The organism is Pseudomonas sp. 2hn (assembly GCF_019646095.1).
Classification (GTDB): domain Bacteria; phylum Pseudomonadota; class Gammaproteobacteria; order Pseudomonadales; family Pseudomonadaceae; genus Aquipseudomonas; species Aquipseudomonas peradeniyensis.
This window is the reverse complement of record NZ_CP081016.1, coordinates 564,195-619,773: the sequence shown is the minus strand read 5'-3', so window position 1 is coordinate 619,773 and position 55,579 is coordinate 564,195. Positions and strand designations below refer to the sequence as shown.

The following is a 55,579-nucleotide window of genomic DNA, read 5'->3' as shown; positions in this document are numbered from 1 at the left end:
GGTGCTGGCGTTCTTCAACCAGGGCGAGGTGTGCACCTGCCCGTCGCGCGCCCTGGTGCAGGAGTCGATCTACCCGCAGTTCATGGAAGTGGTGATGAAGAAGGTCCTGCAGATCAAGCGCGGCGACCCGCTGGACACCGACACCATGGTCGGCGCCCAGGCATCCCAGCAGCAGTTCGAGAAGATCCAGTCGTACCTGAAGATTGCCCAGGAAGAAGGCGCCGAGCTGCTGACCGGCGGCAAGGTGGAGCAACTCGAAGGTGCGCTGGCCAGCGGCTACTACATCCAGCCGACCCTGCTCAAGGGCAACAACAAGATGCGTGTGTTCCAGGAAGAGATCTTCGGCCCGGTGGTCAGCGTCACCACCTTCAAGGACGAAGCCGAGGCCCTGGCCATCGCCAACGACACCGAGTTCGGCCTCGGTGCCGGCGTGTGGACCCGCGACATCAACCGCGCCTACCGCATGGGCCGCGGCATCAAGGCCGGCCGCGTGTGGACCAACTGCTACCACCTGTACCCGGCGCATGCCGCGTTCGGTGGCTACAAGAAGTCCGGCGTCGGCCGTGAAACCCACAAGATGATGCTCGACCACTACCAGCAGACCAAGAACCTGCTGGTGAGCTACGACATCAATCCGCTGGGCTTCTTCTAAACAGGCCCCAGGGGCTGCTGCGCAGCCCTTTCCGGCCGGTCCGGCGCCCCGGCGAGGCCGCTCCTACAGAAACAACGCGATCCCATGTAGGAGCGGCCTTGTGCCGCGAAAAGGCCGCAAAGCGGCCCCAAAGGCTCTGGCTCGCTTCCTGCAGTAAAAATCACCAAGGGCCGGCAGTCCCTCCGGCAACCTAAGAAAAACAACAGGTGAACCCTATGCCAAGCGATCATTCCGGCAGCGCGCCGGCGAGTTCCTCCGTCGACTTCGAAAAAGTCGGATCGGACTATTTCCAGCAACGTGAACTGAAAAAAGGCGCCGCCGGCTGGGTCCTGCTGGTGGGCCTGGGCGTGGCCTATGTGATCTCCGGTGACTACGCCGGCTGGAACTTCGGCCTGGCCCAGGGCGGCTGGGGCGGCATGTTCCTCGCCACCCTGCTGATGGCCACCATGTACCTGTGCATGTGCTTCTCCCTGGCGGAACTGTCGTCGATGATCCCCACCGCCGGCGGCGGCTACGGCTTCGCCCGCAGCGCTTTCGGCCCTTGGGGCGGCTTCCTCACCGGCACGGCGATCCTCATCGAATACGCCATCGCCCCCGCGGCCATCGCCGTGTTCATCGGTGCCTACTGCCAGTCGCTGTTCGGCATCGGCGGCTGGATGATCTACCTGGCCTTCTACATCGTGTTCATCGGCATCCACATCTTCGGGGTCGGCGAGGCACTGAAGCTGATGTTCATCATCACCGCCGTCGCCGCCATCGCCCTGGCGGTGTTCCTGATCGGCATGGTGCCCCATTTCGATGCAGCCAACCTGTTCGACATCGCCAAGACTGACGCAGTCGGTGCGAGCAGCTTCCTGCCGTTCGGCTATGTCGGCGTGTGGGCGGCCATTCCCTACGCGATCTGGTTCTTCCTCGCGGTCGAGGGCGTGCCGCTGGCCGCCGAAGAGACCAAGAACCCGAAACGCGACCTGCCCCGCGGCCTGATCGGCGCGATGCTGGTGCTGCTGGCCTTCGCCCTGCTGATCCTGGTGGTCGGCCCCGGCGGCGCCGGTTCCGAAGCCCTGAAAGCCTCGGGCAACCCGCTGGTCGAGGCACTGTCCAAGGCCTACGGCGGCTCCACCTGGATGGGCGGCTTCGTCAACCTGGTGGGGCTGGCCGGTCTGATCGCCAGCTTCTTCTCGATCATCTACGCCTATTCGCGGCAGATCTTCGCGCTTTCCCGTGCCGGCTACCTGCCCCGCAAGCTGTCAGAAACCAACAAGAGCAAGGCCCCGGTGCTGGCCCTGGTGATCCCCGGCATCATCGGCTTCGCCCTGTCGCTGACCGGCCAGGGCGACCTGCTGATCCTGGTGGCGGTGTTCGGCGCCACGCTGTCCTACGTGCTGATGATGGCCGCGCACATCACCCTGCGCATTCGCCGCCCGAAAATGGAGCGTCCGTACCGCACCCCCGGCGGCATCTTTACCTCGGGCGTGGCCCTGGTGCTGGCCTGCATCGCCGTGGTCGCCGGGTTCCTGGTCGATCCGCGGGTGGTGATTGGCGCTGCGGTGATCTATGCAGTATTAATTGCCTACTTTGCTTTCTACAGCCGTCACCACCTGGTGGCCGGTACCCCGGAAGAGGAATTCGCCGCGATCCAGAAGGCCGAAGAGGCCCTGCACTGATCGCCGACTTGCGCCGCAGGCCAGGCCTGCGGCGCCCTGGAGATTCTGTATGGCAAGTTTCACGCATACGGTGGGCCACCAGGTCTACCGCTTCGACAGCCTCAAAGAGGTCATGGCCAAGGCCAGCCCGGCGCGTTCAGGCGACTACCTGGCGGGAGTCGCCGCCAGCAACGACGGCGAGCGGGTGGCGGCGCAGATGGCCTTGGCCAACATCCCGCTCAAGCACTTCCTCAACGAGGCGCTGATTCCCTATGAAAAGGACGAAATCACCCGACTGATCGTCGACAGCCACGACCAGCAAGCTTTCGCTCCGGTCAGCCATCTGACCGTCGGCGGGCTGCGCGACTGGCTGCTCAGCGAGCAAGCCGACGAGCACAGCCTGCGCGCCCTGGCGCCGGGCCTGACGCCGGAAATGGCGGCGGCGGTGTCGAAGATCATGCGCGTGCAGGACCTGGTGCTGGTGGCGCAGAAGATCCGCGTGGTCACCGCCTTTCGCGGCACCATGGGGCTGCGCGGGCGGCTGTCGACGCGCCTGCAGCCCAACCACCCGACCGACGAGCCGGCCGGCATCGCCGCGAGCATCCTCGACGGTCTGCTATACGGCAACGGCGACGCCATGATCGGCATCAACCCGGCCACCGACAGCATCGCCTCGATCTGCGCGCTGCTGGAGATGCTCGACGCGATCATCCAGCGCTACGACATTCCCACCCAGTCCTGCGTGCTGACCCACGTCACCACCTCGATCGAGGCGATCAACCGTGGCGTGCCACTGGACCTGGTGTTCCAGTCCATCGCCGGCACCGAGGCGGCCAACGCCGGCTTCGGCATCAACCTCAACGTGCTCCAGGAAGGCTACGAGGCGGGCCTGTCGCTCAAGCGCGGCACGCTCGGACAGAACCTGATGTACTTCGAGACCGGCCAGGGCAGCGCGCTGTCGGCCAACGCCCACCACGGCGTCGACCAGCAGACCTGCGAGACCCGCGCCTACGCCGTGGCCCGCCACTTCAAGCCGTTCCTGGTCAACACCGTGGTCGGCTTCATCGGCCCGGAATACCTGTACAACGGCAAGCAGATCATCCGTGCCGGCCTCGAAGACCACTTCTGCGGCAAGCTGCTGGGCGTGCCGATGGGCTGCGACATCTGCTACACCAACCACGCCGAAGCCGACCAGGACGACATGGACACCCTGCTGACCCTGCTGGGCGTGGCCGGGATCAACTTCATCATGGGCATTCCCGGCTCCGACGACATCATGCTCAACTACCAGACCACCTCGTTCCACGACGCGCTCTACGCGCGCCAGACCCTGGGCCTGAAGCCCGGGCCGGAATTCGAGGCGTGGCTGGAGCGCACCGGCATCTTCACCCAGGCCGACGGCCGCATCCGCTTCGGCGACAACCTGCCGCCGGCCTTCCGCCAGGCCCTGGCGCAGCTGGCCTAGAGGTGACCATGGAACGACACACACCCACTCCGGACAATCCCTGGCTGGCCCTGCGCAACCTCACCCCGGCGCGCATCGCCCTGGGCCGCACCGGCATCAGCCTGCCGACCGGCGCCCAGCTGGACTTCCAGTTCGCCCACGCCCAGGCCCGCGATGCCGTGCACCTGCCGTTCGACCACGTCGGCCTGCGCCAGCAGCTCGGCGAGCGCGGCCGCGACAGCCTGCTGCTGCACAGCGCCGCCAGCGACCGCCACCAGTATCTGCAACGCCCGGACCTTGGCCGGCGCCTGCACGAGGACTCGGCCCAGCGCCTGCGCGAGCATGCCCAGGCCAACCCCGGCGGCGTCGACCTGGCGATCGTCGTCGCCGACGGTCTGTCGGCGCTGGCCGTGCACCGCCACACCCTGCCCTTCCTGAGCCGTTTCGAGGAGCAGGCCGCCGCCGATGGCTGGACCAGCGCCCCGGTGATCCTGGTGGAGCAAGGCCGGGTCGCGGTGGCCGACGAAGTCGGTGAGCTGCTTGGCGCACGCATGACAGTGATGCTGATCGGCGAACGCCCGGGCCTGAGTTCTCCCGACAGCCTGGGGCTGTATTTCACCTATGCGCCCAAGGTCGGCCTGACCGACGCCTACCGCAACTGCATTTCCAACGTGCGCCTGGAAGGCCTGAGCTATGGCATGGCCGCCCACCGCCTGCTGTACCTGATGCGCGAAGCGTGCCGACGCCAGTTGTCGGGGGTGAATCTGAAGGACGAAGCAGAGGTCCATAGTATCGACAGTGAAGAAACCGCCGGAAAAAGCGGAAACTTCCTGCTCGGTGAAGGGTAAACAACATGTCACGGAAGGCGGATTGCGCTTCTGGCCTGCTTTAGGCAGCATGCCAGAGGACGCTGCAGGCAATCCGCCGTACCCCCAATGGACTCAGAGGCCCGCCCATGCGCATCATCCAGGCAACCTTGGAACACCTCGACCTGCTCACCCCGCTGTTCGTGAAATACCGTGAGTTCTATGGGCAACTGCCTTACCCGGACAGTTCGCGGGCCTTTCTCGAGAAGCGCCTCAAGCGCAAGGAGTCGATCATCTACCTGGCCCTGCCGGATGACGGTGACGACCGCCTGCTGGGCTTCTGCCAGCTCTACCCGAGCTTCTCCTCGCTGTCGCTCAAGCGCGTGTGGATCCTCAACGACATCTACGTGGCCGAGGACTCACGACGCATGCTGGTGGCCGACAACCTGATGCGCGAAGCCAAGAAGATGGCCAAGCAATCCAACGCCGTGCGCATGCGCGTGTCCACCAGCAGCGACAACGAAGTGGCGCGCAAGACCTATGAATCCATGGGGTTTCGCAAGGACACCGAGTTCGAGAACTATATCTTGCCGATCAGTCAGGATTGATGCCTGGCGCACTTGTGCTCTCTGTGGGAGCGGCCTTGTGTCGCGATGGGCCGAGCAGCGGCCCCGACGGTTTTGCATGATGTCGACATTTTGGGGGCCGCTGCGCGCCCCATCGCGACACAAGGCCGCTCCTACAGGAACCGCGTGACAGCAGACTCATCCTTTGCAAGCCCAATTACCCCGTCGTAACGCTCCGCTACAAACTCTCCGGGCACAATCCGGACTTCGCCGTATAATCCCCCTCCTGTCATGTGCGAAAAGTTACCCGCCTAGCCGGTAAACCGTCCCCAACCATGGCGCTGTCCGTCATCGCGCGCCCGTAGACGCGGGTCAAGAACACAGGTGCTGTACATGGATTTCAACCCGCTGGACCTCATCCTGCATCTCGATGCCTACCTCGATCTGCTGGTCAACAACTACGGCCCCTGGATCTACGCCATCCTCTTCGCCGTGATCTTCTGCGAGACCGGCCTGGTGGTCATGCCATTCCTGCCGGGCGACTCGCTGCTGTTCATCGCCGGCGCCGTGGCCGCCGGTGGCGGCATGGATCCGGTGCTGCTGGCCGGCCTGCTGATGGCCGCAGCAATCCTCGGCGACAGCACCAACTACGTGATCGGGCGCACGGCTGGCGAACGCCTGTTCCGCAACCCCAAATCGAAGATCTTCCGCCAGGACTACCTGCAGCGCACCCACGAGTTCTACGAGCGCCACGGCGGCAAGACCGTCACCCTGGCGCGCTTCCTGCCGATCCTGCGTACCTTCGCGCCGTTCGTCGCCGGCATCGCCCACATGCACTACCCGCGCTTCCTCGCCTTCAGCGTGGCCGGTTCGCTGCTGTGGGTCGGCGGCCTGGTGACCCTGGGCTACTTCTTCGGCAACGTGCCGTTCATCAAGCAGCACCTGTCGCTGATGGTGGTCGGCATCATCATCCTGTCGCTGGTGCCGATGATCCTCGGCCTGCTGCGCGGTCGCTTCGGCCGCACGGCCAAGGCCCACTGACCGGCGCATGTGGTCGTTCAGCGCCTGGCGCCGCCGGCGCACCCTGGCCCGTTATCCAGTCGACCCACGCATGTGGCAGGTGATCCGCGATCGCCTGCCGCTGCTGGACGGCATCAGCGACGAGGAAGACCGCTGGCTGCGTGAAGCCAGTGTGCTGTTCCTGCACGACAAGCACCTGACCACCCTGCCGGGCGTCGAGCTGGACGACGAGCAGCGCCTGTTCCTCGCCGCCCAGGCCCAGCTGCCGCTGCTGCACCTGGGCGAGCTGAACTGGTACCAGGGCTTCCACGAGATCATCCTCTACCCCGATGACTTCAAGAGCCCCCAGCGCCATCGCGACGCCAGCGGTGTCGAACATGTCTGGGACGCCGAGCACAGCGGCGAGGCCTGGCAACAGGGCCCGGTGATCCTGGCCTGGCCCGGGGTCCTGGCCAGCGGTGGCTGGGAAGCCTACAACCTGGTGATCCACGAACTGGCGCACAAGCTGGACATGCTCAACGGCGATGCCAACGGCCTGCCGCCACTGCACCACGGCATGCGTGTCGAGGACTGGGCCCAGGCCATGCAGCAGGCCTATGACGCGATGAATCGCCAGCTCGATGCCGACCCCGACGCCGAAACGGCCATCGATCCCTACGCCGCGGAGAACCCGGCCGAGTTCTTTGCCGTCACCAGCGAATACTTCTTCAGCGCCCCCGATCTGCTGCACCAGGCCTGGCCGCAGGTCTACCAGCAGCTGTCGCTGTTCTATCGCCAGGATCCGCTGAAGCGCCTGATGCACCTGCAGGCCGAACATCCGGACTACCGCGAAAGCCACGCCTGAACGCCCGCACATCAGGCCGGGCGTGGCACCCACCGTGGGAATGTGCCTATAATCGCCGCCACTTTTTTGATCAAACACGGGGGCATTGCCCAATGAGCTACAGCAAGATTCCAGCCGGCAAAGACCTGCCGAACGACATCTACGTCGCCATCGAAATCCCGGCCAACCACGCGCCGATCAAGTACGAGATCGACAAGGACAGCGATGCCCTGTTCGTCGACCGTTTCATGGCCACCCCGATGTTCTATCCGGCCAACTACGGCTATATCCCCAACACCCTGGCCGACGACGGTGATCCGCTGGACGTGCTGGTCGTGACTCCGTACCCGGTCGCTCCAGGCGCAGTGATCCGCGCTCGTCCAGTCGGCGTGCTGAACATGACCGACGACGGCGGCGGCGATGCCAAGGTCATCGCTGTTCCACACGACAAGCTGAGCCAGCTGTACGTCGACGTGAAGGAATACACCGACCTGCCAGCCCTGCTGATCCAGCAGATCGAGCACTTCTTCGCGAACTACAAGGATCTCGAGAAGGGCAAGTGGGTCAAGATCGAAGGCTGGGAAGGCGCCGACGCCGCCCGCGCCGCGATCACCAAGTCGGTCGCTGCCTACAAGGGCTGAGCCTGACACAAGAAAAGCCCTGCTTCGGCAGGGCTTTTTTATGGGCGCTCGCCAAGGGAAATCGCCCTTCGAATAGGCATAAAAAGAGACCTCTCACGCGATCCTAGGCATTGCCCTACAAACCGCTACGTTTCCTACAAATTTCCTCGACATCGGGTTGATTTCCACACCGTTCGAGGGCCTATAGACTCGGCACCATGAAAACATCCGGTGACCGTCTCAAGGCCCTCCTGCTGGAGTGCAACCTGACCCCCTCCGACTTTGCCGCCCAGCGCAAGGTCTCGTCGCAGCACGTCAACAACTGGTTCAAGCGCGGCGTGCCCCAGGCCCGGCTCGATGAAATTGCCGACCTGTTCTGCGTGCGCAGGCGCTGGCTGCGCAGTGGCGAGGGACCGAAGCATCCGACACCCCTGGCTCCCGCGACATCGGCGGCGCCAAACCTGGCGCTGCCACCGCCGCTGCAGGCCCTGGACACGGACCTGACCCACCTGCCACTGCACCAGGTGCGCGATGGCAAACTGCAGGTGCTGCCAGGGCACTACCAGCCGATACCCCGGCGAGCCTTGGAGTGGGTGCAGGTCAACGCGGAAAAGGCCATCTGCCTCGGCATGCCAGGCAATAACATGGCCCCGCTGCTGCCCCAGGGTGCCCTGCTGGCCATCGACCGCGGCTGCACCCGGGTGGTTGAAGGCGAATGCTACGCCCTGCTGCACAACGGCCGCCTGCGCGTGCAGCACCTCACCCTTGGCCACAACGGCACCCTGTGCCTGCACAGCCATGACCGCCTCAACCACCCCAGTGAACGCTATACCGCCTATCAGCGCCGGGTGCAGAACCTGGAAATCCTCGGCTGGGTGTTCTGGTGGTCAAGCCTGCGCCCGGCACGCCCCGGCTGAAACACCACTTTTTGCTGGGCATGCGCCGCGCACACGGGTATGCTACGCCGCACATCATGCCCCCTGATGGTGCAAGCCGCATTCCAGAGGGCCTGGCGACGCCTCACACAGCCGTCCGCCATCTTTTTCAGGCCATGTTGCCAACCGTTTAAGGCGGTTGCGGCTTATCAAAAATGAGCCAAGACCGTCCCCGAGAAGCCGGCCACAAGCCGGCTTTTTAATGCCTGGCGAAAAGTCGGGCGCCCCCTCAGAAGCGCGCCACCATCCCCACCCGCCAGGTCCGTCCCGGTGCCGGCATGAAGCTCTGCGCCAGCGGATCCAGGTAGTAGCGGTCGGTCAGGTTCTGCACCGACACATTCAACTCGGTGTGCTCCAGCAGCTTGTACTTGAGGAACAGGTCGAACAACGCCACCGAGCGGTAGTCGATCTGCGGCGTGGTCGCGCCGGTCTGCCAGGGTTTGTCCATCTGCGCGGTCGGTCCCGAGCTGTAGGTCATGCGCCCGCCCACGGTCAGTGCCTCGTCGAAGAAGCGCATCCCGCCAAGCAGGTTGGCCGAGAAGCGTGGCGGGTTCTGGGTGTTGGTGTACGAGCCCATGTAGCTGCCCGACGTGCAGTCCGGGGTGTCCTGGGTGCGCTGGTAGCGATTGGCGCTGGCGCGCAGCTTGGCAGCGAAGGCCGCGTCGCAGGTCTCGGTCATCAGGTAGTAGGTGGCCGAGAGGTCGGCGAACACGCGCCCGGCATCGTAGTGCGACTGCAGTTCCAGGCCACGGGTGTGGAAGCTGTCGGTGTTGCTGAAGGTCATCTGCCCCCACAGGCCCGGGCTCGGGTCGTAGTAGCGGGTGATGTAGTTCTTGATGTCGTTGTCGAACCAGGCCAGCTTGGCCGACGCCTCGTCGCCCGCGGTCAGCAGGTCGCTGCGCAAGGCACTCACGCCCACTTCCCAGCTGCGCGAACGCTCGGGCTTGAGGTGCTTGCCCGGGGTGACCTGCTGGGTGCCCTGGCTGGTCTCGAACAGCGACGGCAGGCGCAGGCCCTCGGTGTAGGAGGCGTAGACGAAGGTGTCCGGGAGGAACTCGAAATTGATGCCGAAGGCCGGTGCGAAGCCACCGCCGCGGCTCTTGCCCTGCGGGGTGTAGGCGTAGCCGGTGACCACATTGCTGACACCTTCGGGATGAACCTCCACGTTGGTCGCGCCGGACTCGTTGAACGGCACGCCATTGAACGGCTCGTTGCTGTTCTCGAAGACGATGCCGTTGTTCAGGCGTGGATCGGTGGCGTCGGTGTACTGGCCGTTCTGGTCGGGGAACCACATCATGCTGCCCCAATGCCCCGGGCTGCTGGCGGTGATCCAGCGCATTTCCCGCTCCTCGCGGCGCGCCTCGGCCAGCACGGTGTTGTCCTTGGTCTGGTAGTGGGCATAGCGGCCGCCGCCCCACAGCGTCAGTGTTTCAGTGGGTTTGTATTCCAGGTTGCCGTTGAAGCTGAACTCCTGACGCGAGGCGTCGCGCAGCATGCGGTTGGCGTTGATGTCGTGCTGGGTGGAGACCACGTTGCTTTGCGGCTGGAGGTCCTCGAGCTGGAACGCGCCGCCCAGGTCGAGCTTGAAATCGCCATGGGCGGTGGTGAAGCGCGACACGTTGTTCAGGTCGCCGCCGATGCGGCGGTTGTCCTGGCGGGACCAGGCGCGATCGGTACGGTACAGCTGCGACTTGGGCGCCATCCAGGCCGCGCTCAAGGTACTGGTCTTCGAGTCGGTCATCCACAGCCTGCTGCTGAGGTCCACCCACGGATTGCCCTCGGGCAGGTAGTGATAGCGGGCGGTGTAGGTGTCGATCTGGATTTCGCTGGTGGGGTACTGGTAGATACCGGCGGTGCCGTAGCGGAAGATGTCCGACGGCATGATCTCGCCCATGTGTCCGTCGAAGCGGCGGTAACCCAGGTCCAGGGTATGGTCGTCGGCCAGCCGCCAGGTGGTCTTGAGCAGGTAGGAGTCGGTCTCGGACGACGAGTTGAGCACCTCCTCGCCGGCGTTGTAGGTGTTGGCGACGCTCGGCTGTTCGTCACCGTCGCGGTCGTAGAGCCGGTAGCGGTCCTGGCCCTTCTTGCCGGAAAAGTAGTTGCCCTGGTTGCGGTGCGCATAGGCCGCCACCAGGTCGAAGCGTTCGTGGGAGTAGCCAAAGGCGGCGCTGCCGGACTCGGCCTTGGAGCCGAACAGGCTGCCGCGTTCGTCGCGTGGCACCGCGCTCAGGTCCTCGTCCCTGGAGTTGCGGTTGCGGTGCTCGGGCTCCACACCGTTGTTCCACAGGTTGCCGGTCAGGCGCACGCCGACATCCTTGCCATCGACCAGGATGTCATCGACGCCGATGGTCTTCATCTCCACCGAGCCGCCGATTGCGCCCGAGCGGGTACTGGGGCCCTTGTTCACAGTGACGCTGCTGATCAGGTCGGGGTCGATGTAGCTGCGCTGCTGGGTGCCGCCGTAGCCCCGGTAGACATCCACCGCCTGCTCCGAACCATCGACCCTGACCGCTACCCGGCTCTGCCCCTGGATGCCGCGAATGTTGACGTCCAGCGCGCCGCCGTTGCGGCTGTCGCCCACCTGCACGCCGGCCACGCCCTTGAGCATGTCGCCCACCGAGACGGTGCTGAAGCGGTCGAGGTCTTCACGCGACAGGTGCACCGTCGAGCGTGGCGCGCGATAGGTGTCGCGCTGTGGGTCAAGCAGCTCGCTGGCCGCGACCATGGTCGGCGTCAGCTCCGTCGCTGTCGCTGATGCCTGGGCCTGCGGGATAAGGATGTACGCGCCCCGCGAGTTCGCCAGCAGTTGCAGGCCACTGTTGGCCAGCAGACGCCGGGCCCCCTCCTGCACGGTATAGCGGCCCTTGAGCGCCGGCGCCGCGCGGCCGCGAGTCAGCTCGGGGTCATAGGACAGCAGCAGCCCTGATTGGCTGGCAAACACGCCCAGCGCGGTGCCCAGCGGGCCCTTGGCGATGTCGTAGTCGCGCAGCGTGGCATCGTCGAGCCGGGTGGACGCCACGGCCGGGGACTCGGCGGCCTGGGCCAGGGTCGAAGCCGTGCCCATCAGGCAGCCGAGCATCGCGCAACGCACGGCGAAGCTGATCGGGGACAAGCGTTGCGAAGGACGCGAAACAGGGGGGAGCCGACGGATTGCGGGCATGCTTTTCTCGCTCGTGAGGTCAGTGCCCGGCACTCGATGCGGGCTTGCACCCCTTCTGTCGCATGACGGCGAAAAAGGTATATGCGTGCGATTCGCATTTTCACTTGATCTTGTGATTTAACCAAATCTAGTGATAATTGTTTGCATTTACACCCTGACGCCTCCCAGCCATGACCCTTTTCAAGACCCCGCCCCAGCCCGCCGAACACTGCGCCGTCACCACGCTGTACATCGAGCACCACGCCTGGCTGCGCGGCTGGCTGGCGTACCGGTTGCGCTCCTGGGGGCGCGGCGTGGCCGACGACCTGGCCCAGGACATCTTCGTGCGCGTGCTCGCCAGCCGCGACAGCAACCAGCCCGACACCCTGCGCCAGCCACGCGCCTACCTGACCCGCATCGCCAACTGCGTGCTGGTCAGCTGGCGCCGTCGCCATTCGCTGGAGCAAGCCTGGCTCGAGGCGCTGGCGCTGGTGCCCGAGGCGCTGCAGCCATCCCCGGAACAGCAGAGCGTCATCCTCGAGACCCTGCACGAAATCGACGCGGTGCTCGACGGCCTGCGCCCACGGGTCAGGCAGGCGTTCCTGATGGCCACCCTGGACGGCATGAAACAGAAAGACATCGCCCAGAACTTGAACATCGCGCTGCCGACGGTGAAGAAGTACATCCATGAGGGCTACATGGCCTGCCTGAGCCGGATGCCCGATGAGTGACCAGCCCGCCATTGCCCAGGCCGTGCTCGCCGAGGCCGCCGCCTGGTTGCTGCTGATGCAGGAAGGCGCGCTGACGCCGGCGCAACAGCTCGAACTGGAGCGCTGGCGGCGCCGCGACCCGGACCACGAACGTGCCTGGAAGCGTGCCCAGCGCCTGCTGACCCGCCTCGGCACCCTGCCGCCGACCCTCGCCCGGCAAACCCTGGTTCGTCCGCAGGACAGCAGCCGGCGCACCGTGCTGCGTGGCCTGCTGGTGCTGATCGGCGCGGCCCCGCTGGGCTGGTGGGCATGGCGACAGACCCGGGAAGGAGTCGACTACCAGACCGCAGTGGGCGAGCGCCGCGAGCTGTTGCTGAGCGATGGCACCCAGGTCACCCTCAACAGCGACAGCGAGCTGCGAGTGCTGTATTCGGCCGGGGAACGTCTGCTGCACCTGCGCCGTGGCGAGGTGTACATCGTCACCGCGGCGGACCCATCGCGACCGTTGCGGGTGCGGACCGAGCACAGCCTGATGCAGGCGCTGGGCACCCGCTTCAGCGTGTATCAGCGCCCTCGCGAGACCCAGCTCGCGGTCTTTGAAGGCGCCGTGCGTGTCACTCCCAAGGCCGGCAGTGGCACCGTGATTCACGCAGGCTCGCAGGTGCGCTTCGACCGCGACCGGCTCGGCCTGGTGGAAACCGCCCGCGACACCCAGCTGGCCTGGCGCAGGGGTTTGCTGGTGGTCGACGACATGCCGCTATTGCAGTGGGCCCAGGAATTGATGCGCTACAGCGACCAGCGCCTGGTCTGTGACCCGGCCGTGGCCGAGTTGCGGGTCTCCGGCAGCTTCCCGGTCGATGACCTGCCACTGGCCCTGGCCATGCTGAGCGAGAGCCATGGCCTGCGCGTGCGCGCCGAAGCCGGCGGGATGTTCATCAGTCGCTGAAATATCCACATGCTTGCACAGCAGTGCATGGGAGATCGCCCAGGAAACTGTACCTCTGTGGGAGCGGGCTTGTCGGACCGCCGCACCGCCGCGAACACCGGCGGAGCCGGTGCCATACACCGCACTGGATGCTCCGCGGGTAAACCCGCTCCCACAGGATCTCGCTAAGTCAATGAGTTTACGTGTTTACCCAGTCATGCAGGGTACTTGTGCACGGTCTCCCGCAGAAACCCATCCAGCAAGCCGCTGTCACCCCGTATCACCGGCACCTCCCGCGCCTCATCAGCCCGTGCCAGCTCGGCCTCGATGAACTCGTGCAACACCTCATCCCGCGGTCCGTGCTCGGCCTCGCCACTGCGGCGCTTCACAGCCAGCAGCGCGTCGATCGCCGCCTGCAGCCGCGGGTCATCGACGGTACGCGCCATCAGCGCGGCGAACGCCGTCGGCGGCATGCCCAGGCCCTGGTCGATCCAGCGCACCGCCAGCAACGGCCGCAGCACATACAGGTACTTCTTGAAGCGCACCGTCTCGCCCATCAGGTAGCCGCGCAGGTTCTTGCGTGCCATCGACAGGTAGTGGTGGCGCACCGCGCGCGGCGAGTAGAAAGCCTCGCCCAGCTCGCGCAAACGCCCGGTAGCTTCGGCGTCGGCACGGTACACCAGCGGCGAGCCCAGCCACTCGAGCAAGCTCGGGTTGGCGCCGCGCATCAGGCGCAAGGTCTTGCGCAGCTCCCAGCCGCTGATGTCCAGCTCGTCGCTCAGCGGCCGCTCGATCACATCGCGAGGCTCGTCCGCCCGCAGGTACCAGTCATTGCGCGGCACATAGACAAAACGCACATCGTAATCGCTGTCCGGCGAAGCGAAGCCCCAGGCACGGCTGCCGGACTCGCAGGCATAGAGCACGGTCACCTCGTGCTCACGCTCGATACGTTGCAATTCATCGAGCACCCGGGCGCGCATGGCCTCGGGCAATGGGTGGGGGTCGCCCTGATACATGTCTTCGTTCCTTGTACAGGGCGCCATATGGCGCCCATTTCAACCTTTCACGCACACCACCTGACGCAGGGTATGCACCACTTCGACCAACTCCCGCTGGGCCTGCATCACCGCATCGATGTCCTTGTAGGCCATCGGGATCTCGTCGATCACATCCTTGTCCTTGCGGCACTCCACATGGGCGGTGGCGCGCTGCTGGTCCTCGACGGTGAAGCGGCTCTTGGCCTTGGTACGGCTCATCACCCGGCCCGCGCCATGGCTGCACGAGCAGAACGCCTCCTCGTTGCCCAGGCCACGGACGATGAAGCTCTTGGCGCCCATGGAGCCGGGGATGATGCCCAGCTGGCCCTTCTGCGCCGACACCGCGCCCTTGCGGGTCACCAGCACCTCACGGCCGAAGTGCTGCTCCTTCTGCACATAGTTATGGTGGCAGTTGACCGCCTCGAGGCTGGCCTCGAACGGTTTGCCCAGCACCTTGCGGGTGGCGGCGACCACCGCCTGCATCATCAGCTCGCGGTTGTGCCGGGCGAAATCCTGCGCCCACTCGACCGCCTCGACATAGTCGGCGAAGTGCCGGCTGCCTTCCTCGAAATACGCAAGGTCCCGATCCGGCAGGTTGACCATGTGCTGGCGCATGTCGGCCTGGGCCAGTTCGATGAACAGGTTGCCGATGGCATTACCCACACCGCGCGAGCCGCTGTGCAGCATGAACCAGACCCGGTCGGCCTCGTCCAGGCAGACTTCGATGAAGTGGTTGCCGCCACCCAGTGTCCCCAGGTGCTGGCGGTTGTTGGTCTTCTCCAGCCGCGGGTGCTTGTCGGTGATCGCCTTGAAGCGCCCGGCCAGGCCGCTCCATACCTGGTCGGCCTGGTTCGGCACAGTGTCCCAGGCGCCCTGGTCGCGACGGCCGAAGGTCTTGCCATGGGGCACGGCCTTTTCGATGGCCGTGCGCAGGCCGTGCAGGTTGTCCGGCAGGTCGCGGGCGTGCAGCGAGGTGCGCGCGGCGATCATGCCGCAGCCGATGTCCACGCCCACCGCCGCCGGGATGATCGCGCCCACGGTGGGGATCACGCTGCCGATGGTCGAGCCCTTGCCCAGGTGCACATCCGGCATCACCGCCAGGTGCTTGAAGATGAACGGCATCTTCGCCGTGTTCATCAGCTGCTTGCGGGCGTCGTCCTCGACCGGCACACCGTCGGTCCACAGTTTGATCGGCTTGCCGCCCGCCACTTCGAGTATGTTCATTGCCTTGTTCCTTGTTGCGCTACGTCGTGTCGCAAAGGGTCAACCCGCCTTGAGGCTGACCATTCCATTCAATACCTGATCCAGGCCACCGAACACCGAAATCCGGTCGATGCGCTCGGCCACCCGCTCCAGGGTTTCCAGCTCCTTCAGGCGCAGGGCCGTCGGGTTGCCTTCCATCACCTTGGCGGTGTTGAGCAGCGAACGGGTCGCCTGGGTTTCCTCACGGCGCCGGATCACGTTGGCCTGGGCGGCCTTTTCCGCCTCCACCACCTGCGCCAGCAGGGTCTTCATTTCGCCCGGCAGGATGATGTCGCGCAGCCCGAGGCTGCCCACCTCCAGGCCACTGCCCGGCAACTGCGCCTGCAGGTGCTCGGTAACGCTGTCGTCGATCAGTTGCTTGTTCTCCAACAACTCATCGAGCGTCCGGGTGCCCACTGCCGCACGCAGACCGAACTGCAGCTCGCGGTACAGGTGCTCAACCGGCTTGCTCATCTGCCCATGGGCACCGAGCACGTCGGTATAACGCCAGTTGGCCACCAGGCTCAGGCGCAGGTTGACCTTGTCGCGGGTGAGAATCTCCTGGCCGCTCACCTCCAGTGCCTGCAGGCGGGTGTCGACCATCTCTACCGCCACCTGGCTGCCGCAGCGCCAGTAGCCATGCTGCCCGGGCTCGAGCAACCCAACCACCACGCCGTCGATCTTCAGCACGCCGACATGGAAGGCCGGCACCAGCGCCAGCAGTACATGGTCCATGCCGGCGATACCCGGACGGTTCAGGCGGGTCACCAACTCGGCGTCCAGGCACTGGCCGTGGGTAAGGTCGAGACGCTGCAGTTCGTGCCTGGCCTGGTCTTTCCAGTAGGCGCGGCGGCTGTCCGGCGGCAGCACTTCTACCAGCTTGCCGTCCTCGAAGCGCAGCCCGACCTCATGCTCGCTCAGGTCCATGCACACCAGGTGCTGGTCCATGCCCCGGGCGAGCAACTCCCGTACGTTGACGTCCGAAACCGGACGACGCGTATCCACCGTGTCCACCACCACCTGGGCGCCGCAGCGCCAGAAGCCGTGCTGCCCGGCCTGCAGCAGGTCGACCACGACACCGTCGATGCGCAGCACACCGACGCTGAAGGTCGGCACCGTCACCAGCAGCACGTTGTCCATGCCGGCGATTCCCGGTTTGTTCAGGCGCGCCAGCAGCTCGGTGTCCAGGCGCCGCCCCTGGGCCAGGTCGATCCGCGTCACGCTCTGCCGGGTCTGGCCTTTCCATTGCAGGCGGCGGCTGTCAGCTGCCAGCAGTTCCTTCAACTGACCATCCTCGAAACGCAGGCCCACTTCGTTTTCGGCCATGTCCAGGGTAAGGAAATACTGCTCGACCAACGCCAGCTCATGTTGGCGCAGATAGCGCTCGAGGGGATAGTCGTGCAGCGGGGAATCCTGGGGGCAGGTCTTCAGCGTCAGCCGCCCCTGCCAATCGAAACGCTTGTACTGGCCCGGCTCGAGGATCGCCTCGAAATCGCCATCGTTCAGCAACAGGCCGTGTTCGTTCTTCTTCACTACAAAGCGCTTCAACATGTTCATCTTGCTCATCCTTTGTTCAATGTCCTTGGTTGCCGGTGGTCGCCAACCCAGCGGGCGTCGCGAGCGAAGCCTGGCGGAGTCCGGGGCCGGGAACCTTGCTCCAGCGGCCACCATCGTTGCGCCAGGCCCGGCCGGCGAGCCGGGTGGGCCAGCGGTGGGCCAGGCGTCCTTCGCAGTGACGGGCCGTCCTGGCCCTGCTTGCGTTGCCTGTGCCCCACCGGCGGGTGTTGCGGTTACAGCTACCTTAGGAGGGTAGTGCCGGGGCGTTGCCCGGCGAGCGTCTGCGCCTGCCTTTCCAGGGGCCCAGCGCAGCAATGACCGGTCGTTGCGGCGGCGGCATGCACGACACCGACACCTGAAGGTGGGTACGTGCACCGGCGGGGGGTTCCCCTGTCCCGAGGGCCTGCCTGGCGATGCGGTCGAGAGGGTTATTGCGAGCGGCGTGCCAGGTTTTCATTCGGCACTGATGAAATTATCTAAATAATTGTTTTATATAGATTTATTTTTGTCTGATTAACGCGCGTACAGTTCAAATGACACGTGAACATTCAGATTTTCGTATACCATCAGATACCAATTTATCTTCAAGGATAATCAAGGATGAGCAAGCCACTCGTCGCCATCGGCTTCCTCGGCACCACCCTCGACCGCAACGGCAAGGGCGCCGCACGCTGGAACAGCTGGCGACCGACCATCGGCCTGTGCCAGCAAGCCGACCTGCCCCTGGACCGCCTGGAACTGATCCACGGCCCCAGCGCGCGCGACCAGAGCCTGGCCGACCGCATTCGCGGCGACATCCAGCAGGTCTCGCCCGGCACCGAGGTGCGCCTGCACCCGCTGGCGCTGCGCAACCCGTGGGACTTCGAGGAGGTCTACGGCGCCTTGCACGACTTCGCCAGCGGTTACAGCTTCGACACCGAGCACGAGGACTACCTGGTGCACATCACCACCGGCACCCACGTCGCGCAGATCTGCTGGTTCCTGCTCACCGAGGCGCGCTACCTGCCGGCGCGCCTGGTACAGACCTCGCCCTCGCGCAAGCAGGACGAAAACAGCGACCCGGCCGGCATCGCCACCCTGATCGACCTCGACCTGTCGCGCTATGACCCGATCGCCTCGCGCTTTCGCCGCGAGCAGGTCGAGGGGCAGTCGCTGCTCAAGTCCGGCATCGCCACGCGCAACCCGGATTTCAACCGCACCATCGAACAGATCGAGCGGGTCGCCCTGCGCTCGAAGGCCCCCATGCTGCTGGTCGGCCCGACCGGCGCCGGCAAGTCGTTCCTGGCCCGCCGCGTCCATGAGCTCAAGCGCGGGCGCCATCAGCTGGGCGGACGCTTCATCGAAGTGAACTGCGCCACCCTGCGCGGCGACGGCGCCATGTCGACCCTGTTCGGCCACGCCAAGGGCGCCTTCACCGGCGCCCAGAACGCCCGCGACGGCCTGCTGCGCGCCGCCGACGGCGGCATGCTGTTCCTCGACGAGATCGGTGAACTGGGCGCCGACGAACAGGCCATGCTGCTCAAGGCCATCGAGGAAAAACGCTTCTTCCCGCTGGGCGCGGACCGCGAAGTGGAAAGCGACTTCCAGCTGATCGCCGGCACCCACCGCGACCTGCGCGCCAAGGTCGCCGACGGCTCGTTCCGCGAGGACCTGTTCGCCCGCATCAACCTGTGGACCTTCGCCCTCCCGGGCCTGGCCGCACGCCGCGAGGACATCGAGCCGAACCTCGATTTCGAGCTGCAGCGCCATGCCCGCGAACAAGGGCGCCAGGTGCGCTTCAACCTCGAGGCCAAGCGCCGCTACCTGGCCTTCGCCCATGCCGGCGAGGCCCGCTGGGCCGGTAACTTCCGCGAGCTGTCGGCGTCGATCACGCGCATGGCGACCCTGGCCGACAGCGGGCGTATCGATGAGGAAATGGTCGAGGAAGAGATTGCCCGGCTGCGCTATGCATGGGGCCTGGAGTCGGCCAGCGAGCCACTTTTGGCCGACCGCGCACTCGACCTGTTCGACCAGGTGCAGTTGCAGGCGGTCATCGAGGTCTGCCGCCGCGCCCCGAGCCTGTCCGAGGCCGGGCGTCAGCTGTTCGCGGTATCGCGCCAGGAGAAGGCCAACCCCAACGACGCCGACCGCCTGCGCAAGTACCTGGCGCGCTTCGGGCTGGACTGGCAACAACTAAAGTCGTAGGGCTTGCCAGCCCGCTGGCACAGTGCTGTATGCTTGGCCGGTCTTCAGGGCGGGGTGAAAGTCCCCACCGGCGGTAAATCGAAAGATGAGCCCGCGAGCGCCCCGGCCATGCCGGGGGTCAGCAGACCTGGTGAGATTCCAGGGCCGACGGTCATAGTCCGGATGAAAGAAGGCGTTTGGCAGGGGCCGTCCGGGCGCCCCTGCGCGCGCATTTTGTTCGCCCCGAGACGTTCATCGATCATTCACGAGGAGCGTTTCATGTCCACCATGCACCACAAGCAATTCCCCAATGTCAGCGCCGCCATCACCGCCTTCCAGGCCGGGCGCCCCGTGCTGCTGCTTGACGACGACGACCGCGAGGACGAAGCCGATATCGTCGCCGCCGCCGAGAACCTGTCGCTGCAGACCATGGCCATGATGATCCGCGATTGCAGCGGCATCGTCTGCCTGTGCCTGGACGAAGCCACCGTCGATGCCCTGCAGTTGGCGCCGATGGTGCAGAACAACCAGGCCCGTCATGGCACCGGCTTCACCGTCACCATCGAGGCCGCCGAAGGGGTCAGCACCGGCGTGTCGGCACAGGACCGCATCACCACCATCGAAGCCGCGCTGCGCTCGACCGCGCAGGAACGTCATATCGTAAGCCCAGGCCATGTGTTTCCGCTGCGCGCCCGCGATGGCGGCGTGCTGACCCGTCGCGGCCACACCGAAGGCTCGGTGGACCTGGCCCGCCTGGCCGGCCTGCGCCCGGCGGCGGTGCTGTGCGAACTGATGAACCCCGACGGCAGCATGGCCCGCGGCGAGCAGGTGGCGGTGTATGCCCGCCAGTACAACCTGCCGGTACTGACCATCGAGGAACTGGCGCGCTATCGCGAGGCGATGGTCGAGCTGCAGGCCGAGCCGGCCTGATACCTGAGCAAGCCCGCCCCGATCACCGTGGGAGCGGGCTTGCCCCGCGATGAGGCCAGGCCTCAACGCAACCCCAACGGCCCCTTCAGAAACTCATACAACCCCGCCGCACTCTTGCGATAGCCATCAGCCGTCAGGTGCACCAGATCCGGCCGCGCCAACCCACCCGCCTGCCAGCCGGCGATCGAGCATGGCCCGCCCATGAACCCCTGCCAATCCCAGAACAGCGCCTTGTGCTTGTGCGCCATCTGCTTCTGGATACGGATCACCGAGGCCAGCGGTTGGGGCTGGCGCGCCGCACAGCTGCGCGCCTTGCGCTGCTTGATCGAGTCCGGCGGCCCGACCAGCAGGATCGCCGCCTGCGGCAGGTCCTTGCGCAGGCCCGTGAGGGTCGCGTCCAGTTGCGTCTGGTACAGCGCCAGGTCGAGCTTGTCATCGAACGCTTCGTTGGTGCCGTAGGCCAGGATCACCAGGTCAGGCCGTACGGCCTTGAGGCTGTCGCGCCAGCCCGGTTGCCACTTGTCCACCACGTCCAGGCGCGCACCGTTGATACCCAGCGCCGAGTAGGTCACCCCGGCATTCTTCTGCCCCTGGATGTACCAGGCACCCAAAGCGACACCCCGGCCGCCCTCGACACTCAGCTGCACCGGCAGGCCGACATTGGCGTAGGCCGGGCTGAAGCGCCACTGGCCATTGCTGGCCGGCAGCACGCGGCGCTGGCCGCCATTGACGAAGAGGCTGGCGCTGGCGCTCGACTGGTACAGCGCCGAGACCTTGTAGCGCTGGTGGTCCTCGTCCCGCGCCTGAAGCACCACACTGGCGCGATTGGCCAATGGCAGCGACAGATAGCCCCCCAGCGGGAACTGCTGACTCTGCTGGTTACGCGCTGACACCAGCTCCCACTGGCGCTTCTCGCTCTTGATGATCACCCGGTCGTTGCGGATTCCCGGCACCGGCGAAGCCGGCACCAGGCCGATGCCGCCATCGCCGTAGCGCGCCTGCAACAGCTTGCGCAGCTCGCCGCTGAACAGGTCGGCAGCAGTGTGCGAGTCACCCAGCTGGACGATGGCAACCGGCGCCCGGCCAGCGTTGCGCAGCTTGCCGGCGAGCAAGGCGAGGTTGCCGTCCTGGCGGGCGGCTGGCGCGGCGGCGGGCCGGGCCGTGGGCTGGGCGCTCACGCTGTTGGCGCCGGTACTGCAACCCGGCGCGGCGCTGATCAGCAGGGCCAGGCCCAGCAGGTGATGCCATTGGCGCATCTCAATGTCCTGTAACGGTCAGGCCCGGGAAGCTGATCAGCGACAGAACCTGTTCGGCGATCATCTTCTGGCCTGTGATGGTGAAATGAATACCGTCGTCGACCCGCACCTTGACCCGCTTGCCCTGTGGTGTCTGCACCGTATACGAGAAGTTGGCGTCGGCGTAGCCGAGGATCGGATTGGCCGACACGTAGTGCTGGCCGAACAGCGCGGTCTGCTCCTGGTAGAGCCCGCTGAGGTAGCCCATGGCCGTGGACAGTCGCGCCTTCTCCATGTTCGGCGGCCCGACCCAGATCACCTGCACGTTGTGCGCGCGGGCCTGCTCGAGGATCGAATCGATGCGGGCGCGGTAGGCGAGCTCCCACTCCGGCGACTTGAAGCGCAGGAACGGCTTGCCCTTGCCCTGGGGCATGTCCCAGGGGTCGTTGGGGCCGAGGAACACCACCATCAGGCGCACGTTGGGTTCGTGATCGAGGGTGTCGGCCACGGTCTTCGGCCAGTTGAAGAAGCCCGGGTAGGCAAGGCCGGTGCTCTGCTTGCTGAGGTTGACGGTACGGATCTGGTAGCGCTTGCGCAGGCTGTTGGCCAGGTGCGGCGCCACGCCCTGCATCAGCGAGTCGCCGACCAGGAACACTTCGTCGCCAGCGGCCAGCGAAGCCACGGTACCCGGCTGCAGCAACGCGGGTGCAGGCGCGGGCGGCGCAGGCTGGGCGACAACGACGGGGGCTGGCGCATGAAGCGGCGCAGGCGTCGGCTGCACATGCGCCGGCGTCGACACTGGTGGCAACGGTTTGGCCACGGCCGCCGGGGTTTCCAGATCGACCGTGACCACCGGCAGCGGTGCGGGCAGCACCTCGACCGCCGGCCCCTCGGCCAGTTGCGGCGCGGGCAGCAACTGCTCAAGCAGGTCATCGCGCTGCGCTTCCAGCATCGCCGTCAGCTGCGCCCCCACGCGCCAGGCAGGCATCTGGCCCAGCAGCGGTATCTCGCAGCTCTGGTGGTACTTCTGCTGGCAGTAGAGCTTGATCGAGTCCTGGTTCAGCCAGAACAGCAACGCGGTGGTGACCACGATCGCATACAAGCCACGGGCGGCGCCCATCTGCACCTGGAACAGCTGTTTGCTATCAGAAGCTTGCATAGATGAACCCCGGCACGCCCGACTGCGAAGCGAAAATCACCAACGACACACCGACCCCGAGCGGGATCGGATACAGCTGCCACGGCAGACGCTGGAACAGCGCGCCACTCTGGCGCAACAGCGCCAGCCACTGTGGATAACTGGCCACGAACAGCACGCAGGCCAGCAGCATCAAGCCCGTGGTGCTGTTCAGCCCCGCCAGGCTCAGCTGGCCGATGTCGCCGAGCATCTCCAGCGCGCCGTCCAGCGTCGGGCTGCGGAAGAAGATCCAGGCGAAGGCCACGTAATGGAAGGTCATCAGGCGCGCCAGCAGGCCGCAGCCCGGCAGCCGGGCGAAGCCCGGAAACCACTGGCTGAACAGCTTGGAAATGGCCAGGCCGACACCATGCAGGGCGCCCCAGATGATGAAGTTCACGCTCGCCCCGTGCCACAGGCCGGACACCAGCATCGCCAGCAGCATGTTCAGGTTGCCGCGCCATACGCCCTTGCGGTTGCCGCCCAGCGGGATGTACACGTAGTCGCGGATGAAGCGCGACAGGCTGATGTGCCAGCGCCCCCAGAATTCCTTGAGGTTGTGCGCGGCGTACGGCGCATCGAAGTTGTCCGGCAGGCGAAAGCCCAGCAACAGGGCGATGCCGGTGACCAGATTGGTGTAGCCGCTGAAATTGAAGTAGATCAGCAAGCTGTAGCCGTACACGCTCAGCAGCACCTGCTCGGGGCTGGCGCTGCCCGGGGTGTCGAATACCGGGTCGACCCACTCGCTGCCCAGCCAGGCGCTGAGGAAGAACAGCTTGACCACCGCCATGGCGATCAGCCCCAGCGCCCGCTGCGGTTCCAGCACCTGGCGCATGGCCGGTGGGCGGATCTGCGGCAGCATGTGCAGCGCACGGTTGACCGGCCCGGCCACCAGGCTGGGGAAGAACGCCAGGTACAGGGCCAGGTCCAGCGGCGCCGCTGGCGCCAGCTCGCGGCGGTTGATCGACACCAGGTAGCTGACCGAATGGAAGGTGTAGAACGACAGCCCGATCGGCACCAGCACTTCCAGCAGCGGCAGCGACACCTCGAACCCGGCCGCCGCCAGGGCACCCTGGGCGCCGCCGACGAAGAACTCCTGGTACTTGAACAGGTAGAAGCAGCCCAGCACCAGAGTCAGCAGCAGCACACGGCTGAACCAGCGCCCGGGATAGCGCCCCGCCAGCAGGCCGAGCAGGTACACCAGCGCGCTGTAGCCCAGCAGGATATACAGCGACTGCAGGCTGAAGCTCGCCACCAGGCCATAGCTGGCGCTCAGCAGCAGCAGGTTCTGCAACCGCATGCTCCAGCACAGGCTCCAATAAAGCATGAAGAACAGCGTGAAACAGAGGCCGAATTCGATCGAGAGGAAGCTCACAACGTAGTCCATTACATGACGTCGGGAAGAAAGGTCTCTGACCCGCAGGCCAGAGCGCGCGGATTATGGCAGAGGCCCGTCACCCCCACAATTCGATTGCTTCGCGGATTGCAAGATGGCTCACACCGAACAAGTGCAACAAAATGCGACGAACGATAGGCCCATGCAATTTGCTCCCCCTGCCCCGCTCTGCTAGTGTCGCGCCGTTCTGAATGCCACCGAGACAGTCGCCATGGCCCGCAAAAAAACCTCCATCGATTTCGAACAATCCCTCGCCGACCTGCAAGCCCTGGTCGAACGCCTGGAGAACGGCGAACTGTCGCTGGAAGAGTCGCTGGCCGCCTTCGAGCAGGGCATCGCCCTGACCCGCGATTGCCAGGGTGCCCTGGCCCAGGCCGAGCAGAAGGTGCAGATCCTGCTGGAGCGTGACGGCGAGCTGGCCGCCCAGCCGTTCGACGCGGAGCCCGAGGCATGATCGCCCAGTACCAGCAGAGCGCCCAGGCACGGGTCGACGCCGCCCTCGAACCGCTGTTCCAGGCGCCGTCGAAGGAGCTCGAACGCCTCTACGCCGCCATGCGCTACAGCGTGATGAACGGCGGCAAGCGCGTGCGTCCGCTGCTGGCCTATGCCGCCTGCGAAGCCTTCGGCGTGCCGCCCGAACATGCCAACGGCGCGGCCTGCGCGGTGGAACTGATCCACGCCTACTCGCTGGTGCATGACGACCTGCCGGCGATGGACGACGACGACCTGCGTCGCGGCCAGCCCACCACCCACAAGGCGTTCGACGAAGCCTGCGCGATCCTCGCCGGCGACGGCCTGCAGAGCCTGGCTTTCAGCGCCCTGCTCGACTCGCGCCTGAGCCCGCAGGCCGACGCCATCCGCCTGCAGATGGTCCAGGCCCTGGCCAAGGCCGCCGGCCCCGCCGGCATGGTCGGCGGCCAGGCCATCGACCTGGGCTCGGTGGGCGTCAAGCTCGACCAGCAAGCCCTGGAATACATGCACCGGCACAAGACCGGCGCGCTGATCGAAGCCAGCGTCCGCCTTGGCGCCCTGGCCAGCGCCCGCGCCGATCAGGCCCAGCTCGATGCCCTGCAGACTTATGCACAGGCCATCGGCCTGGCGTTCCAGGTGCAGGACGACATCCTCGACGTCGAGAGCGACACCGCGACGCTGGGCAAGCGCCAGGGCGCCGACATCGCCCGCGACAAGCCGACCTACCCGGCGCTGCTCGGACTGGAGGCGGCCAAGGCCTATGCCCTGGAGCTGCGCGACCAGGCGCTGGCTGCGCTGCAAGGCTTTGACGAAAACGCCGAGCCGTTGCGGGCGCTGGCCCGCTACATCGTCGAACGCCGCCACTAAGACCTGACACATCCCCCCTGTAGGAGCGGCCTTGTGTCGCGATAGGGGTGCGCAGCAGCCCCGGGATTTCAGCCTTGACGCAAAGATTGCCGGGGCCGCTGTGCGGCCCTTTCGCGACACAAGGCCGCTCCTACAGGATCTCTGCCGCACCGGTGGCCCTCATACACCCGTCCGAATGGGCAGCTTTTCCTACAATGGGGTAAACTGCCGCGTCTTCACACCTATAACGACACGCCTGATGCCCACGACGTTTCAAGAGATCCCCCGCGAACGCCCGGTCACGCCATTGCTGGACCGCGCCGACACGCCCGCCGGCCTGCGCCGGCTGGCCGAAGCCGACCTGGAGACCCTGGCCGACGAGCTGCGCCAGGACCTGCTCTATACCGTGGGGCAGACCGGTGGGCATTTTGGTGCAGGCCTGGGCGTCATCGAGCTGACGATCGCCCTGCACTACGTCTTCGACACCCCGGATGACCGGTTGGTGTGGGACGTCGGCCACCAGGCCTACCCGCATAAGATCCTCACCGGTCGCCGCGAGCGCATGCTCAGCCTGCGCCAGAAGGACGGCATCGCCGCCTTCCCGCGCCGCAGCGAGAGCGAGTACGACACCTTCGGCGTCGGTCACTCCAGTACCTCGATCAGCGCCGCCCTGGGCATGGCCATCGCCGCCCGCCTGCAGAACGATCCGCGCAAGTCGATCGCCGTGATCGGCGACGGCGCGCTGACCGCCGGCATGGCCTTCGAGGCGCTGAACCATGCGCAGGAAGTGGATGCCAACATGCTGGTCATCCTCAACGACAACGACATGTCGATCTCGCGCAATGTCGGCGGCCTGTCCAACTACCTGGCCAAGATCCTCTCCAGCCGCACCTACGCCAGCATGCGCGAAGGCAGCAAGAAAGTGCTGTCGCGCCTGCCCGGGGCCTGGGAGATCGCCCGGCGCACCGAAGAGTACGCCAAGGGCATGCTGGTGCCCGGCACCCTGTTCGAGGAACTGGGCTGGAACTACATCGGCCCGATCGACGGCCACGACCTGCCGACCCTGATCGCCACCCTGCGCAACATGCGCGACCTCAAGGGCCCGCAGTTCCTGCACGTGGTCACCAAGAAGGGCAAGGGCTTCGCCCCGGCCGAGGTCGACCCGATCGGCTACCACGCGATCACCAAGCTGGAGCCGGCCGACAAACCAGTGGCGCCGAAGAAGGCCAGCGGGCCGAAGTATTCCGCCGTGTTCGGCCAGTGGCTGTGCGACATGGCCGCCGCCGACAACCGCCTGGTGGGCATCACCCCGGCGATGAAGGAAGGCTCGGACCTGGTCGACTTCAGCGAGCGCTACCCCGAGCGCTACTTCGACGTCGCCATCGCCGAACAGCACGCGGTGACCTTTGCCGCAGGCATGGCCTGCGAGGGCGCCAAGCCGGTGGTGGCGATCTACTCCACCTTCCTGCAGCGTGCCTATGACCAACTGATCCACGACGTGGCGGTGCAGGACCTCGATGTGCTGTTCGCCATTGACCGCGCCGGCCTGGTCGGCGAGGACGGCCCGACTCACGCCGGCGCCTACGACCTGTCCTATCTGCGCTGCATCCCCGGCATGCTGGTGATGACCCCCAGCAACGAGAACGAGCTGCGCAAGATGCTCAGCACCGGCCACCACTACAAGGGCCCGGCCGCCGTGCGCTACCCGCGCGGCACCGGCCCCAACGCGCCGATCAGCGGCGACCTCGAGCCACTGGAGATCGGCAAGGGTGTGGTCCGCCGCCAGGGCGGCAAGGTCGCCCTGCTGGTGTTCGGTGTGCAGCTGACCGAGGCCCTGCAGGTGGCCGAGCAGATCGACGCCAGCGTGGTCGACATGCGTTTCGTCAAGCCGCTGGACGAGGCCCTGGTACTGGAGATGGCCGCCAGCCATGAGTTGCTGGTGACCATCGAGGAGAACGCCATCATGGGCGGCGCCGGCGCTGCCGTCGGCGAGTTCCTGGCCCGCGAGGGCGTGGTCAAGCCGCTGCTGCACCTGGGCCTGCCGGACATCTATGTCGAGCATGCCAAGCCTGCGCAGATGCTGGCTGAGTGTGGGCTGGATGTGGCCGGGATCGAAGCCTCGGTCAAGGCCCGCATGGCCAAGCTAGGCCTTTAAGACCCAATCGCGGGGCAAGCCCGCTCCCACGAATGCCTGGCAGGTTTCGTGGGAGCGGGCTTGCCCCGCGATTGCAATGGAACTGCCCATGAAGATCCGCGCCCTCCCCCTGCTCTGCCTCCCCGCCGCCGCCCTGGCCGCCGAACCCTCCCGCGACGACGCCCTGAAGCTTCCCGACGTACTGATCAGCGCCAGCCGCCAGGTCGAGTCGCGCACCGCCACCAGCGCCGCCAACACGGTATTCACCCGTGCCGATATCGACCGCCTGCAACCCAGCGGCGTCACCGACCTGCTCGCCCGCGTCCCCGGCGTGCAGGTGGCGCCCACCGGCGGTCGCGGCAGCCTGCCCGGCATCTTCATCCGCGGCACCAAGGCCGCCCAGACCCTGGTGCTGGTCGACGGCGTGCGCATCGCCAACGCCACCTCTGGCGACAGTGGCCTGCAGTTTCTCGACGTCGACCAGATCGAACGTGTGGAAGTGCTGCGCGGCTCGCGTTCAGCGATCTACGGCAGCGACGCCATTGGCGGGGTGATCCAGATCTTCACCCGCCGTGGCGATGGCCAGGGCCTACAACCGCGCCTGCGCCTGGCGGCCGGCAGCAACCAGACCTGGCAACGCAGCCTGGGGTTGTCGGGCGGCGATGACGCGACCCGCTTCAACCTCGGCGCCAACCTGGACGAAACCGCTGGCATCGATTCGACCGGACCGTCGTATGCCAGCGATGGCGACCATGACGCCTATCGCAACCGCTCGCTCAATCTGAACCTGAGCCATGCCTTCAACGAGCGTTTTGAAGCCGGCCTGAACCTACTCGACAGCCGAGGACGCAGCGAGTACGACAATCCCTTTGGCCGCTTCGACATGGCCACTTTCCAGAGTTTCGGCCAAAAGCCCTATACCGATTTCACGGTCAGCAGCCTGGGTACCTACCTGGACGCCCAGCTCACCGAGGCCTGGCATTCGCGCCTGGAGTTGGGTCACAGCGAAAACCGCGACGACAAACGCGACAAGCTCAGCGATGAGCGCTTCGTGTTCAACACCTATCGCGACCAGGTGATCTGGCAGAACGACTTCGTCGTGGATGAGCACAACAACCTGCTGGCGGGGGCCGACTGGTATCAGGATCGCGTCCACGCCAGCACCGACTTTACCGAGGACAGCCGCTTCAATCGCGCCGTGTTCATCCAGCATCGCTTCACCGGTGAACACTTCTCCACCGAATTGGGCGTGCGCCGCGACCAGAACCAGCAGTTCGGCGGCCAGACCACCTGGAGCGGCAGCGTAACGGTACCGGTCAATGTCGACAACGATGTTTTGCTGTCCTACAGCGAAGGTTTCCGCGCACCGACGTTCAACGATCTGTACTACCCCCAGTACAGCAACCCGAACCTCGACCCCGAGCGCTCGAAAAGCTACGAGCTGCAGTGGCGTAGCCAACTGAGCAAAGAAAGCCGCCTGGAGGCTTCGCTGTACCGCACCGACCTGCGTGACGCGATCATCTTCGGCGCAGGCTCCATCCCCCGTAACGTGGCATCGGCCCGGATCAGCGGCTTTGAGCTGGGCCTGGAGCAGCAGTGGGGCGAATGGCGCAGCCAACTGGGCCTGGCCTTGATCGACCCACGCGATCGCGACAGCGGGCACACCCTCGCCCGCCGCGCCCGACGGACCTTGAGCCTGGATCTGGATCGACAATTCGAACGGTTCAGCCTGGGCGGTAGCTGGCAGGCGGTGAGCGGCAGCTACGATGACGAGGCCAATCGCAATGCGCTGGGTGGCTACGGCCTGCTTGGATTGCGTGGAGGCTGGGCTGCGAGCGACGAGGTTCGGCTAGAACTGAAACTCGACAACCTGCTGGACAAGCCATACAGCCGTGCCCTGTACAGCTTCGATGGCAGCCAGTACGGCTATCGCGAAGAAGGCCGCACCTGGCTGCTGAGCCTTACCTGGACCCCGTCCCTCTAGCCTCCAGCAACGCGCACAGCCGGGCGGTGGCCTCGATCATCTGCCCGCTGGGCCGCTCCAGGCCCTTGTCCGGTACCACCAGCAAGCCTTCCTCCTTCACCGCGCTCAGCTGCGGCCAGCGACGCCAGCTGGCCAGCTGCGCCGCGTCACCCGCCAGGATCACCTCGGGATCGCGTAGCAGCACCGACTCCACGCTGACTTGCGGCGCGGGCTGGGTCAGGTCATCGAACACATTGCGCGCCCCGCAGACGCGCAGGGCATCGCTGACCACCTGGCGCCCGCCCAAGGTGTACAGCGGCTTGTCCCAGACCTGGTAGAACACCCGCAGCGGCGTGTCGCGCCGGTAGCGTTCCCGCAGCGCTTGTAGTCGCTCACGCAGGCCGGCGGCATAGGCATGGCCCTGCTCATCCCGCCCGAGGCGCCGGGCGATGGCTTCGATCTGCTCGATCAACTGGTCGAGGTCGCCGGGCTCGCCGCTGAACGTGGCGAAAGCCAGGCGCTTGAGCTGGTCGCGCTGGGCCGGCGCGACGCTGCCAGGCCAGAGCAGCAGCAGGTCAGGCTTGAGACTGAGCAGGCGCTCCATGTCCAACTGGCCATGGCGCCCGACCGAGGGCAGAGCCTGAAGGCTCGGCGGACGCTCACCCGCGTCCAGCAGGCCCACCAGCAGGTCGCCGGCCTCCAGCTCGAGGACGATCTCGGTCATCGACGGCGCCAGGCTGACCACACGCGGTTCGGCCTCGGCCAAGGTGCCCAGGCACAGGAGCGCTAGGAAGGCGAGGGACGCCCGCATCAGCCGAGCTGGCGCGGGATACGGTAGAGGTACAGCACCACCACGGTGGACAGAGCAAGGAGGATCTGCGGCACCGCCTCCAGCCCGACCAGCACCGACAGCGCCGCGACCCAGGCGGGGAAGCAGGCGAACAGCATGGCCAGGCGCCTGACCCGCGCCAACTCGATCCAGGCAGCGGGTTCATCCGGCGTGCCCAGCTGCTTGTCGGTGGCGATCAACGCCCGCTTGTAGGCACCGAAGCGCGGCAGGCTGAGGAACATGGTCGCAGCCCCGGCGATGAACAAGGGCATGGCCAGCACCGGGATCAGCGGCTCTCCACCGCCAAACGCCCAGGCCATTATCGGCAACGGCAACAGGCCCACGGCCAGGTACTGCCACCAGGCCAGGGCCAGCCGCCGCTTCACCTCGCCGCGGGTCACGCCTGGGGCACCTCGCCCTGGTGCTTGTTGCCCATCATATGGCCAAGCTTGTCGGCCTTGGTGGCCAGGTACAGGCGGTTGTGCGGGTTGTGGCCGGTGTGCAGCGGCACGCGCTCGGCGACCTTGATGTGCATGTCGGTCAACGCCTTGACCTTGCGCGGGTTGTTGGTCATCAAACGCAGCGACTTCACGCCCAGGTGCTCGAGCATCGGCAGGCACATGGCGTAGTCGCGCTGGTCGGCGGCGAAGCCCAGGCGCTCGTTGGCCTCGACGGTGTCGGCGCCGCCATCCTGCAGCTCATAGGCGCGGATCTTGTTCAGCAGGCCGATGCCACGGCCCTCCTGGCGCAGGTACAGCAGCACGCCACGGCCTTCGCGAGCGATGGCCTGCAACGCGGCTTCGAGTTGCGAGCCGCAGTCGCAGCGCTGGCTGAACAGCGCATCGCCGGTCAGGCACTCGGAGTGCAGGCGCCCCAGCACCGGCTCGCCGTCCGCGATGTCACCCAGGCTGAGCACCACATGCTCGCGGCCAGTGGCTTCGTCGAGGAAGCCATGCATGGTGAAGATCGCAAAGGGAGTCGGGAGTTTAGAGGCGGCAACAAAGACGACGGGCACGTTGTGCTCCTGGATAGTAGGATTTTTCAGATCGGCCGATTGTATCAGCAGCCCGGCGCAGGTGCGCAGGAGGAATATGGTGGCTTAAGATCGAAATGTTCGATGCTTATGGAACAAGGACCCAATCCTGTAGGAGCGGCCTTGCGCCGCGAAAGGGCTGCGCAGCGGCCCCAGATTCCGAGCCACCCTCGAAATTGCTGGGGCCGCTACGCAGCCCTTTCGCGGCGCAAGGCCGCTCCTACATGAACAGCGACACAAGCCTCAATGCGGCTGGCTATCCACCGTGAACGGATACGGCTGCTTCCAGCGCTCGAAGATCGGCTTCAACTCACCGCTGCGTACCAATTGCGCCATGCGCCGGTCGAACAGGTCACGCAAGGCCTCGCCCTGCGCACTGCGCCTGAAGGCCAGGTACAGCGGCAGCTCGGCGACATGGGTGCTGCGAAAACGCTGTGGCTCGGGCGCCTGACCGAGCACGTACTCGACCTCGGTCTGCGCATCGATGTAGAAATCCACCCGGTCATGCTCGAGCATGGGCAATATGCCTTCGCGGCGCTGAACCTCGCGGAAATTGTGGACGTTGGGCAGATAGCTGGCGTAGTCGTAACCACGCACCCAGGCCAGGCGGTACTGGCCGATGGTGTCCAGCGTCGGCTGCGGCTTCCCGGCCAGACCCAGGGCATAGATATGGTCCAGGTCGAAATGCCAGCGCGGATAGAGATTGTCGTCGTTCTCTTCCTTGTAGGAGCCGACCCAGGCATCTGCCTCGCCCCGCTTCACCAGGCCGACCGAGCGGCTGTACGGCGCGCTCAGTACCTTGACCTTGACGCCGGCCGGCTCGAACACCTTGCGCAGCACGTCCCAGGCCAGCCCGCTGCCATCGGCGTTGGTGTAGTCGAGCCACTCCTCGCTGACCAGGCGCACCTGCTGCTCCTGCGCCATGACGCCGGGCGCCGCCCAGAGCAGTACCCACGCCAGTAACACACTCCTCAAGGCCATCGCAACGCTCCCTGTATCAGGCCACCGCCCACACCAGAACCTGCATGCCCAGCCAGGCGAACACGCCGGCCAGGATATCGTCGAGCATGATCCCGAACCCACCATGCACATGGCGATCGACCCAGCGGATCGGCCACGGCTTGAGGATGTCGAAGAAGCGGAACATCAGGAACCCCGCCAGCAGCCACTGCCAGCCTTCCGGCACCAGCCACAGGGTGATCCACATGCCGACGATCTCGTCCCAGACAATGCCCTCGTGATCGTGCACGCGCAAGTCGTTGGCCACCTTGCCGCACAGCCACACGCCGAACAGCATGCTGATGCCCAGCAGCAGCCAGTAGCCCCAGTCGGGCAGCATCTGCCACAACGGGATGAACGGCAGCGCCACCAGCGAGCCCCAGGTACCGGGGGCCTTGGGCAAAGTGCCGGAGCCGAAGCCGAAGGCGATGAAGTGCCACGGGTTGCGCCAGACCGAAGGCGGAACGAACTCCGCAGGCACCTGGTTGGGGTGGTCGGTCACGGTGTCTCCCTGAAATGTTGATAGCCCCGCTGCACGGGGGTGATGTCCTGGCCCTGCGGGTCACGCAGGGTCACGCCCTGCCCTTGCAGCACACGCCCGATGACGTGCACCTCGCGGGCCAGGGAGGTCAGTGCGCTTTCCGGCAGGGTGAAGGCCAGCACGTAGTCGTCGCCACCGGTGAGCGCCGCCTGCACTGCCGCCTCGCGCCCCAGGAAAGCCTGTAAAGGAGCAGACACGGGGACCTGCGCCAGGTTCACCTCCAGCGCGACGCCGGACGCCTTGGCGATATGCCCGCAGTCGGCCAGCAGGCCGTCGGAGATATCCAGTGCTGCCGTGGCCAGGCCGCGCAGGCGCTCGCCCAACTGCAGCTGGGGCAAGGGCGACCAGTAGTGCTCCAGCAGCGGGTCGGCCACCTCGGCAGCCGCCCCGCGCTCGCCCAGCACCAGCGGCAAGGCCCCCGCCGCGTTGCCCAAAAAACCGCCGACGCACAGCAGGTCGCCCGGCTGCGCGCCGCTGCGGCGCAGGGCCTGGCCTGCCGGTACCCGGCCGAACACGGTCACGGTGATGCTCAGCGGCCCACGGGTAGTGTCACCGCCGATCAAGGTCATGCGGCAACGGTGGGCCATGCGGCCGAGGCCGTCGGCGAAGGCTGCCAGCCAGTCCGGGCCGAATTCGGGCAGGGTCAGGGCGAGGGTGAAGCCGATGGGCGTGGCGCCCATGGCCGCCAGGTCGCTGGCCGCCACGGCGAGCGAACGCTGGCCCAGCAGCAGCGGGTCGCAGACTGCAGGGAAATGCACAGCGGCCACCAGCGTGTCGGTGGAGATCGCCAGCTGCTCGCCGGCGGGCAGGTCCAGCAGGGCACAGTCGTCGCCGATCCCCAGGGCCACGCCCTCGCCGCCCTGCGCACAAGGCGCGGCGGCGAAGTAGTGACGGATCAGCTCGAACTCACCCATGGCTGGTCAGCGCCGCGATCAGCGCTTGTTCGCCTTGACTTCCGCTTCACGCAGACGCGGAGCCAGCTTGTCCAGCACGCCGTTGACGAACTTGTGGCCGTCGGTGGCGCCGAAGACCTTGGCCAGTTCCACGCCTTCGTTGATGACGACGCGGTACGGCACGTCGACGCGCATCATGAACTCCCAGGTGGACAGGCGCAGCACGGCCAGCTCGACCGGGTCGAGTTCTTCCAGCGGCGTATCCAGGCAAGGCTTGAGCGCCTCGTCGATCTCGACCTTCTTCGCCGGGACCCCGTGCAGGATCTCGCGGAAGTAGGCGCCGTCGACATCGGAGAAATCGTTATCGACCCGGAACTGCGCTTCCACTTCGTTCAGCGAGTGCTTGGCCATGTGCCACTGGTAGAGCGCTTGCGTGGCGAGCTTGCGGGCTTCGCGACGCTTGGCGCTCTTCGAGGGCTTGCCGGCATCCGCAGGTTTTGGATCGCGCGGGTTGAAACGATCGCTTTCGTCGCTAATCACTTGGCCTCCAACTGCGCCAGCAGACTGACCATTTCCAGGGCCGACAGGGCAGCTTCGGCACCTTTGTTGCCGGCCTTGGTGCCGGAACGCTCGATGGCCTGCTCGATGGAGTCGACGGTCAGGACGCCGAAGGCCACCGGAACACCGAACTCCATGGACACCTGGGCCAGGCCCTTGGTGCACTCGCCCGCCACGTATTCGAAGTGCGGGGTACCGCCACGGATCACTGCGCCCAGGGCGATGATCGCGTCATAAGCACCCTGCTGGGCGACTTTCTGCGCTACCAGCGGGATTTCGAACGCGCCCGGGGCACGGATGATGGTGATGTCGCTTTCGCTGACGCCGTGGCGTACCAGGGCATCGACTGCACCGCTTACCAGGCTTTCGACGACGAAGCTGTTGAAGCGGCCAACCACCAAAGCATAGCGACCTTTGGGGGCGATGAAGGTACCTTCGATGGTCTTCAGGGTCATTCCGGAGTTCTCATCTTCAAGAGCGAGGCCGCGCGGTGGCGGCCTCGGGAGGGTTTTGACTCGAGTCTATGGGCGATCAGGCCGCCTCAAGTCACTCGGAGGGCACGTATTCTACAACTTCCAGATCGAATCCGGATATCGCATTGAACTTCATCGGCGAACTCATCAGGCGCATCTTGCGCACGCCGAGGTCGCGCAGGATCTGCGAACCGGCACCGACGGTGCTGTAGGTGGTCGGCGCTTTCGCCGGGGCATCGCCCGCGCTCTCGCGGATATGCGCCAGCAGCACGTCGCCGTCCAGCGGGTGGCCCAGCAGCAGCACCACGCCGCTGCCGGCCTCGGCCACGGCGCTCATGGCCGCGCGCAGGCTCCAGCGGCCCGGCTGCTTGACCATCAGCAGGTCGCGCAGCGGGTCCATGTTGTGCACACGCACCAGGGTCGGCTCTTCGGCGCAGATCTTGCCCAGGGTCAGGGCCATGTGCACGTCGCCCTCCACCGCGTCACGGTAGGTGACCAGGTTGAACTGGCCCAGCTCGCTCTCGATCGGCTGCTCGGAGACGCGCTGCACGGTGCGCTCGTGGATCATGCGGTAGTGGATCAGGTCGGCGATGGTGCCGATCTTCAGGCCGTGCTCGGCGGCGAACACTTCCAGCTCGGCGCGGCGCGACATGGTGCCGTCGTCGTTCATCACCTCGCAGATCACGCCGCTTGGCTCGAAGCCGGCCATGCGCGCCAGGTCGCAGGCCGCCTCGGTGTGGCCGGCACGGGCCAGGGTGCCGCCGGGCTGGGCCATCAGCGGGAAGATGTGGCCGGGGCTGACGATGTCCTCGGCCTTGGCGTCCTTGGCGGCGGCGGCCTGCACGGTGCGGGCGCGGTCGGCGGCGGAGATGCCGGTGGTGACGCCTTCGGCGGCCTCGATCGACACGGTGAACTTGGTGCCGAAGCCCGAGCCGTTGCGCGGCGCCATCAGCGGCAGCTTGAGCGTTTCGCAGCGCTCGCGGGTCATCGGCATGCAGATCAGGCCACGGGCGTGCTTGGCCATGAAGTTGATGTGCTCGGGCAGGCAGCACTCGGCCGCCATGATGATGTCGCCTTCGTTCTCGCGGTCTTCGTCATCCATGAGGATGACCATTTTGCCCTGGCGGATGTCTTCGACCAGTTCTTCGATGCTGTTGAGCGCCACGCGGCACCCCCTTCTCAATCAGGATTTCAAGAAGCCGTTGGCGGCCAGGAAGCTTTCGGTGATGCCACTGCCTTTGCTCGGCTCGGCGGCCTTGTCGCCCAGCAGCAGACGCTCCAGGTAACGGGCCAGCAGGTCGACCTCAAGGTTCACCCGACGCCCTGCGCGGTAGTCGGCCATGATGGTTTCGGACAGGGTGTGCGGGACGATGGTCAGCTCGAACTCGGCGCCATCGACTTCGTTGACCGTCAGGCTGGTGCCGTCGACGGTGATCGAGCCCTTGTGGGCGATGTACTTGGCCAGCTCCTTGGGCGCGCGCACGCGGAACTGGATGGCGCGGGCGCTATCGGCACGCGAGACGATCTCGCCGACGCCGTCGACGTGGCCGCTGACCAGGTGGCCGCCCAGGCGGGTGGTGGGGGTCAGGGCCTTTTCCAGGTTGACCCGGCTGCCGCTCTTGAGATCGACCATGGCGGTGCGCTTGAGGGTCTCGACGCTGACGTCGGCCCAGAAGCCGTCGCCGGGCAGCTCGACGGCGGTCAGGCACACGCCGTTGACCGCGATGCTGTCGCCCAACTTGACGTCGCCCAGGTCGAGCTTGCCGGTCTCTACGTAGACGCGCACGTCACCGCCCTTGGGGGTGAGGCTGCGGATGGTGCCGATGGATTCGATGATGCCGGTGAACATGGTGTTCTCCTAGATACGGGCTGCGCGAGGCAAGCCTGGCATTATACGCCGGGGGGCGGCAGGGGGATGGCAGTGACTCGCCAGTCATCGCCGACCGCGCGCATTTCGGTGATCTTCAGTCGCGGCGCCTCGCTCATTCTCGACAGCGGCCAGTCCAGCAACGGACGGGCGTCGGAGCCGAGGAAGGTGCCGGCGACGAACAGCTGGTACTCGTCGACCAGGCCCTGGCGGGCGAAGGCGCCGACCAGGCCGGCGCCGGCCTCCAGCAGGATTTCGTTGACCCCGCGCCCGGCCAGGGTGCGCAGCAGTGCAGGCAGGTCGACGCGACCCTCGCTGCCGGGCAGGTTGATCAGTTCATGGCCGGCGGCCGCGTAGCGCGGGTCTTCACCGGCGGCGGTCACCACCAGCGCCGGGCCGGCCTGGAAGAACGGTGCGTCCAGCGGCAGGCGCAGGCGCCCGTCGACCAGCACGCGCAACGGCGGACGCGACAGGGCCAGGGCGGTGAGGGCGTCATCCAGGCCCAGTTCCTCGCCGCGCACGGTCATGCGGGCCTGGTCGAACAGCACGCTCTCGGCGCTGGTCAGCACCACGCTGGAACGCGCGCGCAGGCGCTGCACCGCGGCACGCGCCGCAGGGCCGGTGATCCACTGGCTTTCGCCGCTGGCCATGGCGGTGCGGCCGTCCAGGCTCATGGCCAGCTTGGCGCGCACGAACGGCAGGCCCTGCTCCATGCGCTTGAGAAACCCCGGGTTGAGCGCGCGGGCCTCGGCCTCGAGCACGCCGCTGGCGACTTCGATGCCGGCTTCGCGCAAACGCCGCAGGCCATTGCCGGCCACTTGCGGATTGGGGTCCTGCATGGCCGCCACCACCCGCGCCACCCCGGCCTTGACCAGCGCCTCGGCGCACGGCGGCGTGCGGCCATGGTGGCTGCAGGGTTCGAGAGTGACGTAGGCGCAGCCGCCGCGGGCGCGCTCGCCGGCCTGGCGCAAGGCATGGACCTCGGCGTGCGGCTCGCCGGCGCGCACATGCCAGCCTTCGCCGACCACCTCGCCGTCACGCACGATCACGCAACCCACGCGGGGGTTGGGGTGGGTGCTGTACAGGCCCTTGCGGGCCAGTTCCACGGCGCGGGCCATGTAGTGGGCGTCGAGAATGGCTTGGCTGGACATGCTTACTCTTTAGCCGGCTCGCGGGCCAGACGGTCGATTTCTTCGCGGAATTCGTCGAGGTCCTGGAACCGCCGGTAGACCGAGGCGAAACGGATGTAGGCCACTTCGTCGAGCTTGCGCAGCTCGGCCATCACCATCTCACCGACCACCAGCGACTTCACTTCGCGCTCGCCGGTGGCGCGCAGGCGGCTCTTGATGTGCGCCAGCGCCGCTTCCAGGCGCTCGACGCTGACCGGGCGCTTTTCCAGCGCGCGCTGCATGCCGGCACGCAGCTTGTCTTCGTCGAAGGGCTGGCGCGTGCCGTCCTGCTTGATCAGCCGGGGCAGGACCAGCTCGGCGGTTTCAAAAGTAGTGAAGCGCTCGCCGCAGGCGACGCATTCGCGCCGGCGACGCACCTGTTCGCCCTCGGCGACCAGACGCGAGTCGATGACCTTGGTGTCGTTGGCACCGCAAAACGGACAGTGCATGGTGGCAGGCAACAAAAAAAGGGAGGGCCATGGTAGCGCATTGCACTGGCAAGACAAGCCAAAGGGTTTACCATCCATGCAAATCTGCCCGTGAAGGACTACCCCATGCACCCTCGAGCGCTCGTCGTGCTGTGTTGCGCCGCCCTGCTCGCCGCCTGCGGCAGCGACCGCCCCAAGCCGGAACAGGCCCCGGCCCCGGTGCCGGCCAAGGTGGCGAAGAAAACCGAACCCCTGGGCCCGCTGCCGGCCTACCAGCGCGAGCTGAGCGGCACCCTGCTGGACATCCCGGCGGGCGCCGACGTGGAGCTGGCCCTGCTGGTGATCGACGAGCGTGGCCGGCCACAGCAACTGCTGGCCAGCAGCACCCTGAGCGGCACCGGCCAGGCCCTGCCCTACCGCCTGCGCTTCAACCCCGAAGCCTTCCCCGCCGGTGCCCGGGTCGAACTGCGCGGCCGCGCCAGCCGCTCCGGCCAGCTGATCCTGCACCTGCCGCCGGTGCGCATTGCCCAGGCCCAGACCCAGGCCACCGGCCCGCTGCGTTTCGAAAAGGCACCCTAGATGGCCCCGGCAATCCTGCAACAGGCCCTGAGCGGCCTGATCGGCGAAGCGCGCCTGATCGTCAGCGAGCTGCCCGGGTGCGACCTGAAGCTCTGGTTGATCGACGACCAGAACATGGATCGCGAATTCACCCGCGAGGAAACCCGGCGCATTCTCGAGGAGCCACCTTACTGGAGCTTCTGCTGGGCCAGCGGCCTGGCCATGGCGTGCTACCTGGCCGAGCACCCGCAGTGGGTGCGCGGCAAGCGCGTGCTGGATTTCGGCGCAGGCTCCGGCATCGCCGGGATCGCCGCAGCCCGGGCCGGCGCGCTGGAGGTGGTGGCCTGCGACCTTGATCCGCTGGCCCTGGACGCCTGTCGCGCCAACGCCGCGCTGAACGGCGTGACGCTGAGCTACAGCAGCGATTTCTTCGCCGAGGCCGACCGCTTCGACCTGATCCTGGTCGCCGATGTGCTCTACGACCGCGCCAACCTGCCGCTGCTGGACGAGTTCCTCAGCCGTGGTCGCCAGGCGCTGGTGGCCGACTCGCGGGTGCGCGACTTCAGCCACCCGCTGTACCGCCCGCTCGGCGTGCTCGAGGCGCTGACCCTGCCGGATCTGGCCGAGCCGCACGAATTCCGCCGGGTCAGCCTGTACCATGCCAGCCGCGAGCCCTTATAGTGAGGGTATTCACGGATTTGCGAGAGTTGCGATGAGCCAAGCTTCTGATAACAAAGATGTGCCGTACATCTTCGATGCCACCGATGCCAACTTCCAGCAACTGGTCATCGAGAACTCCTTCCACAAGCCGGTGCTGGTCGACTTCTGGGCCGAGTGGTGCGCGCCATGCAAGGCGCTGATGCCGCTGCTGGCGAAGATTACCGAGGGTTATCAGGGCGAACTGCTGCTGGCCAAGATCAACTGCGACATCGAGCAGCAGGTCGTCGCCCAGTTCGGCATCCGCAGCCTGCCGACCGTGGTGCTGTTCAAGGACGGCCAGCCGGTCGACGGTTTCGCCGGCGCCCAGCCCGAGTCGGCCATCCGCGCCATGCTAGAACCCCATGTGCAGATGCCCGCGCCGCCCGCCGCCGCGCCGCTGGAGCAGGCCAAGGCGCTGTTCGCCGAAAGCCGTTTCAGCGAAGCCGAGGCGCTGCTGCAGGTGCTGCTGGGTGAAGACAACAGCAATGCCGAGGCGCTGATCCTGTATGCCCGCTGCCTGGCCGAGCGCGGCGAGCTGGGCGAGGCCCAGGTGGTGCTCGACGCGGTCAAGACCGACGAGCACAAGGCCGCCCTGGCCGGCGCCAAGGCCCAGCTGACCTTCCTGCGCCAGGCCGCCAGCCTGCCGGAAGCCGCCGAGCTGAAGAGCCGCCTGGCGCAGAACCCACAGGACGACGAGGCGGCCTACCAGCTGTGCATCCAGCAGTTGGCGCGCCAGCAGTACGAGGCCGCGTTGGATGGGCTGCTGAAGCTGTTCCAGCGCAACCGCGCCTACGAGAACGGCTTGCCGCAGAAGGCGCTGCTGCAGGTGTTCGAACTGCTGGGCAACGCTCACCCGCTGGTCAGTGTGTATCGCCGCAAGCTGTCCGCTGCGCTGTTCTGACGCCACGGCAAGGCAAACCCGTGGGAGCGGGCTTGCCCCGCGATCACCGGCGAAGCCGGTGCCACTACCCAATCGCGGGGCAAGCCCGCTCCCACGCTGATCCAGTCAAATCAACAATTCATATTTAGTTCCAGGAGAACTGGCTTGCCCCGGGATGTATCGCTCAGCCCACCCAGCGATACACCGGCGCGTCCACGCCGCTTTCCACCTTCACCTCACTGCTGTGGCGCAAGCGCACCAGCAGCCGCTTGCCCGCCGCCATGCTCCCGGCCAGCCCTTCCAGGCGCTCCAGCAACTCCGGCCCGCTCATCTGCCCCGCCTGGCGCAGCACGTCACGCGCCGCCACCCACTGCCCGTCATCCTGCCGAGGCGCCGGGCTGCCGCTGACCGGCTGAGTCTCGACAGCTGCCGGCACTTCCAGCCGACGTCCCAGCTGCGCCCACTCTTCCGGCGCCAGTTCGACGGTCAGGTCCACCGGCCATTCACCGATCTGTCCACGAATTCTCACGATAGGTACCCTGCCTCCAGTCTCGATGCCGCCATGCTCCCACGAACATGAAACCTGTGCCAGGCAGGCTGGCGGGGCAAACAACAATTGTTATAACATCACAAAATCTTTCCCAAGCCGCCTGTGGAGCCGTCCATGCGTCGTCTGTTGCTCGCCCTGCCCTTCGCCCTGCTGCCCCTGGCCGTGGCCCAAGCCCACGACGACCACGATCATGACCACGCCCATGGCACCCTAGGTGCCCACGAGCATGGCGTGGCCAAGCTCAACGCAGTGCTCGACGGCAACACCCTCGAACTGGAACTGGACAGCCCGGCGATGAACATCGTCGGCTTCGAGCACGTGGCCAGCAGCGATGCCGACAAGGCCAAGGTCACCGCTGCCCGCCAACAGCTCGAACAGCCCCTGAAACTGTTTGGCGTTGCCCCGGCCGCCGGTTGCAAGGAAGACGCCCAGGAGCTGGAAAGCCCGCTGTTCGGTGACGCCGCCCAAACCGACGAGGATGGCGACAGCCATGAGCACGGTCACGCCCACGCCGACGTCAACGCCCACTATCAGCTGACCTGCGCCACCCCGGGCAAACTCACCCAGATCGATCTCGGCCCGCTGTTCAAGACCTTCCCGCAGACCCAGAAGATCAACGTGCAACTGATCGGCCCCAACGGCCAGAAAGGCATCGAGGCCACCCCCGCCAAGGCCGTGGTCGCGTTCTGAATGAACCAGCCGCTGATCGAACTGCATGACCTGGTGTTCGCCTGGCCCGGCCAGGCGCCGCTGCTGGAAATCCCTGCATTTCGCCTGGAGCCCGGCGAGGCGCTGTTCCTCAAGGGCCCCAGCGGCAGCGGCAAGACCACCCTGCTCGGCCTGCTGGGCGGCGTCAACCGCCCCGGGCAAGGCAGCATCCGCCTGCTTGGCCAGGACCTCGCGGCCATGGGCCAGGGCGCGCGCGACCGTTTCCGGGTCGATCACACCGGCTACATTTTCCAGCAGTTCAACCTGCTTCCGTTCCTGTCGGTGCGGGAGAATGTCGAGCTGCCCTGCCGCTTCTCGAAAAGCCGCGCGGCCCGCGCCGCCCAGCGCCATGGCAGCATCGACCAGGCCGCTGCCCAACTGCTCGCCCACCTGGGCCTGGACGACCCGACCCTGCTCGCCCGCCGCGCCGACAGCCTGTCGATCGGCCAGCAGCAGCGGGTTGCCGCGGCACGGGCGCTGATCGGTCAGCCCGAGCTGGTGATCGCCGACGAGCCCACCTCGGCCCTCGACGCCGATACCCGCGAGGCCTTCATCCGCCTGCTGTTCGACGAGTGCCGCGACGCCGGCGCCAGCCTGCTGTTCGTCAGCCATGACCAGAGCCTGGCGCCGCTGTTCGACCGGCACCTGTCCCTGGCCGAGCTCAACCGCGCCGCCAAGCCCCGGGAGGCCTGATGTACCTGCTTCGCCTTGCCCTGGCCAGCCTGGCCAACCGCCGTTTCACCGCCCTGCTCACCGCGTTCGCCATCGCCCTGTCGGTGTGCCTGCTGCTGGCCGTCGAGCGGGTGCGCACCGAGGCCCGCGCCAGCTTCGCCAGCACCATCAGCGGCACCGACCTGATCGTCGGCGCCCGCTCGGGGTCGGTGAACCTGCTGCTGTACTCGGTGTTCCGCATCGGCAACGCCACCAACAACATCCGCTGGGACAGCTACCAGCACTACGCCAGCGACCCGCGGGTGAAATGGGCCATCCCCATCTCCCTGGGCGACTCGCACCGTGGCTACCGGGTGATGGGCACCACTACCGACTACTTCAGCCATTACCAGTTCGGCCGCCGCCAGCACCTGGCACTCGACCAGGGCCGGGCGTTCGCCGACGATCCGTTCGAGGTAGTGCTCGGCGCCGAAGTGGCCGAGGCGCTGCACTACAAGCTCGGCGACAAGCTGGTGCTGGCGCATGGCGTAGCTGCCATCAGCCTGGTCAAGCATGACGACAAGCCGTTCACCGTGGTCGGCGTGCTCGAGCGCACCGGCACCCCGGTGGACCGCACCCTGCACATCAGCCTGGCCGGCATGGAGGCGATCCATATCGACTGGCACAACGGCGTGCCGGCCCGTGGCGCCGGGCGCATCAGTGCCGAGCAGGCCCGCACCATGGACCTGCAGCCTGCCGCCATCACCGCCTTCATGCTCGGGCTCAACAGCAAGATCGCCACGTTCAGCCTGCAGCGCGAGATCAACGAGTACCGCGCCGAACCGCTGCTGGCGATCCTGCCCGGCGTGGCCCTGCAGGAGCTGTGGAGCCTGATGGGCACGGCGGAGCAGGCCTTGTTCGTGGTGTCGCTGTTCGTCGTGCTCACCGGCCTGATCGGCATGCTCACGGCCATTCTCACCAGCCTCAACGAACGCCGCCGGGAAATGGCCATCCTGCGTTCGGTGGGTGCCCGACCCTGGCATATCGCCGGGCTGCTGGTGCTCGAGGCGCTGGCCCTGGCGCTGGCGGGCATCGCCGCCGGGCTGGGGTTGCTGTACGCGGGCATAGCCCTGGCCCAGGGCTATGTGCAGGCCAACTATGGGCTATACCTGCCACTGGCCTGGCCGAGCGCCCACGAGTGGACCTTGCTGGCCATCATCCTCGGCGCGGCGCTGCTGATGGGCAGCGTGCCGGCCTGGCGCGCCTATCGGCAGTCGTTGGCCGATGGTTTGTCGATTCATCTGTAAGAGACAGACATGACTCCAGACCTCACCGCCCTCTTCGCGGGTAAACCCGCTCCCACAGGGATGGCCTCACCTCCTGTGGGAGCGGGTTTACCCGCGAAGAAGGCAACACCGATCATTCAGTACTTGCTGCTCGCGATCATGCTGATGACTTCGCTGCCCCTGTGGGCCGCCGACCCTCGCGAACTGGACTGGCCCGCCCTGATCCCCGAGGGCGCGCCGGTCATCCCGCCACAACTGACGCCCCTGCACGACCTGTCGCAGATCAGCGACGCGCTGTCCGCCGAGGCGGCCCCCGCCGCCAGCCAGCAGGCGCCCAACGCGCCGGTGGTGAAAACCCTGGACGGCCAGCAGGTGAAGATCCCCGGCTACATCGTGCCGCTGGAGGTCAGCGAGGAAGGCCGCACCACCGAGTTCCTCCTGGTGCCCTACTACGGCGCCTGCATCCATGTGCCGCCCCCGCCGTCGAACCAGATCGTGCATATCTTCAGCGAGATGGGCGTGCGCATCGAAGACCTTTACCAGCCCTACTGGATCGAGGGCACGATGCAGGTCAAGGCCAGCAGCAGCGAGCTGGCGGATGCCGGTTACCAGATGGAAGCAGAGAAAATCTACGCTTACGAGCTGAAGTGAGCACTGCGTCACCCCGATAGCACGGCTTCTTTGAGCTGGGTCAAACTTTCTGTTTAGTCGGCTTCGTACCATTGGACTACTCGATTACTCACGTCCTCTGGGAGCTTCCATGAACAAGTCCTTGCTCGGTGCCTCGCTCGTCGCGTTGGCGCTTGCAGCCCCTGTCGCCCACGCCCACCAGGCGGGGGATTTCATCCTCCGCGCCGGCGCCATCACCACCGCGCCCAACGAGAACAGCGGCGACATCAAGCTCGACGGCGCCAAGGTCTCGGGCACCAAGGCGACCCTGGACAGCGACACCCAGCTGGGCCTGGCCTTCGCCTACATGCTCACCGACCACATCGGTCTCGAGCTGCTGGCCGCCACCCCGTTCCAGCACAAAGTCGGCGTCAAGGGCCTCGGCCCTGGCCTGGACGGCAAGCTGGCCGACATCAAGCAACTGCCGCCGACCCTGTCGCTGCAGTACTACCCGATGGCGCCGTCCTCGAAGTTCCAGCCGTACGCCGGCGTGGGCATCAACTACACCATGTTCTTCGATGAAGACCTGACCAGCGACCGCAAGGCCCAGGGCTTCAGCAACATGAAGCTGAAGGACTCGGTCGGCATCGCCGGCCAGCTGGGTATGGACTACATGCTCACCGACAACCTGCTGCTCAACGCCGCAGTCTGGTACGTCGACATCGACACCAAGGCCAGCATCGACGGCCCGAGCGCCCTGGGCGTCGGCAAGACCAAGGTCGACGTCGATGTCGATCCGTGGGTCTACATGGTCGGCATCGGCTACAAGTTCTGATTCGCAGGCGGGCCTGCTCCCTCCGGAGCGGGCCCGCCATGCATCGTCTCGACACTCCAGAGATACCCCCAGTAGCCCCAGGCTAGCGCGCTTATCCCCGCCCCGACCCCGCACACCGCCACCCATCCCCACTGCCCGTACACCCAGGTCGCCACGACCGCTCCCACCCCGCTGCCGAGTGAGTAGCAGCACATGTAGGCGCCGACCAGCCGGCTGGCCATCTCGCCGCGCCCCGCCAGCAGCAGACTCTGGTTGGTCACATGCACCGCCTGCACGGCCAGGTCCAGCATCAGAATCCCGATTACCAGCGCCAGCAATGACTGCTCGAGGCAGGCGATGGGGAGCCACGACAGGGTCAGCAGGCCCAACGCCCAGCCAGTCACCCGCCGTCCATGCCCCTGATCGGCCAGACGCCCGGCACGCGATGCCGCCAGCGCCCCCGCCACGCCGGCCAGACCGAACAGCCCGACTTGCGTGTGATCCAGCGCCAGTGGCGCGGCGCTCAAGGGCAGCACCATCGCACTCCACAGCACGCTGAACGCCGCGAACACCAGCACCGCGAACAGTCCGCGCTGACGCAGCAGGCGGTCATGTCGATACAGCCGCAGCACCGATGCCAGCAACGCCCGATAGCGCTGCCTCTGCCCCTGCGGCCTGGCAGCGGGCAAGCGCCAGGCGAGCAGCACCGCCATTGCCAGCGCAAGCACCGCCGCCACGCCATACACACCCTGCCAACCGAGCAGGTCGGCCACTGCGCCCGATATCAGGCGCGCCGAGAGGATGCCCAGCACCACGCCGCTGGTCACCGTGCCCACCGCCTGCCCCTGTTCGGCGGGCGTGGCCAATGTGGCGGCATGCGCCACCATCACCTGCACCACCACCGCGGCCAGGCCGACCAGGGCCATCGCGGCCAGCAGCACGGCCCAGTCCACGGCAAAGGCCACGGCCAGCAAGGCGCCGGACGAGACCAGTAACTGGCCGAGGATCAGCCGCTTGCGATCGAGCAGATCCCCCAGCGGCACGATCAGCAGCAACCCCAAGGCATAGCCGGCCTGGGTCATCCCCACTACCAGGCCGGCGCGGGCGCTGCTCACCCCAAGGCTCGCCGCCATCGACTCCAGCAGCGGCTGGGCGAGATACACCGTGGCCACGGCCAGTGCGCAGGCGGCGGCCAACAACAACGTCAATCCACGGGTGAGCGTCGACATCGGAGACTTCCTTTCAAGTCTGGTTTCAATTTAAAACCACATGACTGGCTTTCTAGCAAAGGTGGTTTTATTCTGCAACCAGATAAACACCCAAGGATCGCGCCATGCTCGACGAGAACAACCAGCAATGCCCTGTGGCCCGCGCCTTGGAGGTGCTCGGCGACCGCTGGGCGCTGATGATCCTGCGCGATGCCTTTGACGGCCTGCGCCGCTTCAGCGAATTGCAGAAGAACCTGGGGCTAGCGAAGAACATCCTCGCTTCGCGCTTGAAGCTGCTGGTCGAGGCTGAACTGCTGGTGCAGCAGCCGGCCTCGGATGGCAGTGCCTACAAGGAATATGTGCTGACCGAACGGGGGCGCTCGGTGTTTCCGATCGTGATTGGCTTGCGCCAGTGGGGGGAGCGCTACCTGTTCACGGAGGGGGAGTCACGCTCGCAGCTGGTCGATGATCGTGGCCAAGGGCTGGAGACGCTGCAGGTGCGGGCCCGGGATGGGCGGGAGGTGCGACCGGAGGATTGCCGGCGGCGGGTGGTCCGGCATTCGTGATACCTGCTCCACCTGCCATGCACGATCCTGTAGGAGCGGCCTTGTGCCGCGAAAGGGCTGCAAAGCAGCCCTGGCAGTGTCGCGGGATTAGCATAATTGGGGCCGCTTCGCGCCCCTTTCGCGGCACAAGGCCGCTCCTACATGCAATAGAGGGTCAGACCTTGCCAAGCAACCGCGCCAGCCCCTCGACGAACGGCGTCGGCTCAGGGAACGCGAAGCGCGCAAGCAGGCGCGAATTGTCCGCCCGCGAATGGCGGATATCGCCCGAACGGGCCTGGCCGTAGCTGACCGCCGGCAAACCGCCCACCACCTGCTCCAGCGCCTTGAGCAACTGGTTCAGCGAAGTCGCCTGGTTCAGGCCGATATTCACCGCGCCCTCTTCCACCACCGGCTGCTCAAGCGCCTGCACCATCACCTGGACCAGATCGCCGACGAACAGGAAGTCGCGGGTCTGCTCGCCATCACCGAACACGGTGATCGGCGTACCCCGGGTGGCGCGCTCGCAGAAGATGCTGATCACCCCCGAATACGGCGAGGAAGGATCCTGGCGCGGCCCGAAGATATTGAAGAAGCGGAACACCACCGGCTCCAGCCCATGCTGGCGACGGTAGAAGTCCAGGTACTGCTCGCTGGCCAGCTTGTCCACCGCATAGGGGGTCAGCGGTGCCTTGGGCGTGTCCTCGGCAATCGACTGGCCCTCGCCATTGTTGCCGTACACCGCCGCGCTGGAGGCGAACAGCACGCGGCGGATGCCGTTCAGGCGCATCGCCTCGCAGACATTGAGCGTGCCGATGAAGTTGCTCTGGTGGGTCTTCACCGGATTTTCCACCGAGGCCTGCACCGAGGCCACCGCGGCCAGGTGCACCACCGCCTGGCAACCACCGGCGGCACGGGCCACCAGGGCGGCGTCGGCGACATCGCCCTCAAGCAGTTCCAGGCGTGGATGGCCGAGTTGCAGGTTGCTGCGCTTGCCGGTCGACAGGTCGTCGAGGATACGCACCGCGTAGCCTTTCTCCAGCAACGCATCGCACAGGTGGGAGCCAATGAAGCCGGCACCGCCGGTGATCAGGATGGGGGCGTCAGCCATGTCGGTAGAATCGGTCCAGTAAGGGCGGCAAGCCGGCGCGCCAGGCGCGGGGCTTGATGCCGAAGGTGTGAAGGATCTTCTTGCAGGCCAGCACCGCGTGCTGCGGCTCTTCGCTGGCATCCGGGCGGGCGGCGTGGGCCTGGGCGGTTGGCGCCTGCACGGCCAGCTTGCGCCACTGGGTGGCCTCGGTGAGGATCGCCTGGCCGAGCACCAGCGGCGTGGTGGCCTCGTTGCCAGCATAGTGGTAGGTGCCCCACAGCGGCGCCTGGCAATCGAGTTGCTTGAGTACCGATAGGATCACCCGCGCGGCGTCGTCCACCGGCGTCGGGTTGCCGCGTCGGTCATCGGCCAGCAGCAGTTCCTGGGGCTGTTCGGCGCGGGTCAGGAAGCGCCCGAGCGCGCCGTCGATACTTTCGTCCAGCAGCCAGCCGAAGCGCAGCAGCACATGCTGCGGGCAGGTGGCGCGCACACTCTGCTCGATGCGCCAGAGCGCCTGGCCGCGCAGGCCGAGCGGCACCGGCTCGTCCTTCTCGCTGTAGGCGGTGGCGCGCGAGCCATCGAACACACGGTAGCTGGACGGTTGCACAAGGATCATCTCGTGGTGCTGGCACAGTTCGGCGAGCCGCTCCACCGCCCGCTCCTGCTGGGCCAGACGTTGCTCGCTGACGGACTCGGCCTGGAACCAGTCGAAATAATAGGCCAGGTTGACCACGGCGTGCGGGCGTTGCTCGTCGAGCAGCAGGGTCAGGCTGGCCGGATCCCAGCCGTTTTCCGGCGGGCGAGGCGCCAGGAAGGCGATGTCTTCCTCGGCCCCGAGACGAATCAGCGCTTGCCCGAGGGCATTGCCACCACCCAACAGCATCAGGCGCATACGCATAGAGTCAACAGGTCCGGTCTGGTCGATGGAGGAAAGGGTTCATTTTGCTGTTTCCGGCAGGGGAAGTCCAACCCAGGCAAGGCCTGGCGCGCGCCGCGTGGCGATTGGCACCGGTCGGGGCGGTATTCCGCCTTTGCCGACAGCTACTTATACTGCGCCAGGCCTGTTCAAGGAGATCAACATGGATGCCGAACTGAACACTGCGCAACGCGCCAGATGGCAATTCGACGAGCCCGCGCCCGGCCCGGAGCGGTTCATCGACGAGGATTTCGCCGACTATCGCCAGCAGGCGCGCCTGCTGCTGCCGGACGCCGAGCGTGCCCCCACGGTATTCGTGGTCGGCGGCGCACGCTCCGACTTCACCCGCCTCAACCCGTTGCTCTACCGCCTCCAGCAGCAGGGTATCGGCTCGTTGACCGGCAACCTGTCCGGCCACAGCCTGGCCAGCGAACCAGGGGCCAAGGACGCCTCGTTGGACATAAACCTGCAGGAGGCCCTGCGCTTTCACCGGCATCTTGACGCGCGCAGCGACACCCTGGTCGGCCATAGCCTGGGCGCCGCCATCGCCTTGAAGCTGGCCGCCCAGCGCCCCACCGTGCGCAAGCTGGTGCTGATCTGCCCGGCGGTCTACCCGGACGCGGCCCATGCCGCGCCCTTCGGGCCGGCCTTCAGCGAGGCCATCCGCAAGCCTTTTGCCTTCCTCGACTGCGACAGCTACGCCTTCCTGCGCCAGTTCCAGGGCCGGGTGCTACTGGTGATCGGCGAATACGACGGGCTCAACTCCAGGGTCCACGGCCAGGAGCCCGGCACCTCGGCCGGTACCCGGCGGCTGGCGGGCGTCGAGCGCTACAGCCCGATTCCCGAGGAGGTCACCCACGCCTTGCTGCGCTCGGTGCCCGCGCCCCATGTGGAATGCCTGATGCTGACCGACTGCGACCACGGCATCGCCGCGCACCTGCGCGACCGGCCGGAGGTGGCGGACCAGGTGGCCGATACGGTGGCGGCGTTCATTCTCGATTGAAGTGGGTCGAAGACTGCTGTACTTGCGTGGGAGCGGGCTTGCCCCGCGATAGCGTCCGATCGGGCGACCTCGTTGGTCGTGCTGACGCCATCGCGGGGCAAGCCCGCTCCCACGCATCAATGCGCAATCAATGCGACATCAATTATGGCTCACTCGATCTCGAACAACCCGTTGCTGACCATCCCCGCGCTCAGCCGGTCACGGATGTCGTCATCGATACGCGGATCGTCCGGGCGGTACAGCTTGATCTGCCGGTAGGCGTTGATGCGGTTGATCTCCTCACCCAGGTATTCCCACACCACCCGGGTACACGCCGGATTGCGCCGGTCACCGCTGGATACGCCAGTCTTGAGGCCGTTCAGACGGCTGATGCGGCTCTTGAAGCTGGGGATGAGAATCGTCTGGCTCATCTCGTTGAAGGTGAGCGACTCGTAGTCGATCAGGAACATCCGGTCCTGCAGCTGGAACGCCGCGCCCAGGTAGCGGCAACGTACCTCGGCGTGCTGGTCGAGGCCACTGCTGCGCTCCTGGCGTTCCTGGCGCTCGAACAAAAAGCTGCCGCGCTCCTCCCACAGGTGCACCAGCGACACCAGGATCGAGCCCGGCACCGACATGCAGTTGGAGTATTCGAAGTAGTAGCCGCAGTAGCGCGACAGGTTGCCGGCTTCTTTATGCAGCGGCTTGAACAATTCGCTGATCGGGTCGTCCTGGGGACCGACACGCTGTTCCTGGTTGCGTGCGCCGATCAAGCGGGCGAACTGTTCCGCCGGCAGACCCAGCTCGTAATCCTCGACACCGAAGAAGTCGCCGATGCGCTTGAGGTTGTAGGCCGTCGGACGGCTCTGGCCGCTCAGGTACTTGTTGAACTGCGCGCGATTGATCGACAGCTGCCGGCAAACCTCGGAGATAGAGCGGTAGTGGCTGCAGGCCAATTTGAGGTTGGTAGCGAAGTGATCGCCCATGATGCGTGGGTCCGGATGATGCGAGTGACGCCATTCTAGCATCAAGTCGCACCAAAATGGAGCAACCCGCGAAATTGTAACCACAGTTGTCATAGCCAACCATGCGCCCCCAATGAATAGCGGTGCGCCTGCCGCCCGCTGGTCTTTCCACGCGAAGAATAAGAATCGAGGTCATTTTCCAATGCTCGAAGCACTCAACGATTTCCTTTCGGGGAAGCTTCTCATCGTGCTGATTGTCGGTCTCGGCAGTTACTTCACGATCCGCTCGCGGTTCGTCCAGTTCCGCCATTTCGGCCACATGTTCGGTGTCTTCAAGGAATCCCTTCGCGGCCAGGCAGGCCAACTGAGCTCGTTCCAGGCCCTGATGCTGAGCCTGGCCGGTCGCGTCGGCGCCGGTAACATCGCCGGTGTCGGTATCGCCGTGACCCTCGGCGGTCCGGGCGCCGTGTTCTGGATGTGGGTCACCGCGCTGGTGGGCATGTCCAGCAGCTTCTTCGAGTGCACCCTGGCCCAGGTCTACAAGCGCGCCGATGGCGATGGTCTGTACCGCGGCGGCCCGGCGTACTACATCCAGCACGGCCTGAAGCTGAAAAGCATGGCGATCGTGTTCTCGATCCTGCTGCTGGTCACCTACGGCTTCGCCTTCATCGGCCTGCAGTCGTACACCGTGACCCACTCGCTGCAGAACGCCTTTGCCTTCGATCCGAAACACACCGGTATCGTCCTGGCAGCCCTGCTGGCCCTGACCTTCATCGGCGGCATCAAGCGCATTGCCGCGGTGTCCGACCTGCTGGTACCGGTCAAGACCCTGGCCTACATCGGCGTGACCCTGTACGTGATCGGCACCCAGATCGAACACGTCCCGGCCATGCTGGAAACCATCTTCAAGAGCGCCTTCGGTCTCGACCCTGCGTTCGCTGGCCTGCTGGGCAGCGCCATCGTCATGGGCGTGAAGCGTGGCGTGTTCGCCAACGAAGCAGGCCTGGGCAGCGCGCCGAACGTCGCCGCCGTGGCCGCCGTGAAACACCCTGGCGCCCAGGGCGTGGTCCAGGCGTTCAGCGTGTTCCTCGACACCTTCGTGATCTGCACCTGCACCGCGCTGCTGATCCTGCTGTCGGGCTTCTACACCCCGGGCTTCGAAGGTGACGGCATCGTCCTGACCCAGAACTCGCTGGCCGCCGTGGTCGGTGACTGGGGCCGTGTGTTCGTCAGCGTCGCGCTGTCGCTGTTCGTCTTCACCTGCATTCTCTACAACTACTACCTGGGCGAGAACAGCCTGCAGTTCCTCAGCCGCAACCGCGCCGTGCTGATGACCTTCCGCGGCCTGGTGCTGGCGCTGGTGGTGTGGGGTTCGACGCAGGACCTGTCGACCGTGTTCGCCTTCGCCGACATCACCATGACCTGCCTGGCGTTCGTCAACCTGATCGCCCTGGCCATGCTGTTCAAGGTCGGCCTGCGCGTCATGCGCGACTACGACGCACAGCGCAAGGCCGGTATCAAGCAGCCGGTGTTCGACTCCAGCAAGTTCACCGACCTGGACCTGGACCGTGCCGCCTGGCCGGCCAATCCGCAGGCTGAAACAGCCACTGACAAAGCTGCCGTTCAGGCGCACGCTCAGCGCTGATATTCTCCCCTGCCCCAGCCGCCCCGTTCGTGGGCGGCTGACTCTTCTTTCGCGCGGCTTCATACGAAAAGTCGCCGAGCGGCGATCAGGCAAGGCGAAAACAGGCGAGGAAGCGGAGTTGACGGGTTGTCAATGAGCATTCCGAGCCTGTTTTCAACGCAGCCTGATCGTCGCGCAGGCACTTTTCGTACGAAGCCACATCGCTACGGAATGCTCCCATGCGTCCAGTCAAGAATCTTCTCGTCCTTTACACCGGTGGCACCATCGGCATGCTGCAGACCGCCGAAGGCCTCGCGCCGGCCGGTGGCTTCGAAGCGCGCATGCGTGACCACTTCGCCAGCTGCGGCGATGCGCCGAAGGTGCACTGGTCGCTGCGTGAGCTGAACCCGCTGATCGACAGCGCCAACATGCAACAGGCCAACTGGCTGGCGATGCGCGACGCCATCGTCGAGGCGGTCGAGCGTGACGGCCACGATGGCGTGCTGGTGCTGCATGGCACCGATACTTTGGCCTACAGCGCCGCGGCCCTGTCGTTCCTGCTGCTGGGTTTGCCGGCGCCGGTGCTGTTGACCGGTTCCATGCTGCCGGCCGGCGCGCCGGACAGCGATGCCTGGGCCAACCTTGTCGGAGCCCTGAACCTGTTCGAAAACGGCCTGGAGGACGGCGTGCAGCTGTACTTCCACCGTCAGCTGCTACACGGCTGCCGCGCTTCGAAGCTGCGCAGCGAGGCGTTCGACGCCTTCACCGTGCTCCCGCGCCATCGCGAGAGCGAGCACGCGCCTGAGCTGCCGACCCGCCTGGACTACCGCCAGCCACGCCAGCCGGTCAAACTGGCGGTCATGCCGGTGTTCCCGGGCCTGGCCGCCGAACATCTGCGTGGCCTGTTCGACAGCGGTATCCAGGGGCTGGTGCTGGAGTGCTACGGCAGTGGTACCGGGCCGTCCGACGACCAGGCGCTGCTCGACGTGCTGCACGACGCGCGCCAGGGTGGGGTGATGATCGTTGCCATCAGCCAGTGTCCGGAAGGTTCGGTGGTGTTCGACACCTATGCCGCTGGCAGCCGGCTGCGTGACACCGGGCTGGTCAGTGGCGGTGGCATGACCCGCGAGGCCGCGCTGGGCAAGCTGTTTGCGCTGCTCGGCGCGGGGCTGGATGTGCAGGCGGCGGAGCATTGGTTCGCGCTGGACCTTTGTGGTGAGCGCGCTTAAGCGCATTGATCTTCCGAACGCCATACGGGCTGGCTTTGGCTTTGGCTTTGGCTTTGGCTTTGGCGATCAGAAGATTAACGCCATAGCCAACTAGCGACAGCTGCGTCAGCCCAGGCGCCGCCCGTACCTTCGCGACTTCAGGAGGCCGAACGCAGGTCTTGCGGAGGGAGGTGACGGGCATGGATGCCCGTCAAGCGCTGCGCCCCAGGATGGGGCGTTCAGCGCGGTCCTCCCGGGAGCAAGGCCGGAGTGAGGGAACCCGGAGCGAAGCGGAGGGCCGGATGAATGGAGCGAGGATTTTTTGGTTCCTTTTTGATCCTTCAAAAAGGAACTCGCCGTAAGGGCGAAAAGGTGACTATGCGTCGACATCGCAAATGAATGCACCTACAACTATTAATACCAGCACTGACCGACTTTGACTTTGACTTTTAGAGCATGTGTTTTGAAAGTTATATGCGCATTCATTTGCGATGGTGACGCATAGTCACCTTTCCGCCCTTACGGCGGCTCACTTTTTGAAGGATCAAAATCTATGGTCACCCCGTTTTCTGCAATACTGTTCATCAGATGAAATGGATGGCTTGCGTAAATCTATCCGGCGTCTGATGGGCTCGTATCCGCCCGCGCCACGATGAGCGTTCGCACCTGACAATCCTTAAAAAGTAAGCGGCTTCCAAGAGCCATTTTTGATCCCAGGATCATCGTCAGGCCGATCGGCCGTTTGTTTCATCTGTTGTACAGCTATCGCAAAACCTGATGGTGAAACACGGTGCAGCACTACGGGGTCAGGCGTTCATGGCGCCTGGCTCCGTTTTATATTGCGTGTGCCGAGTGGTAATGGCCCAAGCGATGCGTGCCAGTTTGTTGGCCAACGCGCAGGCCACCACGTTGGAGTGACGTCGAGCGAGCAGTGAGCGCACCCAATCGGCTAATGGGCCTTTCTGGTACTTCAAACGCATCAGGTAAACCCGTGCGCATTGCACCAGCAAGCGTCGAAGGTTCTTGTCGCCGCGCTTGCTAATCCCCAGCAAATTCTGTCTGCCACCGGTACTGTACTGACGGGGCACCAGACCTACAGAGGCCGCAAAGTCCCGGCTACTGCCGTATTGCTGGCCATCGCCCATTTCCACAGCCAGCAGGCTGGCGGTGATCGGTCCGACACACGGAATACTCAGCAAACGACTACCCAGATCATCGTCAGTCAGCTGGCTCACCAGCTCTTCGTCCAACAACTTGATCTGCTCGCTCAGGTAGACGAAATGCTCATGTAGCCGCTGCAACAATGCGACAAGACGTACAGGCAAGTCGTGCTCTTCAAGCACAGAAGCGAGGCGTTTGACCACTGCCAGTCCGGTCGGCAGGCTGACGCCGAATTCGAGCAGGAACCCATGCATCTGGTTCACCGTCTTGGTTCGGTCGCGGATCAATGATTCACGCATCCGATGAGAAACAGAGAGCGTTTGCTGCTCAGGCGATTTTGGCGTCACAAAGCGCATGGAAGGCCGGGAAGCAGCTTCGCAGATGGCTTGCGCATCAACGAAGTCGTTTTTGTTGCTCTTGACGAAAGGCTTAACAAACTGAGGCGAGATCAGCTTGGCTTCATGCCCCATCGCCGTGAGTTCTCGAGCCAGATAGTGCGAACCGGCACAGGCCTCCATCACCACCGTGCAGGGAGGATGATTGGCCAGAAACCGCATCATCTGCAGCCTTGAGCACTTCTTGCGCGATACCTCTTTGCCGAACTTGTCCTGGGCATGCAGGTGGAAGGTATGTTTGCCGATGTCGATGCCGATCAGTGTCACGGTGCTCATGATGACGGTCTCCGAAGAAAAAACACCCTGCGAAAGCGTACGCCTCGCAGGGTGCCGGGGTGACCATCTCATTAAGTAAGCAAAAAATCCTCGCTCCATTCATCCGGCCCCTACGCTTCGCTCCGGGGTTCCCTCGCTCCGTTCTTGCTCCCGGGAGGACCGCGCTGAACGCCCCATCCTGGGGCGCAGCGCTTGACGGGCATCCATGCCCGTCACCTCCCTCCGCAAGAACTCCGCTC

The 55,579-nt window shown here is 65.8% G+C and carries 53 protein-coding genes, 1 pseudogene and 1 riboswitch (1 of these 55 running past the window's edge); of the genes and pseudogenes, 29 read left to right on the top strand and 25 right to left on the bottom strand.

The window, feature by feature from the left end; genetic code table 11:
- The 9 genes from K2O50_RS02955 to K2O50_RS02915 all read left to right on the top strand — a co-directional run.
- A protein-coding gene (locus K2O50_RS02955) for an aldehyde dehydrogenase family protein (protein ID WP_050707143.1) crosses the window boundary here: on the top strand, window positions 1–652 show its 3' portion. Its footprint begins 869 nt before the window's first position; the window shows 652 of its 1,521 coding nt (coding positions 870–1,521); its start codon lies off the left edge, out of view; it ends in the stop codon at window positions 650–652.
- A 215-nt stretch (window positions 653–867) separates the two neighbouring features.
- On the top strand, window positions 868–2,316 hold the full coding sequence (gene eat / locus K2O50_RS02950) for an ethanolamine permease (RefSeq protein ID WP_028690369.1): 1,449 nt from the start codon (window positions 868–870) through the stop codon (window positions 2,314–2,316).
- Between the two features lie 49 nt (window positions 2,317–2,365).
- Window positions 2,366–3,760: an ethanolamine ammonia-lyase subunit EutB gene (locus K2O50_RS02945; RefSeq protein ID WP_050707144.1), complete on the top strand. Its 1,395-nt coding sequence runs from the start codon at window positions 2,366–2,368 to the stop codon at window positions 3,758–3,760.
- Window positions 3,761–3,768: 8 nt separating this feature from the next.
- Window positions 3,769–4,587 carry an ethanolamine ammonia-lyase subunit EutC gene (gene eutC, locus K2O50_RS02940; protein ID WP_050707145.1) on the top strand — a complete coding sequence of 273 codons (819 nt, stop codon included), beginning with the start codon at window positions 3,769–3,771 and terminating at the stop codon, window positions 4,585–4,587.
- A gap of 107 nt (window positions 4,588–4,694) precedes the next feature.
- On the top strand, window positions 4,695–5,153 hold the full coding sequence (locus K2O50_RS02935; RefSeq protein WP_028690317.1) for a GNAT family N-acetyltransferase: 459 nt from the start codon (window positions 4,695–4,697) through the stop codon (window positions 5,151–5,153).
- A gap of 351 nt (window positions 5,154–5,504) precedes the next feature.
- Window positions 5,505–6,152 carry a DedA family protein gene (locus K2O50_RS02930; RefSeq protein WP_050707161.1) on the top strand — a complete coding sequence of 216 codons (648 nt, stop codon included), beginning with the start codon at window positions 5,505–5,507 and terminating at the stop codon, window positions 6,150–6,152.
- 7 nt (window positions 6,153–6,159) lie between these two features.
- Window positions 6,160–6,975 (top strand): zinc-dependent peptidase, encoded by an 816-nt coding sequence (locus K2O50_RS02925; RefSeq protein WP_050707146.1) that lies wholly within the window; start codon window positions 6,160–6,162, stop codon window positions 6,973–6,975.
- 92 nt (window positions 6,976–7,067) lie between these two features.
- Window positions 7,068–7,595: an inorganic diphosphatase gene (gene ppa / locus K2O50_RS02920; protein ID WP_050707147.1), complete on the top strand. Its 528-nt coding sequence runs from the start codon at window positions 7,068–7,070 to the stop codon at window positions 7,593–7,595.
- A gap of 197 nt (window positions 7,596–7,792) precedes the next feature.
- Window positions 7,793–8,491 carry an XRE family transcriptional regulator gene (locus tag K2O50_RS02915; protein ID WP_050707148.1) on the top strand — a complete coding sequence of 233 codons (699 nt, stop codon included), beginning with the start codon at window positions 7,793–7,795 and terminating at the stop codon, window positions 8,489–8,491.
- A 247-nt stretch (window positions 8,492–8,738) separates the two neighbouring features.
- Here the strand turns inward: K2O50_RS02915 and K2O50_RS02910 are convergent, their stop codons facing one another.
- Window positions 8,739–11,669, bottom strand: coding sequence for a TonB-dependent receptor (locus tag K2O50_RS02910; RefSeq protein WP_156329672.1), 2,931 nt, complete (start codon window positions 11,667–11,669; stop codon window positions 8,739–8,741).
- A gap of 170 nt (window positions 11,670–11,839) precedes the next feature.
- Here K2O50_RS02910 and K2O50_RS02905 point away from each other — a divergent pair, with 170 nt between their 5' ends.
- Both K2O50_RS02905 and K2O50_RS02900 read left to right on the top strand, forming a co-directional pair.
- On the top strand, window positions 11,840–12,379 hold the full coding sequence (locus K2O50_RS02905; RefSeq protein ID WP_050707150.1) for a sigma-70 family RNA polymerase sigma factor: 540 nt from the start codon (window positions 11,840–11,842) through the stop codon (window positions 12,377–12,379).
- Window positions 12,372–13,304 carry a FecR family protein gene (locus K2O50_RS02900; protein WP_050707151.1) on the top strand — a complete coding sequence of 311 codons (933 nt, stop codon included), beginning with the start codon at window positions 12,372–12,374 and terminating at the stop codon, window positions 13,302–13,304. The genes K2O50_RS02905 and K2O50_RS02900 overlap by 8 nt, the downstream gene beginning before the upstream one ends.
- 194 nt (window positions 13,305–13,498) lie before the next feature.
- Here K2O50_RS02900 and K2O50_RS02895 read toward each other — a convergent pair whose 3' ends face one another.
- From K2O50_RS02895 to K2O50_RS02885, 3 genes and pseudogenes are all read right to left on the bottom strand, one after another.
- Window positions 13,499–14,299, bottom strand: coding sequence for a nucleotidyltransferase domain-containing protein (locus K2O50_RS02895; protein ID WP_050707152.1), 801 nt, complete (start codon window positions 14,297–14,299; stop codon window positions 13,499–13,501).
- A gap of 39 nt (window positions 14,300–14,338) precedes the next feature.
- Window positions 14,339–15,544 carry an RtcB family protein gene (locus tag K2O50_RS02890; RefSeq protein ID WP_050707153.1) on the bottom strand — a complete coding sequence of 402 codons (1,206 nt, stop codon included), beginning with the start codon at window positions 15,542–15,544 and terminating at the stop codon, window positions 14,339–14,341.
- Window positions 15,545–15,583: 39 nt separating this feature from the next.
- Window positions 15,584–16,492, bottom strand: a pseudogene (locus K2O50_RS02885) (slipin family protein); the annotation flags it as partial.
- 1,227 nt (window positions 16,493–17,719) lie between these two features.
- Here K2O50_RS02885 and rtcR point away from each other — a divergent pair.
- Window positions 17,720–19,303: an RNA repair transcriptional activator RtcR gene (gene rtcR, locus K2O50_RS02880; RefSeq protein ID WP_050707154.1), complete on the top strand. Its 1,584-nt coding sequence runs from the start codon at window positions 17,720–17,722 to the stop codon at window positions 19,301–19,303.
- A gap of 36 nt (window positions 19,304–19,339) precedes the next feature.
- Window positions 19,340–19,481, top strand: a riboswitch (FMN riboswitch).
- An 80-nt stretch (window positions 19,482–19,561) separates the two neighbouring features.
- Complete coding sequence (gene ribB / locus K2O50_RS02875) at window positions 19,562–20,212, top strand: 3,4-dihydroxy-2-butanone-4-phosphate synthase (RefSeq protein WP_050707155.1); 651 nt, start codon at window positions 19,562–19,564, stop codon at window positions 20,210–20,212.
- 62 nt (window positions 20,213–20,274) lie between these two features.
- Here the strand turns inward: ribB and K2O50_RS02870 are convergent, their stop codons facing one another.
- Genes K2O50_RS02870 through K2O50_RS02860 form a run of 3 tightly spaced genes read right to left on the bottom strand, consistent with a single transcriptional unit; the run spans window position 20,275 to window position 24,008 of the window.
- Window positions 20,275–21,468 (bottom strand): SGNH/GDSL hydrolase family protein, encoded by a 1,194-nt coding sequence (locus K2O50_RS02870; protein ID WP_050707156.1) that lies wholly within the window; start codon window positions 21,466–21,468, stop codon window positions 20,275–20,277.
- 1 nt (window position 21,469) lies between these two features.
- The gene (locus K2O50_RS02865) at window positions 21,470–22,606 is read right to left on the bottom strand and encodes an SGNH family hydrolase (RefSeq protein WP_050707157.1); all 1,137 of its coding nucleotides are present in this window, start codon (window positions 22,604–22,606) and stop codon (window positions 21,470–21,472) included.
- The gene (locus K2O50_RS02860) at window positions 22,593–24,008 is read right to left on the bottom strand and encodes an MBOAT family protein (protein ID WP_050707158.1); all 1,416 of its coding nucleotides are present in this window, start codon (window positions 24,006–24,008) and stop codon (window positions 22,593–22,595) included. Before K2O50_RS02860 ends, K2O50_RS02865 begins: the two co-directional genes overlap by 14 nt.
- Before the next feature lie 220 nt (window positions 24,009–24,228).
- Here K2O50_RS02860 and K2O50_RS02855 point away from each other — a divergent pair, with 220 nt between their 5' ends.
- From K2O50_RS02855 to K2O50_RS02840, 4 genes are all read left to right on the top strand, one after another.
- A complete protein-coding gene (locus K2O50_RS02855; RefSeq protein WP_028690287.1) occupies window positions 24,229–24,471 on the top strand; it encodes an exodeoxyribonuclease VII small subunit in 243 nt (80 codons plus the stop codon).
- Window positions 24,468–25,355, top strand: a complete 888-nt coding sequence (gene ispA, locus K2O50_RS02850; protein ID WP_050707159.1) for a (2E,6E)-farnesyl diphosphate synthase — start codon at window positions 24,468–24,470, stop codon at window positions 25,353–25,355. Before K2O50_RS02855 ends, ispA begins: the two co-directional genes overlap by 4 nt.
- A gap of 238 nt (window positions 25,356–25,593) precedes the next feature.
- Window positions 25,594–27,489: a 1-deoxy-D-xylulose-5-phosphate synthase gene (dxs, locus tag K2O50_RS02845; RefSeq protein ID WP_050707160.1), complete on the top strand. Its 1,896-nt coding sequence runs from the start codon at window positions 25,594–25,596 to the stop codon at window positions 27,487–27,489.
- Between the two features lie 76 nt (window positions 27,490–27,565).
- Window positions 27,566–29,452, top strand: coding sequence for a TonB-dependent receptor domain-containing protein (locus K2O50_RS02840; RefSeq protein ID WP_220689967.1), 1,887 nt, complete (start codon window positions 27,566–27,568; stop codon window positions 29,450–29,452).
- Here the strand turns inward: K2O50_RS02840 and K2O50_RS02835 are convergent.
- The 12 genes from K2O50_RS02835 to nrdR form a co-directional block, all read right to left on the bottom strand.
- Complete coding sequence (locus K2O50_RS02835) at window positions 29,430–30,242, bottom strand: cobalamin-binding protein (RefSeq protein WP_050703591.1); 813 nt, start codon at window positions 30,240–30,242, stop codon at window positions 29,430–29,432. The genes K2O50_RS02840 and K2O50_RS02835 overlap by 23 nt on opposite strands.
- A complete protein-coding gene (locus K2O50_RS02830) occupies window positions 30,242–30,661 on the bottom strand; it encodes a hypothetical protein (RefSeq protein ID WP_050703590.1) in 420 nt (139 codons plus the stop codon). Before K2O50_RS02830 ends, K2O50_RS02835 begins: the two co-directional genes overlap by 1 nt.
- Window positions 30,658–31,275 carry a GTP cyclohydrolase II gene (gene ribA, locus K2O50_RS02825; RefSeq protein WP_050703589.1) on the bottom strand — a complete coding sequence of 206 codons (618 nt, stop codon included), beginning with the start codon at window positions 31,273–31,275 and terminating at the stop codon, window positions 30,658–30,660. Before ribA ends, K2O50_RS02830 begins: the two co-directional genes overlap by 4 nt.
- A gap of 261 nt (window positions 31,276–31,536) precedes the next feature.
- On the bottom strand, window positions 31,537–32,274 hold the full coding sequence (locus K2O50_RS02820) for an ABC transporter substrate-binding protein (protein ID WP_050703588.1): 738 nt from the start codon (window positions 32,272–32,274) through the stop codon (window positions 31,537–31,539).
- A 16-nt stretch (window positions 32,275–32,290) separates the two neighbouring features.
- Window positions 32,291–32,794: a phosphatidylglycerophosphatase A gene (locus tag K2O50_RS02815; RefSeq protein WP_023632630.1), complete on the bottom strand. Its 504-nt coding sequence runs from the start codon at window positions 32,792–32,794 to the stop codon at window positions 32,291–32,293.
- Window positions 32,791–33,747 carry a thiamine-phosphate kinase gene (gene thiL, locus K2O50_RS02810; RefSeq protein WP_050703587.1) on the bottom strand — a complete coding sequence of 319 codons (957 nt, stop codon included), beginning with the start codon at window positions 33,745–33,747 and terminating at the stop codon, window positions 32,791–32,793. The genes K2O50_RS02815 and thiL overlap by 4 nt, the downstream gene beginning before the upstream one ends.
- A gap of 18 nt (window positions 33,748–33,765) precedes the next feature.
- Window positions 33,766–34,266 carry a transcription antitermination factor NusB gene (gene nusB / locus K2O50_RS02805; protein WP_028690278.1) on the bottom strand — a complete coding sequence of 167 codons (501 nt, stop codon included), beginning with the start codon at window positions 34,264–34,266 and terminating at the stop codon, window positions 33,766–33,768.
- Window positions 34,263–34,739 (bottom strand): 6,7-dimethyl-8-ribityllumazine synthase, encoded by a 477-nt coding sequence (ribE, locus tag K2O50_RS02800; RefSeq protein WP_003255395.1) that lies wholly within the window; start codon window positions 34,737–34,739, stop codon window positions 34,263–34,265. The genes nusB and ribE overlap by 4 nt, the downstream gene beginning before the upstream one ends.
- Before the next feature lie 91 nt (window positions 34,740–34,830).
- Complete coding sequence (gene ribBA, locus K2O50_RS02795) at window positions 34,831–35,922, bottom strand: bifunctional 3,4-dihydroxy-2-butanone-4-phosphate synthase/GTP cyclohydrolase II (RefSeq protein ID WP_050703586.1); 1,092 nt, start codon at window positions 35,920–35,922, stop codon at window positions 34,831–34,833.
- Window positions 35,923–35,940: 18 nt separating this feature from the next.
- Window positions 35,941–36,606 carry a riboflavin synthase gene (locus tag K2O50_RS02790; RefSeq protein WP_050703585.1) on the bottom strand — a complete coding sequence of 222 codons (666 nt, stop codon included), beginning with the start codon at window positions 36,604–36,606 and terminating at the stop codon, window positions 35,941–35,943.
- A 41-nt stretch (window positions 36,607–36,647) separates the two neighbouring features.
- Window positions 36,648–37,775 carry a bifunctional diaminohydroxyphosphoribosylaminopyrimidine deaminase/5-amino-6-(5-phosphoribosylamino)uracil reductase RibD gene (gene ribD / locus K2O50_RS02785; RefSeq protein ID WP_050703584.1) on the bottom strand — a complete coding sequence of 376 codons (1,128 nt, stop codon included), beginning with the start codon at window positions 37,773–37,775 and terminating at the stop codon, window positions 36,648–36,650.
- A gap of 2 nt (window positions 37,776–37,777) precedes the next feature.
- A complete protein-coding gene (nrdR, locus tag K2O50_RS02780) occupies window positions 37,778–38,242 on the bottom strand; it encodes a transcriptional regulator NrdR (protein WP_009685710.1) in 465 nt (154 codons plus the stop codon).
- 105 nt (window positions 38,243–38,347) lie between these two features.
- Between nrdR and K2O50_RS02775 the strand changes: the two genes are divergently transcribed.
- Genes K2O50_RS02775 through trxA form a run of 3 tightly spaced genes read left to right on the top strand, consistent with a single transcriptional unit; the run spans window position 38,348 to window position 40,379 of the window.
- The gene (locus K2O50_RS02775; protein ID WP_050703583.1) at window positions 38,348–38,800 is read left to right on the top strand and encodes a hypothetical protein; all 453 of its coding nucleotides are present in this window, start codon (window positions 38,348–38,350) and stop codon (window positions 38,798–38,800) included.
- Entirely contained in the window at window positions 38,801–39,460 is a 660-nt protein-coding gene (locus K2O50_RS02770) for a methyltransferase (RefSeq protein ID WP_050703582.1), read from the top strand. It begins immediately after the preceding gene.
- 31 nt (window positions 39,461–39,491) lie between these two features.
- The gene (gene trxA / locus K2O50_RS02765) at window positions 39,492–40,379 is read left to right on the top strand and encodes a thioredoxin (protein ID WP_050703581.1); all 888 of its coding nucleotides are present in this window, start codon (window positions 39,492–39,494) and stop codon (window positions 40,377–40,379) included.
- Between the two features lie 163 nt (window positions 40,380–40,542).
- Here the strand turns inward: trxA and K2O50_RS02760 are convergent, their stop codons facing one another.
- Entirely contained in the window at window positions 40,543–40,887 is a 345-nt protein-coding gene (locus tag K2O50_RS02760; protein WP_050703580.1) for a hypothetical protein, read from the bottom strand.
- A 135-nt stretch (window positions 40,888–41,022) separates the two neighbouring features.
- On the opposite strand from K2O50_RS02760, the gene K2O50_RS02755 reads away from it, so the two are divergent.
- From K2O50_RS02755 to K2O50_RS02735, 5 genes are all read left to right on the top strand, one after another.
- Complete coding sequence (locus K2O50_RS02755; protein ID WP_050703579.1) at window positions 41,023–41,598, top strand: DUF2796 domain-containing protein; 576 nt, start codon at window positions 41,023–41,025, stop codon at window positions 41,596–41,598.
- The gene (locus tag K2O50_RS02750) at window positions 41,599–42,309 is read left to right on the top strand and encodes an ABC transporter ATP-binding protein (RefSeq protein WP_050703578.1); all 711 of its coding nucleotides are present in this window, start codon (window positions 41,599–41,601) and stop codon (window positions 42,307–42,309) included. It abuts the gene before it with no gap.
- Complete coding sequence (locus K2O50_RS02745) at window positions 42,309–43,574, top strand: ABC transporter permease (protein ID WP_110738037.1); 1,266 nt, start codon at window positions 42,309–42,311, stop codon at window positions 43,572–43,574. Before K2O50_RS02750 ends, K2O50_RS02745 begins: the two co-directional genes overlap by 1 nt.
- 60 nt (window positions 43,575–43,634) lie before the next feature.
- Window positions 43,635–44,204, top strand: coding sequence for a DUF3299 domain-containing protein (locus K2O50_RS02740; RefSeq protein ID WP_050703576.1), 570 nt, complete (start codon window positions 43,635–43,637; stop codon window positions 44,202–44,204).
- A gap of 109 nt (window positions 44,205–44,313) precedes the next feature.
- The gene (locus K2O50_RS02735) at window positions 44,314–44,997 is read left to right on the top strand and encodes an OmpW family protein (protein ID WP_028690266.1); all 684 of its coding nucleotides are present in this window, start codon (window positions 44,314–44,316) and stop codon (window positions 44,995–44,997) included.
- On the opposite strand, the gene K2O50_RS02730 is transcribed toward K2O50_RS02735, so the two are convergent.
- Window positions 44,985–46,205: an MFS transporter gene (locus K2O50_RS02730; protein WP_220689966.1), complete on the bottom strand. Its 1,221-nt coding sequence runs from the start codon at window positions 46,203–46,205 to the stop codon at window positions 44,985–44,987. The genes K2O50_RS02735 and K2O50_RS02730 overlap by 13 nt on opposite strands.
- Window positions 46,206–46,309: 104 nt before the next feature.
- On the opposite strand from K2O50_RS02730, the gene K2O50_RS02725 reads away from it, so the two are divergent.
- On the top strand, window positions 46,310–46,750 hold the full coding sequence (locus K2O50_RS02725; protein WP_050703574.1) for a helix-turn-helix domain-containing protein: 441 nt from the start codon (window positions 46,310–46,312) through the stop codon (window positions 46,748–46,750).
- A gap of 154 nt (window positions 46,751–46,904) precedes the next feature.
- Here K2O50_RS02725 and K2O50_RS02720 read toward each other — a convergent pair whose 3' ends face one another.
- Both K2O50_RS02720 and K2O50_RS02715 read right to left on the bottom strand, forming a co-directional pair.
- The gene (locus tag K2O50_RS02720) at window positions 46,905–47,837 is read right to left on the bottom strand and encodes an NAD-dependent epimerase/dehydratase family protein (RefSeq protein ID WP_050703573.1); all 933 of its coding nucleotides are present in this window, start codon (window positions 47,835–47,837) and stop codon (window positions 46,905–46,907) included.
- On the bottom strand, window positions 47,830–48,714 hold the full coding sequence (locus K2O50_RS02715; RefSeq protein WP_028690262.1) for a sugar nucleotide-binding protein: 885 nt from the start codon (window positions 48,712–48,714) through the stop codon (window positions 47,830–47,832). The genes K2O50_RS02720 and K2O50_RS02715 overlap by 8 nt, the downstream gene beginning before the upstream one ends.
- A gap of 181 nt (window positions 48,715–48,895) precedes the next feature.
- Between K2O50_RS02715 and K2O50_RS02710 the strand changes: the two genes are divergently transcribed.
- Window positions 48,896–49,735 carry an alpha/beta hydrolase gene (locus K2O50_RS02710; RefSeq protein WP_050703572.1) on the top strand — a complete coding sequence of 280 codons (840 nt, stop codon included), beginning with the start codon at window positions 48,896–48,898 and terminating at the stop codon, window positions 49,733–49,735.
- Between the two features lie 149 nt (window positions 49,736–49,884).
- On the opposite strand, the gene K2O50_RS02705 is transcribed toward K2O50_RS02710, so the two are convergent.
- On the bottom strand, window positions 49,885–50,697 hold the full coding sequence (locus K2O50_RS02705; RefSeq protein ID WP_050703571.1) for a helix-turn-helix transcriptional regulator: 813 nt from the start codon (window positions 50,695–50,697) through the stop codon (window positions 49,885–49,887).
- 181 nt (window positions 50,698–50,878) lie between these two features.
- On the opposite strand from K2O50_RS02705, the gene K2O50_RS02700 reads away from it, so the two are divergent.
- Window positions 50,879–52,321 carry a sodium:alanine symporter family protein gene (locus K2O50_RS02700; RefSeq protein ID WP_050703570.1) on the top strand — a complete coding sequence of 481 codons (1,443 nt, stop codon included), beginning with the start codon at window positions 50,879–50,881 and terminating at the stop codon, window positions 52,319–52,321.
- A 218-nt stretch (window positions 52,322–52,539) separates the two neighbouring features.
- Window positions 52,540–53,529 carry an asparaginase gene (locus K2O50_RS02695; protein WP_050703569.1) on the top strand — a complete coding sequence of 330 codons (990 nt, stop codon included), beginning with the start codon at window positions 52,540–52,542 and terminating at the stop codon, window positions 53,527–53,529.
- A gap of 785 nt (window positions 53,530–54,314) precedes the next feature.
- Here the strand turns inward: K2O50_RS02695 and K2O50_RS02690 are convergent.
- Window positions 54,315–55,340 (bottom strand): IS110 family transposase, encoded by a 1,026-nt coding sequence (locus tag K2O50_RS02690; RefSeq protein ID WP_050707629.1) that lies wholly within the window; start codon window positions 55,338–55,340, stop codon window positions 54,315–54,317.
- Between the last annotated feature and the right edge of the window lie 239 nt (window positions 55,341–55,579).

Excerpts from the sequence above, each read along its gene's own strand:
- eat (WP_028690369.1), top strand. The coding sequence starts at position 868 with ATGCCAAGCGATCATTCCGGCAGCGCGCCGGCGAGTTCCTCCGTCGAC.
- K2O50_RS02945 (WP_050707144.1), top strand. The coding sequence starts at position 2,366 with ATGGCAAGTTTCACGCATACGGTGGGCCACCAGGTCTACCGCTTCGAC.
- eutC (WP_050707145.1), top strand. The coding sequence starts at position 3,769 with ATGGAACGACACACACCCACTCCGGACAATCCCTGGCTGGCCCTGCGC.
- K2O50_RS02935 (WP_028690317.1), top strand. The coding sequence starts at position 4,695 with ATGCGCATCATCCAGGCAACCTTGGAACACCTCGACCTGCTCACCCCG.
- K2O50_RS02930 (WP_050707161.1), top strand. The coding sequence starts at position 5,505 with ATGGATTTCAACCCGCTGGACCTCATCCTGCATCTCGATGCCTACCTC.
- K2O50_RS02925 (WP_050707146.1), top strand. The coding sequence starts at position 6,160 with ATGTGGTCGTTCAGCGCCTGGCGCCGCCGGCGCACCCTGGCCCGTTAT.
- ppa (WP_050707147.1), top strand. The coding sequence starts at position 7,068 with ATGAGCTACAGCAAGATTCCAGCCGGCAAAGACCTGCCGAACGACATC.
- K2O50_RS02915 (WP_050707148.1), top strand. The coding sequence starts at position 7,793 with ATGAAAACATCCGGTGACCGTCTCAAGGCCCTCCTGCTGGAGTGCAAC.
- K2O50_RS02910 (WP_156329672.1), bottom strand. The coding sequence starts at position 11,669 with ATGCCCGCAATCCGTCGGCTCCCCCCTGTTTCGCGTCCTTCGCAACGC.
- K2O50_RS02905 (WP_050707150.1), top strand. The coding sequence starts at position 11,840 with ATGACCCTTTTCAAGACCCCGCCCCAGCCCGCCGAACACTGCGCCGTC.
- K2O50_RS02900 (WP_050707151.1), top strand. The coding sequence starts at position 12,372 with ATGAGTGACCAGCCCGCCATTGCCCAGGCCGTGCTCGCCGAGGCCGCC.
- K2O50_RS02895 (WP_050707152.1), bottom strand. The coding sequence starts at position 14,299 with ATGTATCAGGGCGACCCCCACCCATTGCCCGAGGCCATGCGCGCCCGG.
- K2O50_RS02890 (WP_050707153.1), bottom strand. The coding sequence starts at position 15,544 with ATGAACATACTCGAAGTGGCGGGCGGCAAGCCGATCAAACTGTGGACC.
- rtcR (WP_050707154.1), top strand. The coding sequence starts at position 17,720 with ATGAGCAAGCCACTCGTCGCCATCGGCTTCCTCGGCACCACCCTCGAC.
- ribB (WP_050707155.1), top strand. The coding sequence starts at position 19,562 with ATGTCCACCATGCACCACAAGCAATTCCCCAATGTCAGCGCCGCCATC.
- K2O50_RS02870 (WP_050707156.1), bottom strand. The coding sequence starts at position 21,468 with ATGCGCCAATGGCATCACCTGCTGGGCCTGGCCCTGCTGATCAGCGCC.
- K2O50_RS02865 (WP_050707157.1), bottom strand. The coding sequence starts at position 22,606 with ATGCAAGCTTCTGATAGCAAACAGCTGTTCCAGGTGCAGATGGGCGCC.
- K2O50_RS02860 (WP_050707158.1), bottom strand. The coding sequence starts at position 24,008 with ATGGACTACGTTGTGAGCTTCCTCTCGATCGAATTCGGCCTCTGTTTC.
- K2O50_RS02855 (WP_028690287.1), top strand. The coding sequence starts at position 24,229 with ATGGCCCGCAAAAAAACCTCCATCGATTTCGAACAATCCCTCGCCGAC.
- ispA (WP_050707159.1), top strand. The coding sequence starts at position 24,468 with ATGATCGCCCAGTACCAGCAGAGCGCCCAGGCACGGGTCGACGCCGCC.
- dxs (WP_050707160.1), top strand. The coding sequence starts at position 25,594 with ATGCCCACGACGTTTCAAGAGATCCCCCGCGAACGCCCGGTCACGCCA.
- K2O50_RS02840 (WP_220689967.1), top strand. The coding sequence starts at position 27,566 with ATGGAACTGCCCATGAAGATCCGCGCCCTCCCCCTGCTCTGCCTCCCC.
- K2O50_RS02835 (WP_050703591.1), bottom strand. The coding sequence starts at position 30,242 with ATGCGGGCGTCCCTCGCCTTCCTAGCGCTCCTGTGCCTGGGCACCTTG.
- K2O50_RS02820 (WP_050703588.1), bottom strand. The coding sequence starts at position 32,274 with ATGGCCTTGAGGAGTGTGTTACTGGCGTGGGTACTGCTCTGGGCGGCG.
- thiL (WP_050703587.1), bottom strand. The coding sequence starts at position 33,747 with ATGGGTGAGTTCGAGCTGATCCGTCACTACTTCGCCGCCGCGCCTTGT.
- ribE (WP_003255395.1), bottom strand. The coding sequence starts at position 34,739 with ATGACCCTGAAGACCATCGAAGGTACCTTCATCGCCCCCAAAGGTCGC.
- K2O50_RS02790 (WP_050703585.1), bottom strand. The coding sequence starts at position 36,606 with ATGTTCACCGGCATCATCGAATCCATCGGCACCATCCGCAGCCTCACC.
- ribD (WP_050703584.1), bottom strand. The coding sequence starts at position 37,775 with ATGTCCAGCCAAGCCATTCTCGACGCCCACTACATGGCCCGCGCCGTG.
- nrdR (WP_009685710.1), bottom strand. The coding sequence starts at position 38,242 with ATGCACTGTCCGTTTTGCGGTGCCAACGACACCAAGGTCATCGACTCG.
- K2O50_RS02775 (WP_050703583.1), top strand. The coding sequence starts at position 38,348 with ATGCACCCTCGAGCGCTCGTCGTGCTGTGTTGCGCCGCCCTGCTCGCC.
- K2O50_RS02770 (WP_050703582.1), top strand. The coding sequence starts at position 38,801 with ATGGCCCCGGCAATCCTGCAACAGGCCCTGAGCGGCCTGATCGGCGAA.
- trxA (WP_050703581.1), top strand. The coding sequence starts at position 39,492 with ATGAGCCAAGCTTCTGATAACAAAGATGTGCCGTACATCTTCGATGCC.
- K2O50_RS02755 (WP_050703579.1), top strand. The coding sequence starts at position 41,023 with ATGCGTCGTCTGTTGCTCGCCCTGCCCTTCGCCCTGCTGCCCCTGGCC.
- K2O50_RS02750 (WP_050703578.1), top strand. The coding sequence starts at position 41,599 with ATGAACCAGCCGCTGATCGAACTGCATGACCTGGTGTTCGCCTGGCCC.
- K2O50_RS02745 (WP_110738037.1), top strand. The coding sequence starts at position 42,309 with ATGTACCTGCTTCGCCTTGCCCTGGCCAGCCTGGCCAACCGCCGTTTC.
- K2O50_RS02740 (WP_050703576.1), top strand. The coding sequence starts at position 43,635 with ATGGCCTCACCTCCTGTGGGAGCGGGTTTACCCGCGAAGAAGGCAACA.
- K2O50_RS02735 (WP_028690266.1), top strand. The coding sequence starts at position 44,314 with ATGAACAAGTCCTTGCTCGGTGCCTCGCTCGTCGCGTTGGCGCTTGCA.
- K2O50_RS02730 (WP_220689966.1), bottom strand. The coding sequence starts at position 46,205 with ATGTCGACGCTCACCCGTGGATTGACGTTGTTGTTGGCCGCCGCCTGC.
- K2O50_RS02725 (WP_050703574.1), top strand. The coding sequence starts at position 46,310 with ATGCTCGACGAGAACAACCAGCAATGCCCTGTGGCCCGCGCCTTGGAG.
- K2O50_RS02720 (WP_050703573.1), bottom strand. The coding sequence starts at position 47,837 with ATGGCTGACGCCCCCATCCTGATCACCGGCGGTGCCGGCTTCATTGGC.
- K2O50_RS02715 (WP_028690262.1), bottom strand. The coding sequence starts at position 48,714 with ATGCGTATGCGCCTGATGCTGTTGGGTGGTGGCAATGCCCTCGGGCAA.
- K2O50_RS02710 (WP_050703572.1), top strand. The coding sequence starts at position 48,896 with ATGGATGCCGAACTGAACACTGCGCAACGCGCCAGATGGCAATTCGAC.
- K2O50_RS02705 (WP_050703571.1), bottom strand. The coding sequence starts at position 50,697 with ATGGGCGATCACTTCGCTACCAACCTCAAATTGGCCTGCAGCCACTAC.
- K2O50_RS02700 (WP_050703570.1), top strand. The coding sequence starts at position 50,879 with ATGCTCGAAGCACTCAACGATTTCCTTTCGGGGAAGCTTCTCATCGTG.
- K2O50_RS02695 (WP_050703569.1), top strand. The coding sequence starts at position 52,540 with ATGCGTCCAGTCAAGAATCTTCTCGTCCTTTACACCGGTGGCACCATC.
- K2O50_RS02690 (WP_050707629.1), bottom strand. The coding sequence starts at position 55,340 with ATGAGCACCGTGACACTGATCGGCATCGACATCGGCAAACATACCTTC.